The 56115-nt window shown below is 69.7% G+C and carries 58 protein-coding genes and 1 tRNA gene (1 of these 59 only partly in view); 28 read left to right on the top strand and 31 right to left on the bottom strand.

Annotated features, from left to right (window positions below):
- Positions 1-36: the 5' end (the start) of an AMP-binding protein gene (locus HQ603_RS15690; RefSeq protein WP_222685683.1), read on the bottom strand. It extends 1488 nt beyond the left edge of the window; only the first 36 of its 1524 coding nucleotides appear in the window; its start codon is at positions 34-36; its stop codon lies off the left edge, out of view.
- Between the two features lie 159 nt (positions 37-195).
- Here HQ603_RS15690 and HQ603_RS15685 point away from each other — a divergent pair, with 159 nt between their 5' ends.
- Positions 196-993, top strand: coding sequence for a helix-turn-helix transcriptional regulator (locus HQ603_RS15685; RefSeq protein ID WP_222685666.1), 798 nt, complete (start codon positions 196-198; stop codon positions 991-993).
- A 32-nt stretch (positions 994-1025) separates the two neighbouring features.
- Here the strand turns inward: HQ603_RS15685 and HQ603_RS15680 are convergent, their stop codons facing one another.
- Positions 1026-2222, bottom strand: coding sequence for a winged helix DNA-binding domain-containing protein (locus HQ603_RS15680; RefSeq protein WP_222685664.1), 1197 nt, complete (start codon positions 2220-2222; stop codon positions 1026-1028).
- A gap of 219 nt (positions 2223-2441) precedes the next feature.
- On the opposite strand from HQ603_RS15680, the gene HQ603_RS15675 reads away from it, so the two are divergent.
- The gene (locus tag HQ603_RS15675; RefSeq protein ID WP_308126565.1) at positions 2442-2996 is read left to right on the top strand and encodes an excalibur calcium-binding domain-containing protein; all 555 of its coding nucleotides are present in this window, start codon (positions 2442-2444) and stop codon (positions 2994-2996) included.
- Between the two features lie 236 nt (positions 2997-3232).
- Complete coding sequence (locus HQ603_RS15670; protein ID WP_222685680.1) at positions 3233-3457, top strand: PASTA domain-containing protein; 225 nt, start codon at positions 3233-3235, stop codon at positions 3455-3457.
- A gap of 117 nt (positions 3458-3574) precedes the next feature.
- Here the strand turns inward: HQ603_RS15670 and HQ603_RS15665 are convergent, their stop codons facing one another.
- The 3 genes from HQ603_RS15665 to HQ603_RS15655 are packed head-to-tail and all read right to left on the bottom strand — an operon-like array spanning position 3575 to position 6165.
- Positions 3575-3811 (bottom strand): hypothetical protein, encoded by a 237-nt coding sequence (locus HQ603_RS15665; protein ID WP_068152881.1) that lies wholly within the window; start codon positions 3809-3811, stop codon positions 3575-3577.
- Between the two features lie 11 nt (positions 3812-3822).
- Positions 3823-5025 (bottom strand): fatty acid desaturase family protein, encoded by a 1203-nt coding sequence (locus HQ603_RS15660; protein ID WP_222685663.1) that lies wholly within the window; start codon positions 5023-5025, stop codon positions 3823-3825.
- Positions 5026-5052: 27 nt separating this feature from the next.
- On the bottom strand, positions 5053-6165 hold the full coding sequence (locus HQ603_RS15655; protein ID WP_222685661.1) for a ferredoxin reductase: 1113 nt from the start codon (positions 6163-6165) through the stop codon (positions 5053-5055).
- 210 nt (positions 6166-6375) lie between these two features.
- Here HQ603_RS15655 and HQ603_RS15650 point away from each other — a divergent pair, with 210 nt between their 5' ends.
- Positions 6376-7044, top strand: a complete 669-nt coding sequence (locus HQ603_RS15650; RefSeq protein WP_222685659.1) for a TetR family transcriptional regulator — start codon at positions 6376-6378, stop codon at positions 7042-7044.
- Between the two features lie 10 nt (positions 7045-7054).
- Entirely contained in the window at positions 7055-7864 is an 810-nt protein-coding gene (locus tag HQ603_RS15645; protein ID WP_222685654.1) for an alpha/beta fold hydrolase, read from the top strand.
- A gap of 54 nt (positions 7865-7918) precedes the next feature.
- Here HQ603_RS15645 and HQ603_RS15640 read toward each other — a convergent pair whose 3' ends face one another.
- Positions 7919-9244, bottom strand: coding sequence for an MFS transporter (locus HQ603_RS15640; RefSeq protein WP_222685652.1), 1326 nt, complete (start codon positions 9242-9244; stop codon positions 7919-7921).
- A gap of 39 nt (positions 9245-9283) precedes the next feature.
- Here HQ603_RS15640 and HQ603_RS15635 point away from each other — a divergent pair, with 39 nt between their 5' ends.
- Both HQ603_RS15635 and cmrA read left to right on the top strand, forming a co-directional pair.
- Entirely contained in the window at positions 9284-11314 is a 2031-nt protein-coding gene (locus HQ603_RS15635; RefSeq protein ID WP_222685650.1) for an NADPH-dependent 2,4-dienoyl-CoA reductase, read from the top strand.
- 47 nt (positions 11315-11361) lie between these two features.
- Positions 11362-12168 (top strand): mycolate reductase, encoded by an 807-nt coding sequence (gene cmrA / locus HQ603_RS15630; RefSeq protein ID WP_222685648.1) that lies wholly within the window; start codon positions 11362-11364, stop codon positions 12166-12168.
- 50 nt (positions 12169-12218) lie between these two features.
- Here the strand turns inward: cmrA and HQ603_RS15625 are convergent, their stop codons facing one another.
- Complete coding sequence (locus tag HQ603_RS15625; protein WP_222685646.1) at positions 12219-13796, bottom strand: helicase HerA-like domain-containing protein; 1578 nt, start codon at positions 13794-13796, stop codon at positions 12219-12221.
- A gap of 63 nt (positions 13797-13859) precedes the next feature.
- Between HQ603_RS15625 and orn the strand changes: the two genes are divergently transcribed.
- Complete coding sequence (gene orn / locus HQ603_RS15620; RefSeq protein WP_222685644.1) at positions 13860-14465, top strand: oligoribonuclease; 606 nt, start codon at positions 13860-13862, stop codon at positions 14463-14465.
- Positions 14466-14579: 114 nt separating this feature from the next.
- Positions 14580-14652: transfer RNA gene (locus tag HQ603_RS15615), tRNA-His, on the top strand.
- Positions 14653-14703: 51 nt separating this feature from the next.
- Here HQ603_RS15615 and HQ603_RS15610 read toward each other — a convergent pair.
- Both HQ603_RS15610 and HQ603_RS15605 read right to left on the bottom strand, forming a co-directional pair.
- Entirely contained in the window at positions 14704-16545 is a 1842-nt protein-coding gene (locus HQ603_RS15610; protein ID WP_222685642.1) for a BCCT family transporter, read from the bottom strand.
- 116 nt (positions 16546-16661) lie between these two features.
- Positions 16662-17897: a DUF4185 domain-containing protein gene (locus tag HQ603_RS15605; protein ID WP_308126564.1), complete on the bottom strand. Its 1236-nt coding sequence runs from the start codon at positions 17895-17897 to the stop codon at positions 16662-16664.
- A gap of 544 nt (positions 17898-18441) precedes the next feature.
- Here HQ603_RS15605 and HQ603_RS15600 point away from each other — a divergent pair.
- Positions 18442-19158, top strand: a complete 717-nt coding sequence (locus HQ603_RS15600; protein WP_308126563.1) for a M23 family metallopeptidase — start codon at positions 18442-18444, stop codon at positions 19156-19158.
- 18 nt (positions 19159-19176) lie between these two features.
- On the opposite strand, the gene HQ603_RS15595 is transcribed toward HQ603_RS15600, so the two are convergent.
- Entirely contained in the window at positions 19177-20331 is a 1155-nt protein-coding gene (locus tag HQ603_RS15595) for a L,D-transpeptidase (RefSeq protein WP_371831064.1), read from the bottom strand.
- Positions 20332-20767: 436 nt separating this feature from the next.
- Here HQ603_RS15595 and HQ603_RS15590 point away from each other — a divergent pair, with 436 nt between their 5' ends.
- Genes HQ603_RS15590 through HQ603_RS15580 form a run of 3 tightly spaced genes read left to right on the top strand, consistent with a single transcriptional unit; the run spans position 20768 to position 22847 of the window.
- Complete coding sequence (locus HQ603_RS15590) at positions 20768-21547, top strand: ABC transporter permease (protein ID WP_222685636.1); 780 nt, start codon at positions 20768-20770, stop codon at positions 21545-21547.
- Positions 21544-22641 (top strand): sulfate/molybdate ABC transporter ATP-binding protein, encoded by a 1098-nt coding sequence (locus HQ603_RS15585; protein WP_222685634.1) that lies wholly within the window; start codon positions 21544-21546, stop codon positions 22639-22641. Before HQ603_RS15590 ends, HQ603_RS15585 begins: the two co-directional genes overlap by 4 nt.
- Positions 22642-22676: 35 nt before the next feature.
- Positions 22677-22847 carry a hypothetical protein gene (locus HQ603_RS15580; protein ID WP_222685632.1) on the top strand — a complete coding sequence of 57 codons (171 nt, stop codon included), beginning with the start codon at positions 22677-22679 and terminating at the stop codon, positions 22845-22847.
- Positions 22848-22907: 60 nt separating this feature from the next.
- Here the strand turns inward: HQ603_RS15580 and glgX are convergent, their stop codons facing one another.
- Positions 22908-24953 (bottom strand): glycogen debranching protein GlgX, encoded by a 2046-nt coding sequence (gene glgX / locus HQ603_RS15575; RefSeq protein ID WP_222685630.1) that lies wholly within the window; start codon positions 24951-24953, stop codon positions 22908-22910.
- Positions 24954-25065: 112 nt separating this feature from the next.
- On the opposite strand from glgX, the gene HQ603_RS15570 reads away from it, so the two are divergent.
- Positions 25066-25935 carry a YhjD/YihY/BrkB family envelope integrity protein gene (locus HQ603_RS15570; protein ID WP_222685628.1) on the top strand — a complete coding sequence of 290 codons (870 nt, stop codon included), beginning with the start codon at positions 25066-25068 and terminating at the stop codon, positions 25933-25935.
- Here the strand turns inward: HQ603_RS15570 and HQ603_RS15565 are convergent.
- Together HQ603_RS15565 and HQ603_RS15560 are read right to left on the bottom strand one after the other, a co-directional pair.
- A complete protein-coding gene (locus HQ603_RS15565; RefSeq protein WP_222685626.1) occupies positions 25874-26650 on the bottom strand; it encodes a CDP-alcohol phosphatidyltransferase family protein in 777 nt (258 codons plus the stop codon). The genes HQ603_RS15570 and HQ603_RS15565 overlap by 62 nt on opposite strands.
- Positions 26640-26939 carry a hypothetical protein gene (locus HQ603_RS15560; protein ID WP_222685624.1) on the bottom strand — a complete coding sequence of 100 codons (300 nt, stop codon included), beginning with the start codon at positions 26937-26939 and terminating at the stop codon, positions 26640-26642. The genes HQ603_RS15565 and HQ603_RS15560 overlap by 11 nt, the downstream gene beginning before the upstream one ends.
- A gap of 220 nt (positions 26940-27159) precedes the next feature.
- Here HQ603_RS15560 and HQ603_RS15555 point away from each other — a divergent pair, with 220 nt between their 5' ends.
- Positions 27160-28956 (top strand): ABC transporter transmembrane domain-containing protein, encoded by a 1797-nt coding sequence (locus HQ603_RS15555; protein WP_222685622.1) that lies wholly within the window; start codon positions 27160-27162, stop codon positions 28954-28956.
- Complete coding sequence (locus tag HQ603_RS15550) at positions 28953-30722, top strand: ABC transporter ATP-binding protein (RefSeq protein ID WP_222685620.1); 1770 nt, start codon at positions 28953-28955, stop codon at positions 30720-30722. Before HQ603_RS15555 ends, HQ603_RS15550 begins: the two co-directional genes overlap by 4 nt.
- Here HQ603_RS15550 and HQ603_RS15545 read toward each other — a convergent pair.
- From HQ603_RS15545 to HQ603_RS15525, 5 genes are read right to left on the bottom strand one after another with little or no spacing between them, the layout of a single operon-like run.
- A complete protein-coding gene (locus HQ603_RS15545) occupies positions 30719-31657 on the bottom strand; it encodes an MSMEG_6728 family protein (protein ID WP_222685619.1) in 939 nt (312 codons plus the stop codon). The two genes, HQ603_RS15550 and HQ603_RS15545, sit on opposite strands and share 4 nt — an antisense overlap.
- Before the next feature lie 32 nt (positions 31658-31689).
- A complete protein-coding gene (locus HQ603_RS15540; RefSeq protein ID WP_222685618.1) occupies positions 31690-32355 on the bottom strand; it encodes a GNAT family N-acetyltransferase in 666 nt (221 codons plus the stop codon).
- Positions 32352-32687: a DMT family transporter gene (locus tag HQ603_RS15535; protein WP_222685617.1), complete on the bottom strand. Its 336-nt coding sequence runs from the start codon at positions 32685-32687 to the stop codon at positions 32352-32354. The genes HQ603_RS15540 and HQ603_RS15535 overlap by 4 nt, the downstream gene beginning before the upstream one ends.
- Entirely contained in the window at positions 32687-33022 is a 336-nt protein-coding gene (locus tag HQ603_RS15530) for a DMT family transporter (protein WP_222685615.1), read from the bottom strand. Before HQ603_RS15530 ends, HQ603_RS15535 begins: the two co-directional genes overlap by 1 nt.
- Positions 33023-33032: 10 nt before the next feature.
- Complete coding sequence (locus tag HQ603_RS15525; protein WP_222685613.1) at positions 33033-33776, bottom strand: hypothetical protein; 744 nt, start codon at positions 33774-33776, stop codon at positions 33033-33035.
- A 55-nt stretch (positions 33777-33831) separates the two neighbouring features.
- Here HQ603_RS15525 and HQ603_RS15520 point away from each other — a divergent pair, with 55 nt between their 5' ends.
- Complete coding sequence (locus HQ603_RS15520) at positions 33832-34143, top strand: Rieske (2Fe-2S) protein (RefSeq protein WP_222685611.1); 312 nt, start codon at positions 33832-33834, stop codon at positions 34141-34143.
- A 359-nt stretch (positions 34144-34502) separates the two neighbouring features.
- Here the strand turns inward: HQ603_RS15520 and HQ603_RS15515 are convergent, their stop codons facing one another.
- The 5 genes from HQ603_RS15515 to HQ603_RS15495 all read right to left on the bottom strand — a co-directional run bounded on the left by HQ603_RS15515 (position 34503) and on the right by HQ603_RS15495 (position 39080).
- On the bottom strand, positions 34503-35978 hold the full coding sequence (locus HQ603_RS15515) for an amidase (RefSeq protein ID WP_222685609.1): 1476 nt from the start codon (positions 35976-35978) through the stop codon (positions 34503-34505).
- Between the two features lie 360 nt (positions 35979-36338).
- Entirely contained in the window at positions 36339-36773 is a 435-nt protein-coding gene (locus HQ603_RS15510; protein ID WP_222685607.1) for a VOC family protein, read from the bottom strand.
- Positions 36774-36805: 32 nt separating this feature from the next.
- Positions 36806-37999 (bottom strand): macrolide family glycosyltransferase, encoded by a 1194-nt coding sequence (locus tag HQ603_RS15505; protein WP_261773913.1) that lies wholly within the window; start codon positions 37997-37999, stop codon positions 36806-36808.
- Between the two features lie 101 nt (positions 38000-38100).
- Positions 38101-38469, bottom strand: coding sequence for a PLDc N-terminal domain-containing protein (locus HQ603_RS15500; RefSeq protein WP_371831063.1), 369 nt, complete (start codon positions 38467-38469; stop codon positions 38101-38103).
- A gap of 83 nt (positions 38470-38552) precedes the next feature.
- A complete protein-coding gene (locus HQ603_RS15495) occupies positions 38553-39080 on the bottom strand; it encodes a hypothetical protein (protein WP_222685605.1) in 528 nt (175 codons plus the stop codon).
- A 135-nt stretch (positions 39081-39215) separates the two neighbouring features.
- On the opposite strand from HQ603_RS15495, the gene HQ603_RS15490 reads away from it, so the two are divergent.
- The gene (locus HQ603_RS15490; RefSeq protein ID WP_222685603.1) at positions 39216-39773 is read left to right on the top strand and encodes a TetR family transcriptional regulator; all 558 of its coding nucleotides are present in this window, start codon (positions 39216-39218) and stop codon (positions 39771-39773) included.
- A gap of 39 nt (positions 39774-39812) precedes the next feature.
- Here the strand turns inward: HQ603_RS15490 and HQ603_RS15485 are convergent, their stop codons facing one another.
- On the bottom strand, positions 39813-42272 hold the full coding sequence (locus tag HQ603_RS15485; RefSeq protein WP_222685601.1) for a cytochrome P450/oxidoreductase: 2460 nt from the start codon (positions 42270-42272) through the stop codon (positions 39813-39815).
- Between the two features lie 261 nt (positions 42273-42533).
- On the opposite strand from HQ603_RS15485, the gene HQ603_RS15480 reads away from it, so the two are divergent.
- Together HQ603_RS15480 and HQ603_RS15475 are read left to right on the top strand one after the other, a co-directional pair.
- Positions 42534-43502, top strand: a complete 969-nt coding sequence (locus tag HQ603_RS15480) for an alpha/beta fold hydrolase (RefSeq protein ID WP_222685599.1) — start codon at positions 42534-42536, stop codon at positions 43500-43502.
- Complete coding sequence (locus HQ603_RS15475) at positions 43499-44125, top strand: DedA family protein (protein ID WP_222685597.1); 627 nt, start codon at positions 43499-43501, stop codon at positions 44123-44125. Before HQ603_RS15480 ends, HQ603_RS15475 begins: the two co-directional genes overlap by 4 nt.
- On the opposite strand, the gene HQ603_RS15470 is transcribed toward HQ603_RS15475, so the two are convergent.
- Positions 44100-44555 (bottom strand): helix-turn-helix transcriptional regulator, encoded by a 456-nt coding sequence (locus tag HQ603_RS15470; RefSeq protein ID WP_308126562.1) that lies wholly within the window; start codon positions 44553-44555, stop codon positions 44100-44102. The genes HQ603_RS15475 and HQ603_RS15470 overlap by 26 nt on opposite strands.
- 498 nt (positions 44556-45053) lie before the next feature.
- Here HQ603_RS15470 and HQ603_RS15465 point away from each other — a divergent pair, with 498 nt between their 5' ends.
- The 4 genes from HQ603_RS15465 to HQ603_RS15450 are packed head-to-tail and all read left to right on the top strand — an operon-like array spanning position 45054 to position 47540.
- Complete coding sequence (locus HQ603_RS15465; RefSeq protein WP_222685595.1) at positions 45054-46043, top strand: intradiol ring-cleavage dioxygenase; 990 nt, start codon at positions 45054-45056, stop codon at positions 46041-46043.
- Positions 46044-46078: 35 nt separating this feature from the next.
- Complete coding sequence (locus tag HQ603_RS15460; RefSeq protein ID WP_222685593.1) at positions 46079-46303, top strand: twin-arginine translocase TatA/TatE family subunit; 225 nt, start codon at positions 46079-46081, stop codon at positions 46301-46303.
- Complete coding sequence (gene tatC / locus HQ603_RS15455; RefSeq protein WP_222685592.1) at positions 46300-47103, top strand: twin-arginine translocase subunit TatC; 804 nt, start codon at positions 46300-46302, stop codon at positions 47101-47103. The genes HQ603_RS15460 and tatC overlap by 4 nt, the downstream gene beginning before the upstream one ends.
- Positions 47091-47540 carry a Sec-independent protein translocase subunit TatA/TatB gene (locus HQ603_RS15450; RefSeq protein ID WP_261773912.1) on the top strand — a complete coding sequence of 150 codons (450 nt, stop codon included), beginning with the start codon at positions 47091-47093 and terminating at the stop codon, positions 47538-47540. The genes tatC and HQ603_RS15450 overlap by 13 nt, the downstream gene beginning before the upstream one ends.
- A 31-nt stretch (positions 47541-47571) precedes the next feature.
- Here the strand turns inward: HQ603_RS15450 and HQ603_RS15445 are convergent, their stop codons facing one another.
- The 3 genes from HQ603_RS15445 to HQ603_RS15435 form a co-directional block, all read right to left on the bottom strand.
- The gene (locus HQ603_RS15445; protein ID WP_222685590.1) at positions 47572-48843 is read right to left on the bottom strand and encodes an alpha-hydroxy acid oxidase; all 1272 of its coding nucleotides are present in this window, start codon (positions 48841-48843) and stop codon (positions 47572-47574) included.
- Positions 48844-50079: 1236 nt separating this feature from the next.
- Positions 50080-50625: a DUF2716 domain-containing protein gene (locus HQ603_RS15440; protein WP_222685588.1), complete on the bottom strand. Its 546-nt coding sequence runs from the start codon at positions 50623-50625 to the stop codon at positions 50080-50082.
- Positions 50626-50664: 39 nt separating this feature from the next.
- On the bottom strand, positions 50665-50901 hold the full coding sequence (locus HQ603_RS15435) for a hypothetical protein (protein WP_222685586.1): 237 nt from the start codon (positions 50899-50901) through the stop codon (positions 50665-50667).
- Between the two features lie 480 nt (positions 50902-51381).
- On the opposite strand from HQ603_RS15435, the gene HQ603_RS15430 reads away from it, so the two are divergent.
- Together HQ603_RS15430 and HQ603_RS15425 are read left to right on the top strand one after the other, a co-directional pair.
- Entirely contained in the window at positions 51382-51558 is a 177-nt protein-coding gene (locus tag HQ603_RS15430) for a hypothetical protein (RefSeq protein WP_222685585.1), read from the top strand.
- Positions 51555-52565, top strand: coding sequence for a hypothetical protein (locus HQ603_RS15425; protein ID WP_222685583.1), 1011 nt, complete (start codon positions 51555-51557; stop codon positions 52563-52565). Before HQ603_RS15430 ends, HQ603_RS15425 begins: the two co-directional genes overlap by 4 nt.
- A gap of 7 nt (positions 52566-52572) precedes the next feature.
- Here HQ603_RS15425 and HQ603_RS15420 read toward each other — a convergent pair whose 3' ends face one another.
- The 3 genes from HQ603_RS15420 to HQ603_RS15410 are packed head-to-tail and all read right to left on the bottom strand — an operon-like array spanning position 52573 to position 54423.
- Entirely contained in the window at positions 52573-53076 is a 504-nt protein-coding gene (locus HQ603_RS15420; RefSeq protein ID WP_222685582.1) for a hypothetical protein, read from the bottom strand.
- Between the two features lie 9 nt (positions 53077-53085).
- Positions 53086-54210: a hypothetical protein gene (locus tag HQ603_RS15415; protein WP_222685580.1), complete on the bottom strand. Its 1125-nt coding sequence runs from the start codon at positions 54208-54210 to the stop codon at positions 53086-53088.
- Positions 54211-54258: 48 nt separating this feature from the next.
- On the bottom strand, positions 54259-54423 hold the full coding sequence (locus HQ603_RS15410) for a hypothetical protein (RefSeq protein WP_222685578.1): 165 nt from the start codon (positions 54421-54423) through the stop codon (positions 54259-54261).
- A 137-nt stretch (positions 54424-54560) separates the two neighbouring features.
- On the opposite strand from HQ603_RS15410, the gene HQ603_RS15405 reads away from it, so the two are divergent.
- The gene (locus tag HQ603_RS15405; protein WP_222685577.1) at positions 54561-55295 is read left to right on the top strand and encodes a hypothetical protein; all 735 of its coding nucleotides are present in this window, start codon (positions 54561-54563) and stop codon (positions 55293-55295) included.
- Between the two features lie 192 nt (positions 55296-55487).
- Complete coding sequence (locus HQ603_RS15400; RefSeq protein WP_222685575.1) at positions 55488-55871, top strand: hypothetical protein; 384 nt, start codon at positions 55488-55490, stop codon at positions 55869-55871.
- Positions 55872-56115 lie beyond the last annotated feature (244 nt).

The following is a 56115-nucleotide window of genomic DNA, read 5'->3' as shown; positions in this document are numbered from 1 at the left end:
CGAGTCGGCGCCGTAGGTCTCGCCGAGGGCGGTGATGGCGGCTGCGGTGTCGGCCGCCGTGGGTGCCGTGGCAACTCCGTGCACAGTGGTGTCCTTTCACTCGTTCTGTGATTCAGTGTGGTCCACACCACGCGGCGGGCGATACCCTCCGAAGGGGGTGGGTGTCCGACGTGGTTCGGTGAGAAAGACGGAGAGATGATCGCCAGTACGAGTTCGCGCATGGACACCGCTGTCGCCCGGTTGCGGCAGGCCACGGGGGTCTCCCTCGCTTTCGGCGGCACGGTCGGCGCATCCCGGAAGCTCTCGCTCGCGCACTTCTGCGGTCGGTCGGTCGGCGCCCTCGACGGCGTCGCGCTCGAGCCGGGGCAGGGTCTCGGCGGCCGCGTTCTGCAGATCGGCCGGACGGTGTCGGTCGACGACTACACCACCACCTCCGTCATCAGCCACCGGTACGACGCGATCATCGCCGCCGAGGGCCTGCGCGCCATGATCGCGGCACCCGTCGTGGTGAACGAGCGGCACGTCGGCGTGCTCTACGGCGCCAACCATCGCGTCGGCATCATCGGCGGGCGGGTTCTCGACGCGTTGAGCGACGAGGCTCGCCGCGTCGGGCAGGAACTGGCGGTGGACGAAGAGCGGGCCCGCTCGGACCGGCTGCGCGAGGACATTCGACTCGCCTACGCCAATCTGCGCATGCTCGCGGCCCGGGTGGACGATCCGACCGTGAAGGCCGCCCTCGATCGCGCCGGGGCCGATCTCGCCGGAGCCGTGGTCGGCGGCGTCGAACCCGACTCCTCCTGCATGCTCACGGCGCGGGAGCTCGACGTGGTGTCCCTCGTCGCCACCGGCAAGTCCAATGCGGCCGTGGCCGACTCGCTGGGACTGACCGTCGGCACGGTGAAGAGCTACATGAAGTCGATCATGGTCAAACTCGGCGCCACCACGCGCATGGAGGCGGCCACCTCGGCGCGCCGGGCGGGCCTGCTGCCCTGACTGTCGGTGCAGAAATCCACCGTGGGGGTGGACTACTGCACCGAAGTCGCCGGGCCGGTCCGCAGGTCCTTCTCCAGCGGCGTCGGGAACGACGGCGTCACGGGCGTTCCGTCGAGTACGGCGCTGATGCGGACGGCCTCGCGCTCGATCCCCGCGACCGCTCGCGCGGGAACCTCCTCGATCAGGCGCGTGACTACGCCCTCCCCCGGCCGCACCGCCCACCCGCCGACGACGCGGCCGTTCCACCACACGGTGGGACCCACGTTGCCGAAGGTGTCGAACAGCGCCGGGCGATGCGCGTCGGGCAGGAACCAGCGCCGGTCCTTCCACCCCATCGGCGTGGGGTCCAGGGCGGGCAGGAGCGCCGCACCTCCGGCGGCGTTCTCGATCTCGGTGTCGGACAGCATGATTCCCGGTCCCGAGTCCAGCTCGACCTCGCGCACGTCGAGGGCCGTCACGGCTTTCTGCGTATGGCCCTTCGACCACCCGGTCCACCACTGCAGGTCGTCGACGGTCGCGGGGCCGAACACCTCGAGCCACCGCCGCGCCAACTCGACCCGCGCCTCGGCCTCGTCGATCACGGGCAGTCCGTCCGGCCACCAGTAGTCGACTGGCGCCCACGTGTGGTGTCGGGACGACCACGACCCCCGCGGCTGCACCCGCACCATGCGCCCCTCGGCGGACAGCAGGGCGAGCAGCGGGGACGTGACGTTGCGACGCACGTCGTACTTCTTGTCCGTCGTCGGCAGGAAGGCGGTGCGCAATGCCGGTACGGCCGTGGACAATTCGGCACCGGTGGCCGTCCCGGCCGTGCGCAACGCCGCGTCGACGTCCGCTTCCACCCCGGCGAGCCAGGCCTCGGCATCGTCGATCACGGGGTCGGTCGGCTTGGTCGACAATTCCTTGAGCAGTCGCGTGCGCAGCGTGCGCGCCACCCCGGCACTCGCCCCCGCCTGCACGACGGGCATGAACGGCTTCTCGACGACGAACAATGTCCGGCGCATGGCGAGAACGCGGACCAGCGTGCGGGCGTCGTACATGGCGGCCGCGATGTCGGCGAGCGTGGCGGTGCGCGACCGGGCGATCACCTGCAACGACACGCTCGCGGGATCGGTGGCGTGGAGCGCCAGGACTCGGGCGGTCACCGCGTCGGGCGTGAGCGACTCCCCCGTCCCCACTGCATGCCGGGAGATCAAGCGGGCGCGGCGCTGGGTGTCGGTGATTCGCACGCGACCATTGTGACCAGCGTCGGAGAGAATCGCGTAAACGAAACCTTCGAACGGTTCGGTCTGCTTTACTTCGCGCGTCCATGTGCTCCTCCGAACGAAAGCACGCGCATGAATCGTGTCCTCCGAATCGCCGGCATTGCTTGTGCGACCGCAACTCTCCCCTTGGTCGGCGCCGGGCTCGCCAGTGCGGATCCCGCGCCGACTCTGCCGTCGGCATTCGTGACCGAAGTCGTCGATGGCGACACCGTTCGAGTCGTCGATGCGACCCGAGGCCCGATCACCGTTCGACTCGCCGGCGCGGATGCGCCCGAGCTCGATGAATGCTGGGGTGGGCCCGCCCGCGACTTCGCGGTCGCCGCGCTGGACAAACAGTTTGTGGCCGTGATCGTGGACCCGACGACCGGACCCGTCGACGGGAGCGGCGAGCTTCCCGCCTACGTCGTCCGTGTGGACGGCTGGAACCACAATGTGGAAGCTGCCCGAGTCGGCGCGGCGCGCGCGGCGACGCCAGTGTCGAGGTCAGGAGAAATTCGTTCTGCCGAGGACAACGCGCGCGTGGCGAACCTCGGCCTGTGGGGAGCCCGCTGCGGCGCTCCTGCACCTGCTCCGCAGCCGCAGCCGCAGCCCCGCCCGCAGGCCGCGCCCCCACAGAGCGGCGTCTACTACGAGAATTGCGACGACGCACGCGCTCGGAATGCTGCGCCCGTGCTGCGTGGGCAGCCCGGATACCGGGCGGGTCTCGACCGCGACAACGACGGAGTGGGTTGCGAGTGAGCACTTCTCGACCCGCGTTACGCCTCGGCGGGGCCCTGGGCTGTGTTGCCGTCCTCGTCGGCGGATGCGGTGGTGGGTCGACGGAACCGACCGAGGTGCGCACCGAAACCGAAACGGTAACCGTGACCGTGGATGCACAGACCTCGGCGGCACCACCGCCTCAGCCGAGTGAGTCTCTTCAGCCGACGTCCGACGCTGATCCTCCAGCAACGTCCACGGCAGCCACACCCGTGGTCATGCCGGCGGTCGTTTGCTTGAATCTCCAGGACGCGCAGGACACCATTCAGGCCGCGGGAGTGTTCTATTCGCGCAGTCGGGACGCGACGGGGCAGGGCCGAAATCAGGTCCTGGACAGGAATTGGTCGGTGGTCGCGCAATCACCCGAGCCCGGATCGCTGGTTGACGAGGGCGAAGCCGTCCTCTCTGTCGTGAAGCTGGGCGAACCCGGGGACTGCTCCTGACCGGCTCGGCCGGATAGTGGAAGTCAGGCCCCGGAATCCGGGGTCCAGACTCCACGACCCCACCCCACACACGACGAACGCCCCACCCCGAGCGGGGGTGGGGCGTCGTCGATCGGGTTACTTCTCCGCGACCTGCTCGAACTCTCCGTCGATCACCTCGAAGGATCGGTTGTCACGCTGGGCGCGGCGGGATGCTTCGCGCATCTCGATGCCGTCGGTGACGAGGTCACCGATCTCTCGGGTGACGTCGCGGACGGCCGTCGCGATGATGACGGCGATCCGGCCCACGTGCATGGCGGCGGACTCGGTCATCTCCTGCACGGTGTCCTTGTTGCGTTCGAACTTGCCGACCACGAAGGTCCTCCTCAGGCTGCGGCCTTCTCGCGCTCGATGATCACACCGGTGACGGTGTCCGGACCGGTGAACCGGTTCGGCAGCGCGAGCTTGAAGATCTTGCCCCACACAGTACCGATCTGGTGGAAGAAGCCGCCGGTGTTGTACGGCAGGCCGTACTCCTCGCACAGCGCCCGAACCTCGGGGGCGATCTGCGGGTACCGGTGCGCGGGCAGATCGGGGAACAGGTGGTGCTCGATCTGGTGCGAGAGGTTGCCGGACAGGATATGGAACAGCGGGCCGCCCTCGATGTTGGCCGAGCCGAGCATCTGCCGGACGTACCACTGGCCGCGGGTCTCCTGTGCGGTCTCCTCGGCGGTGAACGTCTGCACACCGGTCGGGAAGTGGCCGCAGAAGATGATCGAGTAGGCCCACACGTTGCGCACGATGTTGGCGGTCGCGTTGCCGACGAGCGTCGGGACGAACAGCGGCCCGGTCAGCGCCGGGAAGACGATGTAGTCCTTGAGCACCTGGCGGCCGGCCTTGCGCCACCAGCCCTGCACGAGCGGCTTGACGTCGCTCCACTTGCGCTTGCCCTGCACCACGTTCTCGGCCTCGAGATCGTGCAGCATGACGCCCCACTCGAACAGCATCATCAGCAGGAACGCGTACACCGGGTTGCCCAGGTAGTACGGGTTCCACTTCTGGTCCTTGTCCATGCGGAGGATGCCGTACCCGATGTCCCGGTCCATGTCCAGGATGTTGGTGTACGTGTGGTGCATGTAGTTGTGCGAGTGCCGCCACTGGTCGGCGGGGCACGCGGTGTCCCACTCGAACTTCTTGGAGTTCAGACCCGGCTCACGCATCCAGTCGTACTGGCCGTGCATGACGTTGTGGCCGATCTCCATGTTGTCGAGGATCTTCGACATCGACAGGGCGCCGACGGCCGCGATCCACGCCGGCGGGAAGAAGCCGAGGTACATCAGGCCGCGCCCGGCGACTTCGAATCCCCGCTGCGCCTTGATGATCTTGTAGATGTAGTCGCGATCCTCCTGGCCGAGATCGGCGACGGTGCGCGCACGCAGGTCGTCGAGCTTGCGGCCGAGTTCCTCGACGGCTTCGTACGACAGGACGACGGGGCCGTCGGTGCCGGGCCGATCGAGGGCACTGGACGCCGGCTCCGGCTTGGAACCCGAGCCGAGGAACGGGAGGAAGGACAAGGACAGTCCGAACATGATGCCTCCTGCTGGTGGTGGTTGTGGTCAGACGTCGATGTCGACGTCGCCCACGGGAACGGAGACGCACAGCTGGATCTCGGTGTCGGGATCCGAACTCGTCTCGCCGGTCTTGACGTTGCGAGTGCACCCGGACTTCTTGACCGAGGTGCACGTGAAGCAGATGCCCATCCGGCAGCCGTATTCCGGTGTGAGACCGGCGTTCTCGGCCTGCTCGAGCAGGGTGGCGCCGTCGTTCTCCGACGTGGTGCCCGAGGCCGAGAAGGTCACGGTGCCGGTGGCGTCGCCGTCGGCGACGGGGGTGGCGGTGACGAACTCCTCCTTGTGGAGGGCGTCGGCGAGCCCGAGCTCGTCGTACACGGCGGTGACACCGTTCATGAGTCCGGGCGGCCCGCACAGGAAGGTCTGCGCGGACTCGTACCAGGGCGCCGCGGTGGCCAGGTGCCCGGCGTCGAAGAAGCCGTGGAGTTGACCACCGTCCTGCTGATCGGTGTACGCGTACACGACGTCGACGTTGTCGTTCTCGGCCGCGATGCGGTCGAGTTCGGCGCGGTAGCAGACGTCCTTCTCGGTGAACGCGTAGTGCAGGAACGCGACGCGTCCGGTGTACCCCTCGTGCACCAGTGTGCGCAGCATCGACATCACCGGGGTGATGCCGCTCCCGCCACTGATCAGCAGGACGTGGCTCGGCCGAGGCGACGGGAGCTCGAACGTGCCGGTGGCGGGCGCGAGGCTCACCACCAGTCCGGGCTCGGCCGCGTCGACCAAGTAGGTGGAGACGATGCCGTCCTTCTGCTTCTTGACGGTCAGCTCGATGGTGCCGTCGACGCCGGCCGCGCCCACGGGCGAGTAGCAGCGGGTGTGGCGGATGCCGTTCACCACGACGCCGATCTGCACGAAGTGACCGGCGGTGTGGCCCTTCCACTGCCAGGTGGGGCGCAGGGTCAGCGTGACGGTGTCCGCGGTCTGCCGACGGACGGCGACCACCTCGGCGCGCATCTCGTCGACGGTGACCATGGGGTCCACGAGTTCGAGATAGCGGTCGACGGCGTGCGGCGTCGTCAGCGTCTCGAGCAGACGCGGGCGCAGCTTGGACAGCAGGGACGGACGGCGGCGTGCGGCAGGTTCGGCGATGCTCATCGAGCCTCCTTCGATGTCGGTGGGATTCGACGTCGGATCCGCACCCGACAACAGTGCACATCCGTTCACTGGAATCGAGTGTGACAGCCCGGACCAGGGGCATTCAAGCCCAATGTGACGACCGACACGTCCGCTCAACTGGGGTGATCCGGACACCACCCGCCGCGGCGAAGTGCACACGCATACACGCAGGTGGGCTAGGGTGAGCCCATGTCCGACCGATCCGGTACCGCGACGGCCAGCCGGGCCGAGCGCAAGGAGCGCACCCGTCGTGCGCTGGTCGACGGCACGCTCGCGACCATCGAGGACCGCAGCTTCGCCAGCGTGAGCCTGCGGGAGGTGACCCGCGCCGCGGGCATCGTCCCGACGGCGTTCTACCGCCATTTCGCCTCGATGGAGGACCTGGGCGTCGCCGTCGTCGAGGACAGCATGCGCCTGCTGCGCCGGACGTTGCGCGAGGCGCGTCGTCACCCGTCGGCCGAGAACGCACGCGAGTCGCTGGGCCTGCTCGTGGGTGAGGTCCGCGCGCACGACGTGCAGTTCCGCTTCCTTCTCCGCGAGCGCAACGGCGGCGTCCCCGAGGTCCGTCGCGCCATCGCCACCGAGCTGCGGCTGATCGTGCACGAGCTGGTGCAGGACCTCGAACGCATTCCGGCACTGCAGGAGTGGCCCGCGGACGATCTCGACATGGTGGCCAACCTCATCGTCAACACCATGCTCGCCGCCGTCGTCGACCTGCTCGACGTGCGGCCGGGCAGTGCGGCCGAGCGGGACGTCGTCGAGCGCGCCCTGGCCCAACTGCGCGTGGTGATGCTCGGCATGGGGCAGTGGCAGCCGCGCACCGCGGTCGGCGAGCGAGGCCCCGCCGCGCGGCGCTAGCGTGGGGCCCATGCGTATCCCCGTGGGCGACCTGGTGTTCGACGCACGTGAGCACGGTGATCGGGCGCACCGCCCGGCGCTTCTGCTGCACGGCTTTCCCGAGACCGGGGCGAGCTGGGACGAGGTCGCGGTGCGCCTGGCCGACGCCGGCCGGTACGTCGTCGCTCCGGACCAGCGTGGCTACTCCCCCGGCGCTCGACCCGAGGGCATCGAGGCCTACCGCATCGAGCATCTCGTGGCGGATGCCGTGGGCATGATCGAGTCACTGGGCCTCGACGCCGTCGACCTGGTGGGGCACGACTGGGGCGCGATCGTCGCCTGGCACGTCGCCGTGTGGCATCCCGAGCGGGTGCGGTCGCTCACCGCGGTCTCCGTCCCCCACCCCGGCGCGTTCGGCTGGGCGCTGCGCAACGACGACGATCAGAAGCAGCGCAGCGAGTACATGCAGCTGTTCCGGCAACCGGACAAGGCCGAGGACGTGCTGTTGGCCGACGACGCCCGCCGCCTGATCGCCATGTTCTCCGGCGCGGCGGATCCGACGATCGTCGAGCGCCATCTGCCCGTCGTCGGCGAAAGCGCCGCGCTCACCGGCGCCTTGAACTGGTACCGCGCCATGACCCGCGAGTTCGGCGACCTCGGGCCGGTCACCGTGCCCACCACGTTCGTGTGGGGCAACGACGATTCGGCGATCGGCCGGGCCGCCGCGGAGCGCTGCGCGCAGCACGTCGAGGGGCCGTACGAGTTCGTCGAACTCGGGGTGAGCCACTGGGTGCCGGAGGACGATCCCGATCGGCTCGCGGACGAGATCCTCGCCCGCTGAACCCCTGAGCCCCCTGAGCCCGCTGAACCCCCCGAACTCGCCGACCTCGCCGGGTCAGGCCGCCGGTTCCCGCGCCAGATCACCCCGCGGCGCGGCGACGGGAACCAGCGCCGCCAACCCGGCGGCGAGCACCACGAGCAGGCCGACGATGCCCGCGCGGTCGGTGCCGAACACGTACACGAAGAACCCGAAGAGGCTCGGGGCGAGGAAGGACACCGCGCGGCCGGTGGTCGCGTAGAGCCCGAACATCTGTCCCTCCCGACCGGGCGGCACGATGCGGGTGAGGAACGTGCGTGACGACGACTGCGCCGGGCCGACGAACAGGCACAGGATCAGCCCGAAGATCCAGAACATCACCGGACCGGACACCACCAGCAGGACGACGCCGGTGGCGATCATGGCGGCCAGCGAGACGACGATGACGCGCTTGGGTCCGACGGCGTCGTCGACCCGTCCCGCGACGAGCGCGCGGAGCGCGGCGACGACGTTGGCCGCGACGCCGAACAGCAGCACGTCGGCCGAGGAGATGCCGTAGACGGTGACGGCGAGGACCGCCCCGAACGTGAACACCCCCGCGAGGCCGTCGCGGAAGAGGGCGCTGGCGGCGAGGAACCACACCGTGCGGCGGTCGGTCCGCCACAGATCGCGCACGTCCCGCAGCAGCACCCGGTAGGACTCGACGTAGCCGGCTCGCGCGGTGACGGCGTCGGTGCGCGGCAGCTCGGGAACCGCGACGAGGACCGGCAGGGAGAACACGAGGAACCACACGGCCGCGAGCAGGGCGACCACGCGGATGTTGAGGCCGTCCTCGGTGGGGACGTCGAAGAACCCGCGGGTGTCCCCGTCCCCGGCGATGAAGCCGAAATAGGACACCAGCAGGAGCACGATGCCGCCGAAGTAGCCCATGGCCCAGCCGAATCCGGACACCCGGCCCAGGGTGTCGGGCGTCGAGACCTGCCGCAGCATCGCGGTGTACGGCACCTGGGCCAGTTCGAACAGCACCGATGCTCCCGCGAGCAGTACCAGTCCGAGCCACAGGTAGTGGTAGTCGTCCTTCACGAAGACCATGCCGGCCATCGCGCCGACCGTGGCGATGCTCAGCAGGAAGAGGGAGCGCTTGCGTCGTCCCCGCGCATCGCTGCGCTGGCCCGAGACCGGCGCGCAGACGGCGATCAGCAAACCCGCCAGGCCCAGCGACCAGCCGTACCAGGAACTCGCCGAGACGCTGCCCGGCAGATCGTCGCCCACCGCGTCGGTGAGGTACACCGAGAACACGAACGTGAGCACGACGGCCTGGAACGCCGAGCCGCCCCAGTCCCACAGTCCCCATGCCGCGATCTGCTTCTTCGACACCGTGCCGGGACCACCGACCACCACCATGCCCGCAGCATAGGGTGCGCGTCCCTACACTCGGCGAACGTGACCGACACCTCGCAGGCGCACCGGTATCCGACGCTGCTCTCCCCGTTCACGGTCGGGCCGGTGACCCTGCGCAACCGCGTGGTGATGGGGTCGATGCACACCGGGCTCGAGGACCGAGCGTACGACGTCGGCAAGCTCGCCGCGTACTTCGCCGAGCGAGCCCGCGGCGGGGTCGGCCTCATCGTGACCGGCGGGTACGCACCGAACCGGCGCGGATGGCTGCTCCCGTTCGCGGCCAAGCTCACCAACCGGATCGAAGCGCGGCGTCATCGCCGCATCACGGCCGCCGTGCACGACGAGGGCGCCCACATCGTGCTGCAGATCCTGCACGCGGGCCGCTACGCCTATCACCCCGGCGCCGCGTCGGCGTCGTCGCGCAAGTCCCCCATCTCCCCGTTCCGGCCCTGGCGCCTGACCGACCACGGCGTCGAGCGCCAGATCGACGCCTACGTGCGCTGCGCGCGCCTCGCGCAGCGGGCCGGGTACGACGGCGTCGAGATCATGGGCGGCGAGGGGTACCTGATCAACCAGTTCCTCGCGCCGGCGACCAACCACCGGTCGGACCGCTGGGGCGGCTCGGCCGCGCACCGCCGCCGTCTGCCCGTGGAGATCGTGCGGCGCACCCGCGCCGCGGTGGGGCCGGACTTCCTGCTGATGTTCCGCCTGTCCATCGCGGACCTCGTCGCGCACGGGCAGACCTGGCCGGAGGTGGTGGCCCTGGCCCGCGAGCTCGAGGACGCGGGCGTGGACCTGCTCGACTCGGACATCGGCTGGCACGAGTCCCGTGTCCCCACCATCGTCACGTCGGTCCCCCGCGCCGCGTTCGCCGACGAGATCCGCCGCCTCACCGACGTCGCCCGCGTGCCCGTCGTGGCCACCAACCGCATCTCCATGCCCGAGGTCGCGGAGCAGTTGCTCACCGACGGCGCCGCGGACCTGATCTCCATGGCCCGGCCCATGCTGGCGGACCCGAACTGGGTGGCCAAGGCCGCCGACGGCCGACGCGACGAGATCAACACCTGCATCGCCTGCAATCAGGCGTGCCTCGACCACGTCTTCGTCCACCGCAAGGCCTCCTGTCTGCTCAACCCCCGCGCGGGCCGGGAGACCGAACTCGTCCTCGCACCGACCGTGCGGGCACGGGACATCGCCGTCGTCGGGGCCGGACCGGCCGGGCTGGCCGCCGCGGTCGAGCTGGGCCGACGTGGGCACCGGGTGACGCTCTTCGAGGCGAGCGATCGCATCGGCGGTCAGTTCGAGATCGCCCGCCGCATCCCCGGCAAGGAAGAGTTCGCGGAGACGATTCGGTACTTCACCCACTCGCTCGAGCGCGCCAACGTCGATCTCCGCCTGGGTGTGAGCGCCACCGTCGACGACCTCACCGGTGCCGATCACGTCGTCCTCGCGACGGGCGTGGTGCCGCGGGTGCCGACGATCCCCGGCATCGACCACCCCAGCGTGGTCACCTACGCCGACGCGGTCCTCGGCCGCGCTCCGATCGGCGATCGCGTCGCCGTTCTCGGGGCGGGCGGCATCGGGGTCGACGTGTGCACGTTCCTCACCACGACGTCCTCGCCGACCCTCGACGTCGACCGGTGGCGACGTCAGTGGGGCGTGACCGACGACCCGGCTGCGCGCGGCGGGCTGACCGAACGCCGGGTCTCCGGCTCGCGTCGGCACGTGTACCTGCTGCAGCGAACCCCCGGACGCATCGGCACCCGGCTCGGCAAGACCACCGGATGGGTCCACCGGGCGCACCTGGTGGACGGCGGCGTCGAGCAACTGTCCGGCGTGACGTACCACCGCATCGACGACGCCGGCGTGCACCTCACGGTCGACGGCCGACCACGCACCCTGACCGTCGACACCGTCGTCGTCTGCGCCGGTCAGGAGCCCGTTCGAACGTTGCTCGACGCCGTGACGACGGCCGGGATCGGCGTCGACGTCATCGGTGGGGCCGAGCGCGCCGCGGAGATCGACGCGAAGCGGGCCATCGAGCAGGGCACGCGGGTGGCCGCACGTTTGTGACTCCTCCCGGTGCCGGACCCCCGCCGGCTTCGCTAGCCTGAGCGGTCGTGAGCCTCCCCGCACCCACCGCCGATGCCCGTGCCGTCGTGACCGGAGCGTCGTCCGGCATCGGCGACGCCCTCGCCGCCGAACTCGCCGCCCGCGGACACTCGCTGATCGTCGTCGCGCGGCGCGGTGAGCTGCTGAACGCCCTCGCCGACCGCCTCACCCGTGAGCACGGCGTCACCGTCGAGGTGCGGGTCAGCGACCTCTCCGACCCCGTGCAGCGACAGACCCTCGCCGACGAACTCGCCGACCGCGACGTCTCGATCCTGTGCAACAACGCCGGCATCGCCACCTTCGGCCCGGTGGCGAAGCTCGACCCCGACTACGAGCGCGCCCAGGTCCAGCTGAACGCGGTGGCCGTGCACGACCTCACCCTGGCCGTCCTCCCCGGCATGATCGCCCGCGGCGCCGGCGGCATCCTGATCACCGGGTCGGCCGCCGGCAACATGGCCATCCCCAACAACGCGACGTACGCCGCCACCAAGGCCTTCGTGAACACCTTCTCGGAGTCCCTGCGCGCCGAACTCGCCGGCACCGGTGTGCACTGCACCCTGCTCGCGCCCGGTCCGGTTCGCACCGAGACCCCCGACCCGGCCGACGCGTCGATCGTCGACAAGCTCGTCCCCGACTTCCTCTGGATCGACAGCGCCTACACCGCGCGGTTGTCGCTCGACGGGCTCGAGAAGAACAAGATGCGCATCGTGCCCGGCATCCTCAGCAAGGGCATGTCCGTTGCGGGGCAGTACAGTCCGCGCTTCATCACCGCGCCGATCGTGGGCAGCTTCTACAAGAAGCTCGGCGGCGAGTAGGCAGCCACCACCGGCGCGTCACTGTCACCGCCGGCTGAACCCGATTGCCGTCACCGCCGGCGGCGCCCCGTCCCGAAGATGCTCCGCGAGATCTCCCGCCCGGCCGCGCTGGCGGCCGACCGCAGGAAACTCTTCACCGCCGGGTTGCTCATGATGCGCTCGGCCGCGGACGGGCCGGCCGGCTCGGGGGCCGGGAGCGGCGGCAGGTCGTACGTCTGTGGCAGCGGCGGGAATTCGGGCTCGGCGGTCGAAGCAGTCGGCGCGGTGGGCGGCGCGAGACGGGCGGACAAGCGCTCGTACGCCGAATCGCGGTCGATCGTCTCCGCGTAGGTCGCATGCAGCGGACTCGCGGCCGCCGCGGCGGTGATCGCCTCGGTGCCGATCGTATCCATCAGTGACTGCGGTGGCCGAATCCTGGTCCACGCCACCGGAGTCGGCGCGCCACGTTCGGAGAGCACGGTCACCACGGCCTCACCCGTGCCCAGCGTCGTCAATACTTCCTCGAGGTCGTAGTCCTCGCTCGTGGGGTACGTGCGGACCGTCTTGGTGAGCGCCTTCTGATCGTCCGGCGTGAACGCGCGCAGCGCGTGCTGGATGCGTGCGCCCAGCTGCGAGAGCACCGGGCCGGGCACGTCGGTGGGCAGCTGGGTGCAGAAGAAGATGCCCACGCCCTTCGAGCGGATCAGCTTGACCGTCTGTTCCACCTGCTGCAGAAAGGCTTTCGACGCGTCCGCGAACAGCAGATGCGCCTCGTCGAAGACGAACACCAGTTTCGGCTTGTCCAGGTCGCCCTCTTCCGGCAACGTCTGGAACAGGTCCGCCAGGATCCACATGAGAAACGTCGAGAACAGTGCCGGCCGTGCAGCCAGCGGTCCGAGCTCGAACAGCGTGAGCACCCCGCGCCCGTCCGGCGTCACGCGCAGCAGGTCCTCGGTACGAATCTCCGGCTCCCCGAAGAACGTGTCGCCGCCGTCCGCCTCCAGATTGACCAGCGCGCGCAGGATCACGCCCGCCGTCGCGGACGACACTCCGCCGATGCCCTTCAGATCCGCCTTGCCCTCGTCACTGGTCAGGTGCGCGATCACCGACCGCAGGTCCTTCAGGTCGAGCAGCGCGAGCCCCTGCGTGTCCGCCCAGTGGAAGATCAGACCCAGCGTGGATTCCTGAGTGGCGTTCAGCCCCAGCACCTTCGACAGCAGAATCGGCCCGAAGGACGTGATGGTGGCGCGCACGGGGGTCGCCCCGCCCTCGGTCCCGAGGGAGAGGAACTCCACCGGGAACTCCGCCGGCTCCCACCCCGCCGCCGCGGTGTCCTCGGCGCGGGCGCGGATCTTCTCGGAATCCGCACCCGCCCGCGACAGACCGGACAGATCGCCCTTGACGTCCGCGAGCACCACCGGAACCCCTGCGCGCGAGAGTTGTTCGGCGATCACCTGCACGGTCTTGGTCTTGCCGGTGCCGGTGGCACCGGCGACGAGTCCGTGGCGGTTCATCGTCGCCAACGGGAGTCGGACCGGCGCCGCACGGTCGGCGGTGCCACCGAGCACCACGCTTCCGAGTTCGACGGCCGCGCCTTCCGTGGCGTAGCCGGCGGCGATGGCAGCGGAACGGGACGGCGCATCGGTCATGCGACGACCCTAGCGCCGGGGTCTAGGGTGGGCAGGACAACGGCACCGAACGTGAGGCACGACGTGAGCAAGGATTTCCTGGTCTGGATCGACTGCGAGATGACGGGCCTGGACCTGGCCTCGGACAAGCTGATCGAGATCGCCGCGCTGGTGACGGACAGCGACCTGACCGTGCTGGGCGACGGGGTCGACATCGTGATCCACGCGGACGACGACGCCCTCGCCAACATGCCGGACGTGGTCACCGAGATGCACGCCAAGTCCGGTCTGACGGAGGAGGTCCGCCGGTCCACGGTGACCCTCGAGCAGGCGCAGGAGCAAGTGCTCGACTACATCCGCGCGCACGTGCCGGAGAAGGCAGCGCCGCTCGCGGGCAACTCCATCGCGACCGACCGCGGCTTCCTGGCCCGCGACATGCCGGCACTCGACGCGTACCTGCACTACCGGATGATCGACGTCAGCTCCGTCAAGGAACTGTGCCGCCGCTGGTACCCGCGCATCTACTTCGGTCAGCCGCAGAAGGGTCTCGCGCACCGGGCCCTGGCCGACATCGAGGAGTCGATCCGGGAGCTGAAGTACTACCGGCAGACCGCCTTCGTCGCCCCTCCCGGCCCCACCACGGAACAGATCGGGACCGTCGTGCGGTCCCTGACCGGCGAGAAGGCCTGAGACCGACCGGCGGTGACGTCTGACGCCGACCGGCGGGCCGGGACCGATTGGCTTCCGGCCCCGGCATCAGGCTAGTATCGAACGCGCTGCGCGCCCGGTGGGTGCGTCGCGATGGTGGGCGTAGTTCAGTTGGTAGAGCACCAGGTTGTGATCCTGGCTGTCGCGGGTTCGAGTCCCGTCGTCCACCCCGACGAGAAGGGCCCCGGTCATCCGACCGGGGCCCTTCTTGCATTTCCGCCTACTTCTTGGTGGCCTGTGCCTGCGCCGACTCCTCGAATTGTGGGGTGTCGAACACCTCGCCGCCCAGGGGATCCTGCGGTTCGGCGTCGGCCACGTACTGCGCGTCGCCGGTGGCGGCGTCGACGTCGATGGCCGACTGCGGGACGTCCTGGATCGCGAGCACCACGTGCTCGCCCGCCGGGGCGACGGTCCCGTTCTGCTGGGTCGGCAGCGAGAGCCCGGCGAACGTCGCGGACACTCCCCCGCGGCGCACGGTCCGTGCCCCGGTGCGGGTCACGCGCGTGTCGGCGGTGGGCGTGATGCGGACGTAGCGCGGCGTCGTGGCCACGTCGTACCGGAACGCCTTGAGCATCGACACGCACGCCAGTACGAGGACGATCGAGAACGGCACCGCCGTGGCGATCGACGCCGTCTGCAGGGCGGTCAGGGACCCCGACCCGCCGATCAGCAGCAGCACCGCCGCGGCGATGCCCTCGAGTACGCTCCAGAACACCCGCGTGATCTTGGGGGTCTCGAGGTCACCGCCCGTCGAGAGAATGTCGATGACCAGCGACCCGGAGTCGGAGGAGGTGACGAAGAAGAACACGATCACGAGGATCGCGAGCACGCTGGTGATCGTGGCCAGCGGCAGCCCGTCGAGCAGTTGGAACAGCGAGGTGTCGACGTCGACGGCGCCCTCGGCGTTGGTCATCGTGCCCTCGTTGCGCTGCCGGAGAATGCCGGCGTCGCCGAAGACGGTGAACCACAGCGAGCCGATCACGGTGGGGGCCAGAAGAACACCGAAGACGAACTCGCGGATGGTGCGGCCGCGGGAGATGCGGGCGATGAACATGCCGACGAAGGGCGCCCAGCTCATCCACCATCCCCAGTAGAAGATGGTCCACGCGCCGGTCCACCCGTCCTCGGCGAACGGCGAGGTCCGCAGCATCAACTCGGGGAACGACTGGACGTAGCCGCCGAGATTCTGCACCCAGGACTTCAGCAGGAAGAGCGTCGGACCCGCGATCAGGACGAACAGGGCCAGTGCGGCGGCGAGGCCCATGTTGATGTTGGACAACCACTTCAGGCCGCGGGAGACGCCGGAGACCACGGAGAACGTCGCCATGCCGGTGACCACGACGATGAGACCGACGATCAACCAGTTGTTCGCCTCGAACCACCCGAGGTAACCGAGCCCGGCGGAGATCTGCTGCACGCCGAACCCGAGGGAGGTCGCGACACCGAACAGGGTGCCCACGATGGCGACGACGTCGATCGCGTGGCCGATCCCGCCTTCGATCCGCGTGCGGCCCAGGAGCGGTTCCAGCAGCCACCGCACCGACAGCGGCCGGCCCTTGCGGTAGGTCATGTAGGCCAGGCCCAGCCCGACGACGACGTAGATCGCCCAGGCGTGCAGACCCCAGTGATAAAGGGTGAGTTCGAGGGCCTGGTTCGCCGCGGCGTCGGTGGAGCCGGGGACGCCGCCGGCCACGGGCGGTGTCACGTAGTGCGACAACGGCTCGGCGACTCCGTAGAACACCAGGCCGATGCCCATGCCCGCGCTGAAGAGCATGGTGAACCAGGACAGCACGCCGAACTCGGGTGTCTCGTCGTCCCGTCCGAGTCGGATGTTGCCGATGCGGCTCGCCCCGCAGTACAGCGCGAACGCGACGAAGACGGTGGCGACCAGGATGTACCACCAGCCGACACCGTCCGTGATCGCGGAGTTGAGCCGCTCGAAGGCGTCCTCGGCGGTCTTGGCGAACAGGACCGAGAAGCCGATCATGAGGACGATCACCGCGGTAGCGGGGACGAACACGGGTTTGCGCAGGCCGCGCCACGCGGTCGCTAGGGACGACATTCGGGGGTAGACCTCGGTTCGGTTCGCAGGATCGGGCGTCTCGGCCCGACGGGCACGGGAACGCTATCGCCTGTCGAGGCGGCGAGGCCAATCAGCGATCCGGGCGAACCGGACGGTCAGCGGAGCGAGTCGAGGTCCGTTTCGAGAAGAAGCACCTGGTAGGACGAGTACTGCGACGCCGTGAAGTACAGCTTGTCTCCCGACTGACGTGGGAGGACGAACGGTGCGTAGAGCCCGCCGCCCGGGTAGTTGCCGACGTCGTTGTTGGTCACCAGCGTGGTCGGCGCGGACCACGGTCCCTGCGGCGACGGAGCGGTGCGCGCGACGATGCGGCCTTCGACGTCGTTGCCGTAGAGCATCACGAAGCGGCCCAGGTAGTCGTTCCACGTGACCGACAGCTCGCCGACGGGCTGATCGACGACGGGGGCGGCGGCCGCGACGTCCGGGGACCAACCCGATCCGTTCCAGTACTCGAAGCGCCGCAGGTCCAGCAGTCCGTCCGGGGCGACGCGGCCCAGGTACGCCGCACCGAGGCGACCGTTGGGGGTGCCGTACTGGTAGACCATGCCGTCCTGACCGCGGACGAAGGCGGACTGCTGGAACTTGCCGTCGAGTTGCTCGGCGCCCGGCAGGGTCACCCCGGTGTTGTAGCGGGTGGTGCTCGGTTCCGGCGTCCAGGTCTGCCCGTTGTCCCGCGAGGTCGCGGTGAAGGCGTAGTTGGTGGACCAGACCGAGCCGTTCCAGCCGCGCACCGACATGAACTGCAGGTACTGCACACCGTCCACCGCGATACCCGCGGTGGGAACCACCGTCTGCTCCACCGGCGCGAGTCCCAGCGCGGACACGGCCTGCTGGGCGACGCGGGGTTCGAGCGCGGTCACGGCGGCGCCCGATCGCACGTTGCCGGGAACGGCGTCGTGCACGGTCAGGCCGTCGGCGAGGTTCGCGTCGTCGCTGCGCAGGATCACGTTGTGCCGCCACTGCCCGCCGGGTACGACGCAGCTGCCGAAGGTGTCCCCGAAGGCGAGGAGGGTCTGGCCGGCGCCGTTGTCCCACGAGACGCCGAGGTCGGTTCCGGTGATGCCGAATCGATCGAAGGTGCGGTTGGGACCGGCCTGGCCGCTGACCCAGTCGACGATGCGGGTGTTGGGGCCGGCGTAGCGCGGCGGCGCACCCTGCGGTCCGGCCGCACTCTGCCCGAGTCCCCCGATGCCGGTGATGCCCGTGCCGGCGATGCCACCGCACGGTTCGGCGGACGCGACCGCCGGGCCGACCACCGCCCCGGTGATCAGCGTTCCCATCACCGTCGCCGTCGTCGTCAGAGCAGCAGCCAGCCTGAAGTACCCGCGCACGTTCGGTCGTCCCCCACGGTCGTCCCCTCCGCGGCTCCCCTCGAGCCGCGGTCCTGCAGCACAGATGATGGCACGCGACGGGCCGTGACGTGACATCGGCCCCGTTTCCATGCGGTCGGGCAGATCGACTGCCGGTTACGCGGCGATCACGCCGACCGCGCGAATTACGCTGGTGTAATTGTCCATTGGCGTGACTACGAGATACATCTGTGACGTAAGGTGACCGATGGCGCTCTTGGGGAAGGTGCGCCGAGCAGATACTCGTGTTGTTGCTGAGACCTGTCGAGTGGATGTCAAGGGAAGGGCATCGACGTCGATCGGCCTCGTGCGTCCACCGCCGGGCTCAGCCCGTCGGTGGGTCGCGCCCACCCCTGTCCGGGTGCGCCGCACGCGACGTTCGCTCGGGTCACCTCCTCCGTCTGCGCCGGTCAGATCGACGACGCCCGCACGCGGGCGCAACCGGAGGTAGCACGTGCATCACGAACTCGACACGTCCACTCGGGAATCGGGGTCCCGTTCCGTCACCACCCGCCGGGGAAGGCGGGTGATCTCCAGCGCCGTGCTCGGCGCAGCGCTCACGGGCAGCCTCGTTCTGGGGGCCGCTCCGGCCACTGCGGCACCCGCTCTGCCGCCCCTGCCCGCGATTCCGGGCCTTCCTGCCATTCCGGGTCTGCCCCTCTCGGCGAAGCAGCAGGCCGCGATCCTGGCCGCGGTGTTCGACGCGACGGGCGTCCTGGTCCAGGAAGTCGCGGGCCTCGTGCTCGGCGATCAGTTCCTCACTCCGCCGTCCGGGTCGGCCGGGCCGGGCACCTCGCCTGCCGTGCCGCCGTTCACCTCCACCCCCGGCATCGGTGGCTCACGCCTCCCGCTCGCGCCGGGATCGTTCGAGGTGACGTCGGGCTACGGCGGCCGGGGCAACCCGACGGGCGGCGGCTGGCAGAACCACCAGGGCATCGACTTCGCCGCCCCGACGGGGACGACGATCTTCGCGGTCACCGGCGGCACCGTCACGCGGGCCGGCGACAATGGCGACGGCTACGGCAATCTCGTCATCGTCAAGAAGGGCGACACCGAGGTGCTGTACGGCCACCAGAGTCGCATCGACGTCTCGGTGGGCGACACCGTCGCCCCCGGCCAGGCCATCGGCGCGGTCGGCAGCACCGGCGACTCGACGGGCCCGCACCTGCACTTCGAGGTGCGCCGCGGCGGCGAGGCCGTCGATCCCGTCGGCTACCTGACGGCGCTGGGCCTGCGGGTCTAGAACCCGCACTCATCCGGCTCAGACGGACTGGGCGTTCCCGGCCTTCCATTCCTCCCACGGAATGTTCCAGTCGCCCAGTCCGTCCGTGCCGGGCAACGTACCGCCCACGGTGTTCTTCACGATGGTGATGTCGCCGCGCTTGGTGTTGTCGTAGACCCACTTGGCGTTGGCGGGGCTGAGGTTCAGGCACCCGTGGCTGACGTTGGTGTATCCCTGCGATCCCACGGACCACGGGGCGGAGTGGAAGAAGATGCCGGAGTAGGACATCCGCGTCGCCCAGTCCACCGGCGTGCGGTACCCCTGGGCGGAGTCGACCGGGACGCCGTACGTCGACGAGTCCATCACCATCGAGGCGAACTTGTCACCGATCGTGTAGACGCCGTTGGGGGTGGGGCTGCTGTTCTTGCCCATCGACGTCGGCATGGTCATGACCTGCTCGCCGTTGACGGTGAACGTGACCTGCTTGGTGGCGTCGTCCGCCACCGCGATCACCGCGTCGCCGATGGTGAACGACGACCGGGCGTTCTCCTGCCCGAACAGGCCGTCGCCGAGATCGCGGCCGAACACGTCGACGGCGACGTCGACGGTGGTGCCGGGCACCCAGTAGTTCTGCGGCCGCCACCGCACCTCCTTCTGGTTCACCCAGTAGAAGGCACCCTCGACGGGCGGGTTCGTGGTGACGGTGATGGCGTTCTGCGCGGCGACCTTGTCCGGCACCGGTTCGTCGAACTGCACCGCGACGGGCTGGCCCACGCCCACCACCTCGCCTTCCGACGGCAGCAGGTAGGGCTTGGTCAGGTTGCCGGGAGAGGTGGTGGTGAACGACGTCAGCGACGTCGCCTCACCGCCGAGTCCGTAGGCCCGCGCGTCGACGGTGTAGGTCTCGTTGTAGTCCAGCGGTTCGGCGGCGGTCCAGCTGGCGCGATCCGGGGACAGGGCGCCGTCCACGGGCGCGCCCGTGGAGTCCAGCAGGGTGACGCGCGAGAGACTGCCGTCGACCACCGACACCGTCACCGGCGCACTGGGCGAGAACCCGACGGAGGCGTCCGGCGCCGGCAGCGTGACCTTCGGCTTCATGAGTTCCGACAACGGGTTGGAATCGATCGGCGCGGGCGGCGCGGCCGCGGTGTCTCCGGCTCCGGCGGTGCATCCGGACGCGGCGAGCGCCAGCACGGCCACCGACGCCACCAGGGCGGCGCGCCCACGACCACCGGCGGCACGTCCGCGAGCAGGAGCGACGGACGAGAACACCTTCACGAGAACCCCACTTCGACACGCCCGACCACTTGATTCGCTGCACATGATGCCAGCCACCAGCGAGGATTCACCACTCGCGCGGCCGAATCGGGGGTAACGGTCTCGTACCGAACGGGCGGCGGCCGGTCAGTGGTATGTCACAGCGGTCCGTCACGGGCCCACGTCGCAGCCGATCGGGGGGGCGGACTCGAAGGAATGGGTGACGGCGCCGGCCGTGCGCCTCTCGGCAGATGGCCGCTCGCAGCGGCTGATGGGGTGGTACCCGGGGCATGGATCCGGCGCCGTCGAGTGGGTCAACGTGCCGTCCCCGCCGATCATTCCCGCGCTCGGTGCCCTCGCTACTGTGAGGCGCATGACGTCGCTGCCCCGGTGGGTGCTTCTGCCCGCCGCGGTGGGGTTCGGCCTGGTGGCGCTGCCGCTCCTCGCCGTCGTCCTCTCGGTCGACTGGGGCCGCTTCCCGGCGCTGATCACCAGCGACTCCTCGCGTGACGCCGTTCTGCTCAGCCTGCGGACGTCCGCCGCGGCCACCGGACTGTGCGTCGTTCTGGGTGTTCCCCTGGCGCTGGTTCTCGCGCGGACACGCGGGCGCGTCGCCGCCGCGACACGAGCGGGGGTGCTGCTCCCGCTGGTTCTACCCCCGGTCGTCGGGGGGTTGGCCCTGCTCCAGGCGTTCGGTCGGCGGGGACTGATCGGGGAACATCTCAGCGCCCTCGGCATCGACATCGCCTTCTCCACCACCGCGGTCGTGCTCGCGCAGACGTTCGTGGCGTTGCCGTTCCTGGTGGTGGGACTCGAGGGTGCGCTGCGGACCGCGGGCGGCCGGTACGAGCAGGTCGCGTCCACCCTGGGCGCTCCCCCGACGACGGTGCTGCTGCGGGTCACCCTCCCGCTCGTCCTGCCGGGCCTGGCCTCGGGGGCCGTGCTCGCGTTCGCCCGCGCGCTGGGCGAGTTCGGGGCCACGCTCACCTTCGCCGGGTCGCTGCAGGGAGTGACGCGCACCCTCCCCCTCGAGATCTACCTCCAGCGCGAGACCGATCCGGACGCCGCCGTCGCGCTCTCGGTGGTGCTGATCGTCGTCGCGATCGTGGTCGTGTTCGCCACCGCCGCCGGCCGACAGCGGGCGGCGCCGTGACCGACGGCCGAGTCGTTGACGACGACCGTGCCGTCGTCGTCTCCGCGCGGGTGGCGGCCCGACGGCTCGACGTGTCGATCACTGCGCCGAGCGGGTCCGTGCTGGCGCTGCTCGGCCCCAACGGCGCGGGCAAGTCGACGGTGCTCGCCGTCGTCGCGGGCCTCGTGCGTCCCGACGACGGAACGGTGCGGGTGGGATCGCGGACGCTCACCGATACCGGTGCGCGCGTGCACGTTCCACCGCACCGCCGGGGCGTCGCGGTTCTCGCCCAGGATCCGCTGCTGTTCCCGCATCTGACGGTCCGCGAGAACGTCGCCTTCGCGCCGCGCGTCCGGCACGACCGCCGACGCGCACGGGACATCGCCGACGACTGGCTGGATCGGGTCGACGCTCGCGACCTCGCCGGCCGCCTGCCGCGCCACCTCTCGGGCGGTCAGGCACAGCGGGTGGCCCTCGCGCGGGCCCTGGCCGCGGACCCCGACGTGCTGCTGCTCGACGAGCCGTTCGCCGCGATGGACGCCGACGCCACCCCGACGCTGCGTCGGGTGCTGCGAGAGGTGTTGCGCGCCAGTCGATGCACGACGCTCATGGTCACCCACGACCGCGTGGACGCACTGTCGCTCGCGGACGACGTCGTGGTCCTCGGCGACGGACGGGTGGTCGAGGACGGTCCGGCGGCGTCCGTGCTCGCCACGCCGCGCAGTCCCTTCGCCGCCGCTCTCGCCGGTACCACCCTGATCCACGGGGTGTTCGGCGACGGAGACCATCTGGTGACGGACGACGGCGGCGAGGTGCACGGCGTCGCCGTGGACCATCCCGGCGCGGGACGTCCGGGCCTCGCCTCGATCGCGCCGGCCACCGTCGCGGTGTTCGCCGTCCGTCCGGTGGGCAGTCCGCGCAACGTGATCGCGGCGCGGATCGACCACGTGGACGCCGCCGGATCCGGGGTGCGTGTCACGGCGCGCACGCCCCTCGGCGCCCTCGCGGCCGACATCACGTCGGCGGCGGCCACCGACCTCGACCTCCGGCCGGGGACCGAGGTGTTCCTCGCCGTGAAGGCCACCGAGGTCCGTCTCTATCCGGCTCGCCGGTGACGATTGGGCGCGACCGTCCGGGGTACGCGAGAGGAATGACCACACCCGAGAACGACCACGACACACCGACTCTCGACGACGTCATCGCCCCGACGGAGACGCCGCACCCCGATCCGCACGAGCACGGCAAGATGCCGCACCCCGTCGACGACACCGAGCTCGAGGAGCGCACCGAGCACGAGCGCGAGGAGACCGGCGGCGCCTGACCGGGCACCCGTCTCGGCGGGTCGGGAGGGCGTCACACCCTCCCGGCCCGCCGAACCGTGTCAGACGCTCTGCAGCAACGTGAACGAGCGGTCGCGCACCAGCAGCGTCGTCGGCTTCTCCCCCACCTGCTGCTCGGGATCGCTGGAGAGGGCGAGCGTCCACGACTCGTCCGGCAGCGTGAACTCGACGGGCGTCTCGGCGGCGTTGAGCAGCCACAGGAACACGGTGTCCTCGGCGGAGGACTTGTAGAGGACGGCGAGGGACTTGCCGGCGCCGTCGTTCCAGTCCTCGTCACCCATGGCCGCGCCGTCGGCCCGCTGGAAGTCCACGGTGTCGCGGTCCCCGTCGGATTCGGCGTGGCGGTACCAGACCGGGCGCAGGCCGGGGTGTTCCCGGCGCAGCGTGATCAGTGCCGTGGTGAACGCGACCAGCTCGTTGTCGGCCTTCTCCCAGTCGTACCAGGAGATCTCGTTGTCCTGGCAGTAGGCGTTGTTGTTGCCGCCCTGGCTGCGTGCCAGCTCGTCGCCACCGAGGATCATCGGCACGCCCGCCGAGAGCAGCAGGGTGCCCAGGAAGTTCCGGCGCTGCCGGTCCCGGAGTGCGTTGATGTCCGGGTCGTCGGTCGGTCCCTCGGCGCCGCAGCCCCAGGAGCGGTTGTCCGATTCGCCGTCCTGGCTGTCCTCGCCGTTCTCCTCGTTGTGCTTCTCGTCGTACATCGTGAGATCGGCGAGCGTGAAGCCGTCGTGCGCGGTGACGAAGTTGACGCTGGCCAGGGTGGGGCGGCGGTCGTTCTCGTAGACGTCGGGGCTGCCCGAGACGCGTTGCGCCAGAGCGGGAAGCGCGCCCTCGGTGCCGCGCCAGAAGTCGCGCACGTCGTCGCGGAACTTGCCGTTCCACTCCGACCACCGGGCCGGGAAGCCGCCCACCTGGTAGCCGGCGGTGTCCCACGGCTCGGCGATGAGCTTGACCGGCGCGAGGACCGGATCCTGATGCACCATGTCGAGGAACGCCGAGTGCCGATCCAGGTCCTCGTCCTGACGGGTGAGGGTGCTGGCGAGGTCGAAGCGGAATCCGTCGACGTGCATCTCGGTGACCCAGTAGCGCAGCGAGTCCATGATGAGGGCGAGCGCGGCCGGGTGGCCGACGTTGAGGCTGTTGCCGGTGCCGGTGGTGTCGAAGTAGGCGCTGCGCTCGTCCGGCACCAACCGGTAGTGCGAGCCGTTGTCGATTCCCTTGAGCGACAGGGTCGGTCCAAGGTGGTTGCCCTCGGCGGTGTGGTTGTAGACCACGTCGAGGATGACCTCGAGCCCGGCGGCGTGCAGCGCCTTCACCATGGCCTTGAACTCGGTGACCTGTCCGCCGGTGTCACCGGTCGAGCTGTACTCGTTGTGGGGTGCGAGGAAGCCGATGCTGTTGTAGCCCCAGTAGTTTCGGCGTCCCTCCTCGAGCAGGTGGGAGTCCTGGACGAACTGGTGGACCGGCAGGAGTTCGACGGAGGTGATGCCCAGGCGGGTCAGCTTCTCGATCGCCGCCGGGTGCGCGAGGCCGGCGTACGTCCCACGGATGGACTCGTCGACGTCGGGGTCGAGCGCGGTGAAGCCCTTGACGTGGGTTTCGTAGACCACGGTCTCCGACAGCGGCACGCGCGGCGCCGCGTCGTCGCCCCAGTCGAAGTCGTCGTCGACCACGACCGACCGCGGCATGTACGGGGCGGAATCGGCGTCGTTGCGGGTCTCGGGCTCGTCGTGGTGGTGGCCGAAGACGGCCTCGTCCCACTCCACCATGCCCGTGACCGCCTTGGCGTACGGGTCGAGCAGCAGCTTCGCGGGGTTGTGCCGCAGTCCCTCGGCGGGGTTCCACGGGCCGTCGACGCGCAGGCCGTAGCGGGTGCCCACCGTCATCGGCACGAGGCCGTGGAACACGTGGCCGGTGTACTCGGGAAGCGGAGTCGAGTCGAGCTCGGTCCCGGACTCGTCGAACGTCACCACGGTGACGGTCTCCGCCGTTTCGGAGTACACCGCCACGTTGGCCGAGCCGTCGGACCGGAGGGAGACACCGAGGGGATACGGGGTGGAGGCACGGGAAGAGCGAACGGTGGAACTCACGGAGGATTTCTCGATTCATCGGCGACAGCACTGTGGTGGGACCGCAGGCTTCTACCCGCGACCGGGCGAGCCGAAACGGTTGACCGACCGTACGGGTGGGTAACGACAGGCCATGCCCCGCGCCCTGACGTTCCGGAGCGTGTGGCTCGAACTCCTCCGCTCACGCGTGGCCGTCCGCGCCGGCATGCGGCGTCGGATGGCGTCCCGCGACACCGCCCTCGTCGCCGCGGGCATCACGTTCTACGGCGGGATCGCCGTCGTGCCGATGCTGTTGCTCGGCCTGAAGGTGACCGCGATCCTCCTCGGGACGCCGACGGTCCTGCGGTACGGCGAGGCGATCGCCTCGCTGCTGCCGGATCCGGCGGGGGCCCCGGACGCGGTACGGGCGCTCTTCACGGCCGGGACCTCGATCGGGTGGGTGGGACTGCTGGTCGCGATCCTGCCCGCCACGTTCTACGGCGAGGGCATGCGCCGCGCGTTGCTGGTCTATTCGCCGCACGAGGAGACCTACATCGGTTGGCGCGGGCGCATCCTGTCCCTGCCCGTGCTGGTGATCACCCCGCTGCTGACCGTGCCGGTGCTGGTGGTCGGCAACGCGCTGGCGTCGATCGACGGCGGCCCCGCCGGGGCGGCCTTCCGGGTGTGGCTGGGGTTCGTGACCGTCTGGCTGGTGCTGTCCGTGCCCCTCGGGTGGACGTTCCGCGTGGTCGCTCCCATCGCGCTGTCCCGGCTGGCGGTGGTGGTCGGCACCCTCACCACGGCGTCCTTCGTCGCGGGCTTCCTGCAGGGCTACGTTCTGTTCCTGGCCATCCCGATCGACTGGTCCGGCCCCTTCGGCGGTCTCGAACCGGTGGGCGCCGCCGTCGCGACGGTGTTGTGGCTGTTCCTGCTGCACGTCGTCGTGCTGTTCGGGTGGGTGTTCACCCTCGAATGCGATCGACTCGTGGCGCGTCGTGACCGCGCAGACGTCGGCGCACCGTGAGCACCAACTGACCGAAGCCGATCACCGCCAGGGCTCCGGCGACGGCGGTGCCGATCAGCGCGAACGTCGTGGTGTCGGCGACGAACACGCAGCCGAGGACCGTCACCGTCACGGCGATGATCCGCGACGGCCGCTCCCACACGGTGACCACCCCGATGTCGTTCATCCCGGCCGACACCGCGCGGGCACGCAACGTCTCCTGTAGCAGCGTGAGGGCCGCGATCGCGAGAACCGCGGCCGGGGGTCCCCCGAGCACCACGAGAATGCCCAGGGCGGTCAGGTCGGAGATCCGGTCCGCGACCGAGTCCGCCACGTATCCCAGGGCGCTCGACCGACCGCGCAGGAGGGCGACCGCACCGTCGAGGCTGTCGGTCAGCGCGCTCGCGACGAGCAGGACCGCCGCCGCGACCGACGCCCACGGGCCACCGAGCGCGGCCACGCCGAGGGCGGCGATCGCCAACATCACACCGACGGTGGTCACCGCGCCGGGGGTGACGCGACCGCGCACCAGCGGCCGGGCCACGCCGTAGGTCAGGGCGAGCCATCCGCGAACCAGGACGGAGGACGCCACGTCGTAGTCACCGTGCAGCGCGGACCACGCGCGGAGATACCCGGCGCGGTCGGTCGGCGGCACGAGGTGGGCGGCCGACCGGCCGGATCGAGGGACGGACCCCGGCGCACCGGGGCCCGAGATCGCGTCGTGGTCAGTGACCACCGGGGTCCAGGAGGGACTTGCCCTCCGCTGCCTTGACGCGCTTGCGTTCGAGGAGGACCACACCGAGGCCGGCCAGGAGCAACACCGGGCACGCGATGCCCGTGATCAGCACCCAGCCCTCGAATCCTCCGCCGGCCGCGGTCAGGGCCAGACCCAGCGAGGCCAGGCCCAACGCCATGAGGACGTAGCCCGGCCAGTTGCGGCTGTCCGTGATGGCCTCGCCGGCGTGCGCTCGGATGGTCCGCACGTCGTCCTGAGGGTGGTCGTTCTCGCGCTCGTAATCGGGCACGACACTGTCCCTTCGTCGGATGTCACCACAGCACCGTCGGCTGCGGGGTGCCCCGGCCCGGATGCCGGGAAACCCGACGGAACGGGGTTCTCCGGCCACAGGAGGGGCGCACACGTCCTATTCGGACCCGGTCCGTCCGGGGTCGCCTTTCGGATCGACCCGGCCTGTGACCCCGACGACAGCCGGAGGGCCGGGGTCGACGGTCGGTTAGGGTCGGCTAATGCCCACGAACGCTCCCGCCGCGGCGCGGCCGACCACCGGCGGTCGGGTCCTGCGCCGCGCGGTACGGCGGCACCGGACACGCCTGATCGGGTCGTCGGCGCTGTTCTGTCTCCACCAGTTCTGCGAGACCATGGTGCCGGTCGCCATCGGCATCATCGTCGCCCGCGCCGTGGAGACCGGCGACGTGACGGCCATGCTGCTCTCCCTCGTCGGGCTCGCCGCGCTGTTCGTCGTGCTCTCCTTCGCCTACCGCATCGGCGCCCGCATCATCGTCGTCGCCATCGAACGCGAGGCCCATCTGCTGCGCGTCGAGGTCGCGAGCACGGTCCTCGACCCCCGCGGTCTCGACACCGACCTGTCCGCGGGCGAGCTGCTCACGGTGGGCACCTCGGACGCGGAGAAGACGTCGTGGATTCTCGACGTGCTCGCCCGCTCGGCGTCCGCGGGCACTGCGCTGGTGGTCACGGCCGTCGCGCTCCTCGTCGTCGACGTGCCACTCGGCCTCGCCGTGGTGATCGGCACTCCCCTGCTCCTGCTGGTTCTGCAGTGGTGCGCGCCCGTGCTGACCCGCGCGGCCACCGCCTCCCAGACCGAGATCGCCCGCGTGTCCGGCCTCGCCACCGACCTCGTCGGCGGCGTGCGTCCGCTCCGCGGCATCGGCGGAGAGGAGACGGCCGCGCGTCGGTACGCCGACGCCAGCCGACGTGCCCTCGCCGCCACCTTGCGGCTGGCCCGCGGCAACAGTGCCTACCTGGGCCTGTCGGCGACCGTCGGGTCGTTGCTGGCCGCCGCCGTCGCGGGTGGTGCCGGCTACCTCGCCCTCACCGGGCGCCTCACGCTCGGCGAGCTGGTCACCGTGGTCGGTCTGGCGCAGTTCCTGGTCGAGCCGTTGTCGTCGCTGTCGCGTCTGCCGGGGGTCACGGCCGTCGTGCGCGGGTCCGCCGATCGCATCGCGATCGTGCTGGGCGCCCGCCCCCTGGTGGCCACGTCGTCGGCGACGCGGCCCGCGGCGACCGCGGCGACGGGTGCAGGATCCGCACCGCATCTCGCCCTGCACGCGGTGGCGCACGGGTCCCTGCGCGGTGTCGACCTCGACGCGGCCTCGGGCGAGTCGGTGGGCGTCGTCGCCTACCGGCCGTCCGACGCCGAATCGTTGGTCGCCGTGCTGTCCGGCCAGATTCCGCACGACGCGTCGACCGGCCGGGTCACCGTCGACGGCACGGACGTGCGCGATCTTCCCCTCGCCGACGTCCGTCGCACCCTTCTGGTCGAGCCGCACGCCGCGGACCTGTTCGCCGGCACCGTGCGGTCGAACATCGCCGTCCGGTCGGACCCTGCTGTGACCACGAACCCTGCTGGGGGATCGAACCCCCGGACGGGCGCTACGGACGAGCACCGACTGCACTCCGCCGTCGCCGCCTCCGCGGTGACCGACCTGATCGACCTGCACGAGGACGGGCTCGATCACCCCGTCACCGATCGCGGCGCCAGCCTCTCCGGCGGTCAGCGCCAACGTGTCGCGCTGGCCCGCGCTCTGGCGGCCGACCCCCCGGTGCTCGTTCTGCACGATCCCACCACCGCCGTCGACGCGGTCACCGAGCACGCGATCGCCGACGGCATCCGCACCCTCCGTGACGGACCCGAGCGCACCACAGTGATCGTCACCACCAGCCCCGCGCTGCTCGCGGTGACGGACCGCGTCGTCGTCGTCGACGAGGGCCGCGTCGTCACGACCGGCACGCACCGGACCCTCGCGGCCACGGACGAGACCTACCGCGAGCGGGTGCTGCGATGACCGGCACCGGTCCGGACGCCACCGATCTGCTTCCCATCGCGTCCGGCGCCCGCTCCGGTCGGTTCCTGCTGCGGGAGCTGCGCCGGTACCGGCTCGCCGCCGTCGGTGCGGTCGTCCTCGGCATCGTCGCCGCCGCGGCGACCGTGGTTCCGGTGTACGTGTTCGGCGTTCTCGTCGACCGCGTGACCGAGGGCGCGCCGACCGACACGATCGTCGGGGTCGTGACGGTCATCGTGGTCGCGGCCGTCGTCGGCGGCGTCTTCACGGGCCTCGGCGCCTACGCGGTGGCCCTGCTGGGGGAACGAATCCTGGCGTCGCTGCGCGAACGCGTCGTCGCGCGCGCCCTCACGCTGCCGGTCGAGCGGCTCGACCGCGCGGGCCGCGGCGACCTGCTCTCCCGCGTCGGCGACGACGTCGCGGTCATGGCGAAGTCCCTGGGTGAGGTGGTGCCGCAGATCCTCGCCGCCGTTCTCCTGGTGGTGGTCAGCATCGCCGCGATGCTCGGAGTGGACTGGCGGCTCGGTCTGGCCGGCATGGTGGCGATTCCGCTCTACGTGCTGGCTCTGCGCTGGTACCTGCCCCGGTCCGCTCCCCTGTACGCGAGCGAGCGGGTCGCCATGGGCGAGCGGGCGCAGGCCCTGGTCAGCAGCATGCAGGGCGCGCGGACGGTCCGCGCCTACGGCCTGGAGTCGGACCATCTGGCGCGCATCGACGCGGCGTCCGGGCGGGCTCGGGACATCGCCGTGACCGTCTTCCGGCTGTTCACCCGGTTCGGCTCGCGCAGCAACCGCGCCGAGTGCGTCGGACTGTCGGTGGTCCTCACCGCCGGCTTCCTGCTGGTCCGCGACGGGTCGGTCACCGTCGGCGAGACCACCGCCGCCGCGCTGCTCTTCCACCGCCTGTTCAATCCCATCGGCATGCTCATGTACTCGTTCGACGACGTGCAGTCGGCCGGCGCGTCGTTGGCCCGCCTGGTCGGCGTGCTCGACCTGCCGGACGAGCGTCGTCCTGCCACCGCCGCACGGCCGGTCGACGGACGGGTCGAGATCCGCGGAATCCGCCATTCCTACGACGGGGTCCACGACGTGCTCCACGGACTCGACCTGACGGTGGCGGACGGCGAGACGGTGGCCCTGGTCGGGTCCACCGGCGCCGGCAAGTCGACGCTGGCGTCGATCGTCGCGGGCTCCTGCGACCCCACGGCCGGCGTCGTGCGCATCGGCGGAGTCGCGTTGCCCGACCTCGGCGACCGGGTGCGCCGGCACGTCGCGGTGGTGAGCCAGGAGGTGCACGTCTTCGCCGGGCCGCTGATCGACGATCTGCGCCTCGCGGCGCCCGCGGCGTCGGAGGACGACGTGCGGGCGGCGCTGGACCTCGTCGGCGCGGGATGGGTCTCGGATCTCCCCGAGGGCGTCCACACCGTCGTCGGCGAGGGCGGCCGTGCGCTCACCGCCGCGCAGGCCCAGCATCTGGCGCTGGCCCGGCTGGTGTTGGCCGACCCGGCCGTCGCGGTGCTCGACGAGGCCACCGCCGAGGCCGGGAGCGCCGGCGCCCGCGAGCTCGAGGACGCGGCGCGGGCCGCGACCCGTGGCCGCACGACCGTCGTCGTGGCACACCGCCTGACCCAGGCCGCGGCGGCGGATCGGGTGGTGGTGCTCGAGCACGGACGCGTCGTCGAGGAGGGCCCGCACGACGAGCTGGTGCGAGCCGGCGGCCGGTACCACGATCTGTGGTCGGCGTGGAGCGAGTCCCTGGCGGACCGTTAGGCGTCCGACGCCCGCTCCCGCGGCGCTCGCAGGACCGGCACCGATGCGAGCGCGGCGGGCACGGGCGCCCCGTCCGTGACCACCAGCGCCACACCGTTCGCGGCCGGATCGTCACCGCGTCGGAACCAGCACACACGCGAGAACGACGCCGCCTCGTCGCGCATCGCCGTCACGTCGGCGTCGGTCGGTTGCCGGGCGATCGACCCGGACACGATGCCGCGAGGCTCCGTCGCGGGCGGGAGTGCGTCGTCGGGCGGGAGCGCCGGGCGGTCGAGCAGCACCGCCACCCGGCCGGGGACGACCAGGGCGGCGGCCAGCAGCGTCCACCGATCGAGCGGCTCGGTGGCGTCGTCGCCCAGACCCCGAGCGAGTCGGCGCAGGGTCGACCACTCGGCCGCGCCCGGATCGAAGCGGTCCGCGGGGAGTCCCCACTCCCCGAGCTGCGAGACCGCCGCACTGGCGGTGGCGGGGTGGGCGGGCAGCGGCACGGGCCACCGCGGGTACGTCGAGCCGGGCCAGACGTAGCCGGTCGGCCCGCGCCACTCGACCGGGTAGAGATCCGGGCCCTTGTCCGCCAGGGCGCGGCGGTGGCTCGCGTGCACGGCGTCGTCACCGAGCCAGGGCGGAAGGTCCCCGGTACGCCGCAGCCCGTCGACGTCGGGCCGGACGCCCCCGGTGAACTCGAGCAGTTGCGCCTCGAGCGCCTCGGCGTGACCGCGGGCCGCCCACTCCCGGCAGGTCGCCACGCCGTAGGCCACCAGCGCCGGGGTGAAACCCCGCCACATGACCACCGCCGGATGGTTCTTCCAGCCGTAGCTCGGCCAGATCAGGGCACGCAGGATCTGGAAGGTCTCCACCCGCTGCTTGCCCAGCCGACGATCGTCGAGAAGCCGGGCGCTGCGGCTGAATCCGGGGTCGGGGAGGAAGGTCTGCATCCTCCCCGACTACCCGCGATCGAGCCCGTCGATCAGGACGGTCGGGCGGCGGGTGTGCGCACCACGATCGGCACACCCGGGAAGACGGCCGCCATCTCGGACCGCGACTTGCGCAGCGCCGCAGTGCCGTAGCCCTTCCGACGGTGTTCCGGGTGGATCCAGACGCGCAGGTCGATCTCGCCGCCGGTGAGTTCGCCGAAGACCAGACCGACACTCGTCTCGCCCTCGCGCGCGACGAACCACGCGGCCTGCTCCGAATCGGAACGATCACGCGCCGAGGCGATCTCGGTGTCCAGGTCGCCGGCGGCACCGCCGGACCCGTCGCCGGCACTGCCGACGTCGGCCAGGCGCGCCGCGAACAGGTCACGGTCGGCGTCGTCGGAGAACGCACGGAGGGTCAGCCCCTCCCCCGCGCTGGCGGGGCGCTCGGCGAGGGTGAAGGTGAGGCGACGATCCAGGTCCTCGAGTTCGGTGGCGTTGTGGCGCCGCGCGTCCTTGGTCAGCTGGTCGAAGGCCATGCCCATGACGGCTTCTCCCCCGAGGCGCGACGTCTCCAGCAGCGCGGCGATGGCGGTCACCGCCTGGTCGCGATCGTCGGCCTCGACGATGGCGTCCAGGACGTCGTGGCGGCGGTCGAAGGCAGCCAGCAGGGCCGCGGTGATCTCGCGGCGGGCGGCGGCACGGTCGTGATCGGTCACGGCGTGATCGTATGCGCTGCCGCGCCCAGTTCCACCAGAAGCACGCCCACCACGATCAGTCCGATCCCGGCGAGCATGCGTCGGGTGAGCGGTTCGGCGAACAGAAACCGCGACGCGACCGCGGTGAGCGCTACACCCGCCGCCGCCCAGATGCCGTAGGCGACGCCGAGTGCGAGTCCGGCACGCAGCGCGCCGAGCAGGGACGCGAACGCCACGGCGTAGCCGACGGCCACCACGACGTAGAGCGCGCGCCGCCCGCCCACCGCGCCGCGCAGGGACAGCGTTGCGGTCACCTCGAACAGAATCGCGGCGACGAGGTACGCGTACTGCATCAGGATTCGGCCTCCGCCGCAGGATGCGAGCCCGTCTCGACCAGCAGCACACCCGCGATGATGAGCGCGATGCCGCCCGCCATGACGAGTGTGAAGGTCTCGCCGAAGATCGCCCATGCCAGCACCGCGGTCAGAGCGACGCCACTGGCACCCCAGATGCCGTACGCGACACCGATTCCCATGCCCCGCTTCAGCACCTGCACCAGCATCACGAACGCCGTCGCATAGCCGATCACCACCACCGCGTACAGCGCCGGGACGTTCTCCGACCCCTTCATCGACAACGTCGCCGCGACCTCCGCCACGATCGCACCCACCAGGAACCACCATGCCATGGGCGGAACGCTATCCCGCCGCGGCGGCCCGGTGGCGCACCCACACGTTCGCTTCGACGTACACGGCCGTGCCGCGGACGACGTCGCAGAGCACCGGGGCGAGAGCACCCGGCACCTCGATCGGTCCGGATCGGTCGAACGGCAGTCCGGTCCACCGACGCCACTCGTCGAGCGTGCCGGCGATCACCATCGACCGCGGAGCGACCCCGGCGATGCGTCCGCCCGCACGGACGTGGACCCGGAGCCACGGGTCGACCGGCAGGCCGTCGTCACGCACGCGGGACGCGTACTCGCTCATCGGAACCTCGGGGTCGATCGGCCCGGTCGGTCGCACGGGGACGACCACCTCCGGCAGGCCCGCCCGCGCGGCGCAGCGTCGGAAGGCGCCGAGCAGCAGCGACGACAGTCCGTCCCCCTGCCGGTCCGGCCGCACCGCGATCTCGAGCGCGCAGAGCACCGTCGGGGCCACTCCCGCGAAGGACTGGGTGACGCCGAGTCGGATCGCAGCGTCCCAGCCGTCGGCGGGGAGGGCGTCCGGGTCGAGGCGAAGCGGAAGCGCGTAGCCCTTCCCCACGACCTCGTCGCCGTCGAGGGCGATCACCACGTGATCGGCGACGCGGGTCACGACGTCGGGCCGGTAGTAGAACGACGACAAGGAGTCCTGCAGCATGAATTCCGGCCACGAATCGGGCATCGACCACATCGAGTCGAACAGGTCGGGACGATCGGCCAGGGTCACCACCGAAACGGTCATCGCACCATTGTCGACGCCGCCGATTGGGGACGATCGCCGTGGGTATGTCGCACCGATGAGCGAGGAGCGACAGGTCCTCGCGGTCGGCACACTGCCCGACGGCACGCCCTTCACCGTGGGCAACGTCTGCCGACATCAACTGGCCACGCTCGGACGGGGACGGGTCACGGACCGCGGCTGTCTCGAATGTCCCTCACATAGAGCCGAATACGACGTTCGGACCGGGAAGATGGACACCGGTCCGCAAGGAATGGTCTTCGGTTTCCCGCCCTACTCCGCCGCGGTGCGGGCGATCGGGTCGCTGGTTCCGCTGTCGACGCGGCGGGTCTCACTGCTGGACGGGTGGATCTGTCTGGTCGACGGCTGAGGCTCCGAGGCTGAGGGGCGACGGCTGGGGCTCGGCGGGTGGCGCCGACCGACGCCGACCGGGTGCGTGCGCGGGCGACGAGAGTCGCCGGCACACGCACCTCGTCGAGTCGCGATCAGGACGCGATCTTGAGGAAATCCGTCAACGGCAGCAGGTTGCCGAAGTCGAAGTTGAGGAAGCTCAGGCCATTGAGGAAGCTGAACACGTATGTCTCCTTCTGGTGATGTCGCGATCGGTCTCGCGTGCGCCCAGTATGGACAGAATCCATTGCGTCGCTTCATTGTTCCGCCTTGTGAGTGATCACCGATTCCATTGTGGGCCTGCACATCGACCTGCCGACGCGGGACACGGGGCCGTCGCTACCCGACGTTCGGCGGCGTGACGTCGAACCACGGCATCGCCTCCTCCAGCTCACGGGCCAGGCGGAGGAGCTGCGTCTCCCCGCCGGGCGGGGCCACGAAGTGCGATCCCACCGGCAGTCCGGACGCGGTGCGGAACAGCGGCACGCTCAGGGCGGGCCGCCCGGTCAGATTGGCCGCCTGAGTGAAGGGCACCACGGACAGATTTCGCATCACGCCCGCCTCGACGGCCCCCACGCGGGCCAGCACCGACCCGAGACGCAGGGCGAGTGCCGCACGAGCACCGAGTCGTTCGGGCCCGGACGTCGCGAACTCGCCGATCCGCGGCGCGGGCGTCGCGGTGGTCGGGGTCAGCAGCAGGTCGAACCGACGGTGGAAGTCCGACAGAGCGCGAACGTGGTCGTGCCACCGGGCCAGCGCCGCGTCGTGATCGACGGCCGTGGTGCGTCGGCCCAGCTCGGCCATCACCATCGTGTCCAGCTCGATGTCCGCGGCCCGCGCCGATCCGATGGCGGCGACCTCGCTCGCGACGTTCACGAACCAGGGCAGCAGGAAATCCCGCGCCAGGGCCTCCTCGTCCACCGGCGGCGGCACGTCCTCGACGACGTGCCCCAGGTCGACCAACAGCGTGCGGGTGCGCCGGAGAGCGTCCACCACCTCCGGGTCCGGAGCGTCGCAGAGGGCCGACGTGCTCTGCATGCCGATACGCAGGCGTGGCCCGGGGGTGTTCAGCGCGGACAGATGAGTGTCCGGGAGGGTCGGCGTGACGTACGGCGCCGCCGGGTCCGAGCCTCGGAGGACGTCCAGCATGGCCGCGGAGTCCCGCACCGAGCGGGTCAGCACCCCGGTCACCGCGCCGCCGTGGAAGAACTCGCTGAAGCGCGGTCCGCAGGGGACGATCCCGCGACCGGGCTTGAGCCCGACGAGTCCTGAATAGGCGGCCGGGATGCGAATGGACCCGCCGCCGTCGTTCGCCCCGGCCGCGGGCACCACACCGGCGGCCACCGCCGCCGCGGAGCCACCCGACGATCCACCCGGCGAGCGGGTGGTGTCCCACGGGTTGCGGGTGGGCCCGAAGAGATCGGATTCGGTCACCCCCTTCGCCCCGAATTCCGGGACCGCGGTCCGTCCGATGACCACCAGACCGGAGCCCAGCCACCGCTGCACCACGGTGTCCGTTTCCGCGGCCCGCGCGTCTCGGTAGGCGCGTGACCCCGCCGTCTCGACCACGCCGGCCTGGGCCTGCGCGAGATCCTTGAGCAGGAACGGCACACCGGCGAACGGACCCGACAGCGCGGTCCGGGACCGGGACCGGGCGTCGTCGTCCTGCCACTGCACGACGGCGTTCAGCGCGGCATGGGTGCGGTGCGCACGAGCCAGAGCGACCTCGACCAGCTCGCCCGAGGTCACCTCGCCGTTTCGCACCAACTCGGCGAGACCCAGGGCGTCGTACCGGCGATACTCCTCGAACTTCACGTGGCCGACCCTAGAGCTTCGCGGACGGTCACGAGGCCGCCTCGCCGCCGCCCGGGATCCGTCCCGGTCCAGCCGGACAGTTCTGTGACGGCAGCACCCCGACCGACCTCCGGCCTGCCCGCAACACCCCGACCGGCCTCCGGCCTGCGCAACACCCCGACCGGCCTCCGGCCTGCCCGCAACACCCCGACCGCGGCGCCACCTTCGCGGTGGCCGAGTCGGCCGATCCGGCGCCGGGACTGTCCGACGTGGTCGACGGGCCGCAACGGGGGCTGATCGAGAACGCCACACCGCTGTCGCTCGTCCCGCGGCTCGCTGCTGCGATCGGAGATCCGCGGCCGGCCGCGCTGATCGGGTGGCTCAGCCGCCGATGCGCTGCGCGAACATCACGATGATGCCGCTGGGACCGCGCAGATAGGTCAGGCGGAAGATGCCGTCGTACTCCGCGATACCGCGGAGAGGGTGACACCCGTGCCGCGCCGCGATGGCGAGCGAGGCCTCGATGTCGTCGACCTCGAACGCGACTCGATGCATCCCGATCTCGTTGGGGCGGGTCGGTTCCGTCTCGATCGGCTCCGGGTGCCGGTAGTGGAACAGCTCGACACGGCTGTGACCGTCCGGCGTTTGCAGCATCGCGATGTCGGAGTGGTTCCCGTCCAGACCCACTGCCGTGTCGGTCCACTCGCCCTGCACCGTGTCACGACCCACGACCTCGAGGCCGAGGTCGGTGAAGAACGCGACAGCGGCGTCGAGGTCCCGCACCGCGATCCCGACGTTGTCCATACGGGTCGGCATGACCGGCACGGTAGTCGGTTTCCGCCGCGTCGTCAGCGGAGTCGTGCGTAGGACTCGACGGCGTCGGCCGCGGTGTCGACACCGCCGTGCGCCCGGACGTCCGCGCGGATCTCGGCCGCGCGGGGTTCCAGATCGACTGCCCGCTCCACGGCGGCCCGGAGTGTCTCCGCCGTCACCTCGTCGAACGGGAGGTGGACGCCCGTTCCGATCTCGTCGAGCATCGCCGCGTTGGCGAATTGATCCACCCCCTGCGGAATGGCGACCGTCGGCACGCCGAACCACAGTGATTCGGTGCATCCGCCCATGCCGGCGTGGGTGACGAACACGCGCGCCGACTCGAGCACCGCCAGCTGCGGAACGTGCTCGTGCACCTGGACATTGGGTGGAATCGGTCCCAGAGCGGCAGGGTCGACACGACGCCCGATCGACATCACCACCTGCCACGGGGTGTTCCCGAAGGTCTCGATGCACAGCCGGTAGAAGTCCGGTCGATCGTTGTAGCCGGTGCCGAAGGACACGTAGAGCACGGGTCCCACCGGAGCCGACCACGTCCTATCCGCCAGGCGGGCGGGATCCAGGCAGGGTCCGACGAAGCGCACGGACTCACGGACGCGATCCGCGTGCGGCTGCATGATTCTCGGTACCAGGGACAGACAGTGCTCGGGATACGTGATCCAGTCCCACGGGTCGGCCTCGATCCCGTTGTCGCGCAACCATTCCGCGTACGCCTCGCGGTAGGCGACCCCGGTCGCCGACGTCCGCATCGGGGTGAGGACGTCGGCAAGATCGTCCTCGTAGCCGTCCCAGGCGACGTACGCGGGCGACAGCTGGACCGCGGGGACGCCGTAGCGGACGCCGAGCAGCGGTGCGGCCAGTCCGCCGATGTCGTAGAGCAGCAGGTCCGGACGATCGCCGTCGTACGCCGTCGTCAGCACGGGAAACGCGGCGATCGCCTCGTCGAGGAACACGTGCATCGCCGCAGCCGGGTCGTCCGGCCAGGTCTCCTCGCCTTGCGGGAGAAGCGAATCGAACGGCACCACCCGAGCGCCGGTCGGCTCGACGAGAGAGGCCAACGACTCCCCGACCGCGTAGGTGACTCGGTGACCCCGCCGCACGAGCTCCGCGATCACGGCGAGCGACGGATAGATGTGACTCGGGGCCGTGGTGCCGATCATGGCGATGTGCAGCGTCGCCGCCTCGGCCGGGCGGGCGGGGTGGACGGCCATCGGGCACCTCGCGGGGTGGGGGGAACGGACGCGTAGACCCTAGAGGCGACCCCGTGGCGCGTGCACGCGAATAATCGGGCGCACACGGACGATCGGACCGCTCACGACCCTTCGGCGCGGCGGCGCTCCCGCTCCACTCGGCGCTGTTCCTCGGCACGCGCCCGGCACTGGCGCAGGAATTCGGCGTCGGCCTGCGGACTCTGCGCAACGGCGCGACCGGGCCGGACGTCGTACTCCGCGAAGCCCGAGCGGGGTCGCGACGGCTCGCTACCGCCCCAGATCCCGGCGCCGATAGGCCTACCGACCGTCAGCCACAGTAGCGATCCGATCAGCGGAAGGAGCAGGACGACGAAGAGCCACGCCATCTTCGGCACGTGGCGCACACCCCCGTCGTCGGCCGTGATCACGTCGATCAGGCAGAAGACCAGCAGGGCCATCGTCAGCAGACCGAGATACGGCACGGCAGTCACCTCGTCGATTCGGAACGTTCGGTACGGAACCGCTCGCACTATACGGGCACAGCGTGAACCCGGGGAGTCGTTCGAGGGCGCCGTCAGGCTTCGTCGAGCCTCTCGGCGACCAGGACGAGCGCGGATGCGACCCGGCGCAGTCGATCGAGCACGTGCGGTGCCGTGAACACTTCCCACGGCACGGGCGGACCCGATTGCGACGCGACGTACCCGGCGAGGTCGGCGACAGTGCCGGCCACTGCCGCAGCGACGACGGCGCTCTCCGAGAGTGCGCTGTCGCAGGTGCAGTCGGAGACGGCCACGACCTCGCGAACCTCGGCAGCCACGGTGTGTGCCTCGCGGCGCGCGTCGTCGACGGTGAACCCGAGTTGGTCGTACCAGGACGCCGCGGCGCAATCGACGGCCCCACTGGCCGTGAAAAGCGCAGTCGACAGCGGCGACGAGTCCTCCGCGGTTCGCCGCACCAGACCCAGAGCCGCCGCGAGGGTGAGCAGGTCACGCGGACCGGGATCGTGCCACGGTATCGACAGCAACGACGCCGACGCGGCCGCCAACGGCACCGTCGCGCAGGTTCTGGACGCGTGGCACCGGTCGGAACGTCGGGCAGTCACCACCGCATTCGTGGGTGCCGAAAGAATGGATGGGTGCCGTTGTTCGGGTCACAGTCTCTTCCCGATCCGCTGGAACGACAACCGGGCCCGAGTCCACGGCTGGCGGCGCACGGGTTCTGACCTAGGCTCTCGGGCGTGACCGCGCCCGACTTCTACTCCGAACTGCGGGCCCTGCGACTCGAGCGGGTTCTCGACGCCTCGGTGGAGATCATCACCGATCGGGGCTGGGACGCCCTCAGCATGACCGAGGTCGCCAAACGCTCCGGAGTGCCCCGCCAGAGCCTCTACAAGGAGGTGGGTACCCGCACCGAGCTCGGCCGCGCCGTGGTCGATCGGGAGGTCGGCCGTTTCCTGGAGCAGGTCAGCAGCGGTTTCGCCGCGCACCCCGACAGCTTCGAGGACGGCATCTCGGCGGCGGTGCGGGGCGTCCTCGAACACGGCCGATCCAATGCCGCCCTGGCCGCCGTTCTGCGTCCGGGGCACGATTCGGGCCTGCTCGCGATGGTCACCGTCAATCCGGACGCCGTGCTGGGTCAGGCGAGCGCCGCCGTGGGCGCACTCGTCGGCGACCGGGCGTCCGAGGCGCTGGTCGACTGCGTGGTCCGGCTGACGCTGAGCCATCTCGTGCAGCCGACCGTGGACGTCGACGAGGCGGTCGACCGCATCGATCGGGTGGTCCGCAGCTTCGAGTGATTCGGCGAGAGTCACTGCTGCGCACCGCGATCCGGGGAACTAGAGGTCGAGCACCAGCTTCGAGGACAGCGATCGCGACACGCACGTCATCACGGTGTTTCCCCGCTCGCGCTCGGCACGGGACAGCACGGAATCGCGGTGGTCGGGGGTTCCGCTCAGGACGTCGGCCTCGCAGGTGCCGCAGATGCCTTCCATGCAGGATCCGATGACGTCGGCGCCGGCCTGCTCGACGGCGTCGAAGATCGTCGTGCCGTCGGCGACGGTGACGGTCACGCCCGTCCGCGCACACTCCACCTCGAACGACTCCAGGGCGCCGTCGGGCGCAGCGACGGTCCGGGCCGCGAAACGCTCGAGGTGCAGGGCCTCCCCCGGCCACGTGGCGCACCGCGTCTCGACGGCGTCGAGAAGAGCAGCCGGTCCGCAGCAGTAGACGAGGGTGTCCGGGCGCGGCTCGCCCAGCACCGTGTCCAGATCGAGGCGTCCGCCGCGCTCGTCCTTGGCCCAGACGGTCACCCGATCGTCGCCGTCGAACTCGTCGAGAAACGCCATCGACGACCGAGACCGGCCGACGTACACCAGGTTCCACTCGGCCCCGGCGGACCGCGCCGCGGCGATCATCGCGCGGATCGGCGTGATGCCGATACCGCCGGCGAGGAAGAGGTAGCGCTGCGCGGGAACGAGCGCGAAGTTGTCGATCGGACCACGAGCCCGGAGGGTGGAGCCCTCGACGAGCTCGTCGTGCACGTGCGCCGATCCGCCGCGGCCGTCCGGTTCCCGCAGAACGGCCACCGTCCACGATGACCGATCGGTGAGATCTCCGCACAGCGAGTAGTGCCGGACCAGACCGGGTTTCAGCGTCAGTTCGACGTGGGCGCCGGGGGTCCACGGCGGAAGTGCGCCACCGCCGGCGTCGGCGAGCGTGAGTTCGACGACGCCCTCCGCCGCCGTTCGCCGACCGGTCACGCGCAGGTCGAGCAGAGTCCGCTCGGCGCTGCGCCCGGTGCGCGGGGCCTCGGGTGCGGGTGCGCTCGCCGTGGATCCGCTCGCGTCGGGCGTGGCGCTGTTGCGGTCGGTCTTCGCGGCGTTGCGTTCGCGCCACGTGCCGTACTGCCGGCGCTCGCCACCCTTCGGAGTGAGCACCACGGACATCGAGCCGTAGCCGCGGACGAAGTTGGACTGCACCCGCGTCGGCTCCTCCACCACCTCGATGTCGTCGAAACGCGTCAGCAGCTCCTCCCACAGGATGCGCAGCTGCATCTCGGCCAGGCGGCTTCCCATGCACCGGTGCGTCCCGATGCCGAACGCGAGGTGATGGCGGGCGTTGCGCCGGTCGATGACGAAGTCGTCGGGGTTCTCGAACGTGCGCTCGTCCCGGTTGGCCGAGGCGTACCACATGACGACCTTGTCGCCCTTGCGAATGAATTGACCGTTCAGAACGGTGTCGCGGGTGGCGACGCGACGCATGTACGCCAGCGGCGTCTGCCACCGCAGGATCTCGTGCACCATCTTCGGGACGAGCGCGGGGTTCTCACGGAGGCGATCGAACTGCTCGGGGAATCGGTTCAGGGCCAGCAGTCCGCCGGTCATCGAGTTGCGCGTGGTGTCGTTGCCTCCGACCACGAGCAGCACGATGTTGCCCAGGAACTCCATCGGTCGGTCGATGAGGTCCTTCGTGTCCTCGGACAGTTGCATGAGGGTGATGAGGTCGTACCCCGGCGTCTCCCCCGCGGCCAACCGCGCGGCCTTGTCGTGCCAGAGCGCACTGAAGCTGCGGGCTGCCTCCGCCGCCGCCCGGTACGACGCATCGGTGTCCGTGGACCCGCCCGTCGCGGACGCGCTCGCCGCCACCAGGTCGGTCCACTCCACCAGCTTGCGACGCTCGTCATACGGGAAATCAAGCAGCGTGGCGAGCATGCGGGACGTCAGCTCGATGCTGACGCGGTCGACCCAGTCGACGGGCTCACCCACCGGGAGTTCGTCGAGGACCTCCGCGACGCGGGAGCGGATGAGCCCTTCCATCTCCTCCAGGTTCTGCGGTGCAACCACTCCCTGGACCGCGGCGCGCTGCTGATCGTGACGCGGCGGGTCCATGGCAATGAACATCTCGATGTCCAGACCCTCGGGCGGCGCACCGAGGATGATCTGCGGTTCGGCCGAGAACGTCTCGAAGTCCTTGTCGACGCGGACGATGTCGTCGTAGCGGGTCACCGACCAGAACGGCCCGAACGGACTGTCGGCCCGGTAGTGGACGGGTGACTCGTCGCGCAGCCGACGGAAGTAGGACTCCCACGCCCCTTGACGCCACAGGAACGGGTCGCTGACGTCGATGTCGGTCAGGTCGAGGCCCGCGACGTCGGGAATCGGCGACTCGGTGAAGTGCGGTTGCCCGTCGTCGACCACGAGGCGCTTGGCGCGCTGCCAGAGATGCAGTCCCTGGATCTGGCGTTCCATCGGGACCACGGCCTGAGCCTTCGTGATGATCGTGTCGCGAACGCGCATGACGACTACCGCCTCGGTGATGAGTTCCGTTCCTGGTGACAGAACTAAACCACGCGTATCCGAAGATGACAATAGGTGCTTATTTGTCGCACCCTTCGGGCCCCGGCGCGCAGCGCGCCTCAGTCTGCGCAGGTTGCAACATGCGCACGTCGAGGTGCGCTGCGCAGCGTCCTGCCCGGACGGCATCCAGTTCCCGTTGACGCCGAGTCAACGACTTGCGACGATGACGGTCCGGTACTCGGGTCTTCTCGGAGGTGTGCAGTGGGGGGCGGCGCTGACGTGTGGGACGGATACGGCGAACGCCTTCCCGGTGCGTTGCCGGCGAGCCGGTGGGAGGACCACGTTCGCGTCGTGGAGACGGCCTCCACTCCGGTGAGCTGCGTCGACCTCCCATGCGAGAATGCGCCGACGCTCGTTCTGCTGCACGGCATCTCGGCCGGGTGGCGGTGGTTCGCACACCTCTTTCCCGCGTTGTCGGAGCACTATCGTGTGATCGCGGTCGACCTTCCGGGGTTCGGTGCATCGCAGTTCTCGCGTCGCCACGTCACGTTCGACGGACTGGGCGACTCGGTCGTCGATCTGTGCGACGCACTCGACGTCGACGCACCCGTGGTGGTGGGCCATTCGATGGGCTCCCTGGTGGGGACGCGCGCGGCCGTGCGGCACCCGTCGCGGTTGGGTGGACTGATCATCACCGGCGGACCGATTCTCTCGCTGGTCCACCTCGTCCGGCGCCCGGTCGCCACGTTCCGGCGAAATCCGCGCTCGGTCGCCACCCTGGTCGCCGAATCCGCGATGGTCGGATTCCCGGTGCCCTCGTCGGCCGCCCGGTTCGTCGCCGAGTCGGAGCGCCTGCGCCGAGCGTTGTTGGGCGGCTTCGTCGCCCGGCCGGACCTGCTCGACACCGAGGTCGTACGCGCCACGATGCACGATCTGGGCGCACCCGCCACGTTCCCGGCCCTGGTCTCCGCCGTGACTCGCGATCCCGGCCGCGATCTCGAACAGGTGCAGTGCCGCACGCGGATCCTGCGGGGCGACGGCGACGCCCTGTCCCCATCGGGGGACGTCGAGACGTTCCTGTCTCGCGTCCCGTCGGCGGACGAAGTGCGGTTCGCCCACACCGGCCACTGGCCGCACATCGAGCGCCCGCGCCGTTTCGTCGAGGAGGTCCATCGTTTCGTCTCCTCCGACGACGTTGCCCTCGGCCCGGATCCGAGCCCCCGACGATGATGGACTGGCTCGACGCCGCGGAGGCACTCGTGTTGTCCCCGTGGCTCTACGTGATTCTGCTCGTCGTGTCGTTCCTGGATTCGTTCCTGCCCGCGATTCCCAGTGAACCGTTCCTCGTCGTCGCCGGGGTCGCCGCGGCGAACGGGGATGCGAACGTGGTGCTCGTCGTCACCGCGACGGCACTCGGAGCGTTCGGCGGGGATCTCGTGCCGTACGTCGTCGGTCGTGCTCTCGCCGAGCCCGCGTTGCGACGCCTACCACCCGGCACACGCCGCCGCCGGACTCTCGACTGGGTCGGCACCCAACTCGCCGACCGCCCCGGGCTGATACTCGTCACGTCGCGATACATTCCGGTCGGGCGCTACATCGTCACGCTGAGCGCCGGGATCAGCAGGCTGCCGTGGCGCATCTTCGGCCCCTACACCGCGATCGCGGTGGTCACCTGGAGCATCTACATCGTCATGGCCGGCTATCTCGGTGGACAAGCGTTGCAGGACAATGTGATCCTGGCCTTCTCGGTGGGACTTGCGGTGGCGCTCGCCGTCACGCCGCTCACGCAACTGGCCCTGCGGCGGACATGGGGTCGACCCCCGCGTCTCAGGGCCGGGGGTCGTCCACGGTGACCACGTGATTTCGATACGCCCACACCGCCGCCTGCAATCGCGACCGCACGCCGAGTTTCGGAAGTAGCCGGGCGAGATGGGATTTGACGGTGCCCACCTCGACGACCAACGCGGCAGCGATCTCCTCGTTCGACATCCCTTCGGCCAGGAGGAGCAGAATCTCCCGCTCCCGCGCGGTGAGGAGATCGAGTACCCGTCCCGCGACGCCGGCTTCGAGCGCACGGAAGACGTAGTCGTCGATGTCGAAGGTGGTCAGAATCAGCACCGGAATCCGCGGGTTCCCCGGCGACCGGAGCAACCCCAACAATCGCCGCAGGTCCTCGAGGACGGACGTGCTCTGAGCGCGGATGAGCAGTGCGTGCCGACGGGCGGCATCTTGGCATCGGCCGTCGCCAAACAGGTCGACACCGTCGGGGCAGAGCGAAATCACGCCACCCCGGTTCCTCAGCGAGCCCCGTGGTGACCATCTGGAACGCCAGCACCGGTACGAAGGCCACCAATGCTGCCCTGCTGGGAGCGGCGATCGCACCGCCCGAGAACGCCAGACCGGTCAGCAGCCTCGCAGCGGGAACCCCCAGCACCGTGATGGCATACCAGCGCGGCGCGACCTTTCAGTGCCACAGCCTCCTCCCCCATGCACGCAGACCGGCGCGGCCGTCGACCACGGCGGCCACCACGCCGCAGTGATCGGCCCGAGGTAGGCCCCGGGCAGTACACCGAGAATCTGGCTCGAAGGGTGCAACCCGGTGCGCACGATTCTCCGACGGACGAGGTGGTCGCTCGACCTCCTGTGCGCCGATTCCCACCTCACCGGTCGGCGTCGACCGCTCCCGGGAACCTCACAGCGGAGGGTCAGGGTCCTCCATGGTCACCCCGGAAGTATCGATCACATCGACGAGATCGACCGAGACGACCAGGAGCAACCGACATGACCGTTCCCACCCCCACGAACACCCCCCACGGACCCGCCTACGACGGACGCCTGCTCCCCCGCCCGGGTGAGGACGTCGTGGACCAGGGCGCCGGATTCGACGTCACCACCCTGATCAGCCGCCGCCGCGTTCTGAGCATCCTCGGCGCGGGCGCCGGAGCGTTGGCCCTGGCGGCGTGCTCGAACTCGTCCGGTGCCTCGACGGCGTCCACCGCATCGTCGGCCACGACCGCCGCGGCCGCCGGCACGGAGATTCCCGACGAGACCAACGGCCCCTACCCCGCCGACGGCAGCAACGGCGTCAACATCCTCGAGGAATCGGGGATCGTGCGGTCCGACGTCACCTCGAGCCTCGACGGCGGCACCACCGTCGCCGGGGTACCGCTGTCGATGACGTTCACCGTCACAGACCTCGCGAACGGCAATCGACCTTTCGAGGGTGTGGCCGTGTATCTGTGGCAGTGCGATGCCGCCGGTCTGTACTCGATGTATTCCGAAGGCGCAGAGGACGAGACGTACCTGCGCGGCGTCCAGGTCGCCGACGCCGCCGGCACCGTCACCTTCGACACCATTGTTCCCGGTTGCTATTCCGGCCGGTGGACGCACATCCATTTCGAGGTCTACCCGGACGTCGCCTCCGCCACCACGGCCGACAACGCGATCGCCACCTCGCAAGTCGCCTTCCCCCGGGACATGCTCGACGCGGTCTACCAGCTCGACACCTACCCGGGATCGGCGTCCAACCTCGCTCAAATCGGGACTCTCGACGACGACAACGTGTTCGGCGACGGATACGACCTGCAAATGGGTACTTTCACCGGCGACCCCACCTCCGGCTACGTCGGGTCCCTCGCCGTCGCCGTCGACACCACCACCGCACCGACCGCCGGCGCAGCGCCCGGCGGCGGTGGACCCGGCGGCGGATTGCCTCCGATGGGCGGTGGCACTCCCCCCGCCGGCGGCCCGGCCGCCGCACCGACCGCCTGACCCCACCCCACCCCACGACACTCGAAGGAAACACCATGTTGCACAACCTGACCGGCTGGCACGCGCTGATCGTCCTCGCGATCCTGTTGCTCGTCTTCGGCTCCACCAAGCTCCCCGCCCTCGCCAAGGGCGTCGGCCAGTCCCTGCGCATCTTCAAGGACGAGGCACGCGACACGTCCGCCGCCCCAACGGAGCGCGTGGCATCGGCCGACCCGACCGCCGACGACGGTGCGCCGGTTCCGATCCGACACGCGTCGTGACCACAGCCACCGCCGCGCGCGGCACCATGCCGCTCGCCGGGCACGTCACCGAGGCACGCCGTCGCGCGACCCGCGCGGCGGTGGCCTTCACGGTCGCTCTGATCCTCGGCTTCGTTCTCGCCGATCAGGTACTGGGCGTTCTCCGCGCCCCCGTGGAGGAACTCGCACAGTCCCGTCAGGCCAGCTTGAACTACGACACCGTCACCGGTGCCTTCGATCTGCACGTGCGGATCGCACTCGTTGCCGGCGTCGTCCTCTCCAGCCCGATCTGGTTGCGGGAACTCCTCGCCTATCTGACCCCCGGTTTCACCCGGCGGGAGAAGAGGTACGTCCTGGGGTTCTCAGCAGCCGCGGTGCCGCTGTTCGGCGCGGGGTGCACGTTCGGGCTGCTGCTCTTCCCACGCATGGTCACCGTCCTGGCGGGGTTCTCCTCCGACCAGGACAGCACCATCCTCGACGCGTCGTACTACGTCGACTTCGTCATGAAGATCGTCCTCGCCACCGGGATCGCCTTCGTGCTGCCGGTGATCGTGGTGATGCTCAACTGCCTCGGTCTCCTGTCTGCACACAGGCTTCGACGCAGTTGGCGCATGATCGTCGTCGTCATCGTCGTGTTCAGCGCACTCGTCACCCCTGCCGCGGACGTGATGTCGATGTTCCTCGTCGCGCTCCCCATGTCGGCACTCTTCGGCGCCGCCGTCGCCGTCACCACTCTGCGCGACAACCGAGTCCAACGACGCACCCGCGCCGTGACACTCACCGACCCGACACCCGTAGGAGGTCCGGCATGTTCGGTCTGACCCTCGAGAAGCTGTTCCTCGTCGCCCTCATCGCCGGCGTCGTCCTCGGGCCCGCCCGCCTGCCGGACTACGCCCGACACCTCGCCCGAAGTGTCCGCAGCCTGAGACAGTTCGTCGACACCACCCGCGCCGCGGCGGAGCAGGACCTCGGCATGCCCCTGCGGCGCTCGGAGTGGGAGTCGGTGAACCTGCGCCAGTACGACCCGCGCAGGATCGTGCGCGACGCCCTCGAGGAACCGTCGCCGGTCGAGACCACCGAGGGGGCAGCTTCGGTGCGGCCCGGGCAGAAATATGTCGTCACCGGAACGTCGTCGCACCCGATACGTGTCCCCATCGACGCCCTCGACGCGGACGACCTCCGACGCATCGCAGCATCACCCGACGGGAGCACCTCGACGCCCGAGTTCCCGCCTCCGGTGGCGGCGGACCGCCGCTGACCCCGTCCTCACCGGCGGTGTGCACCTCGCGTCAGGGGGCCTCGAGAGTCGATGCAGCTCGTCCTGCCGAGTCCCTCGGCACCAGCCGAGTCAGCTGCGTGACGTGCTCGGGGGTGAGGTCCGCGAGCGAATTCACCTGCAGCAGTTGCATGGTGCGGACGATCTCGTCGCGCAGGATGTCGATCATGCGGTCGACGCCTTCGCGGCCTCCCGCCATCAGGCCGTAGAGGTAGGCCCGACCGACCAGCGTGAAGGAGGCTCCCATCGCGATCGACGCGACGATGTCGGCTCCGTGCATGATTCCGGTGTCGACGGCGACCTCGAAGTCCGGCCCGACCTCCCGCACCACCGACGGCAGCAACTGGAACGGAACGGGGGCGCGGTCGAGCTGGCGCCCACCGTGGTTCGACAGGATGATGCCGTCGACCCCGCGCTCGGCAAGCTCGACCGAATCCGCCACGGACTGAACGCCCTTCACGACGATCTTGCCCGGCCAGATGCTGCGGATCACGTCGAGATCGGCGAAGGAGATGCTCGGGTCCATGGCCGAGTTCACGAGCTCGCCCACCGTTCCCCCGGTCGAGGACAGGGACGCGAACTCCAGCTTGGCGGTGGTGAGGAAGTCCCACCACCACCACGGCCGCGGAATCGCGTCGGCGATTGTCGACGCCGTCAGTTGCGGAGGGATGGAGAACCCGTTGCGCTTGTCGCGCAGCCGCGCTCCGGCGACGGGGGTGTCGACAGTGAACAGCAGCGTGTCGAAACCGGCGCGGGCGGCTCGCTCGACGAGCCCGAAGGAGACATCGCGTTCCTTCATCACGTAGAGCTGAAACCAGTTCCGGCCCGTCGGGTTGGCTGCGCGCACGTCCTCGATCGAGGTGGTTCCGAGAGTGGACAAGCAGAAGGGGATGCCGGCGGCCCCCGCGGCACCGGCCCCCGCGACTTCGCCCTCGGTCTGCATGAGGCGGGTGAACCCGGTCGGTGCGATACCGAACGGGAGGGACGACGGACCGCCGAAGACGGTGGTCGAGGTGTCGACTCGGGAGACGTCACGCAGGATCGAGGGGTGAAACTCGATGTCGCGGAATGCTTGTCGTGCTCGGGACAACGAGATCTCCGCGTCGGCCGCGCCATCGGTGTAGTCGAAGGCGGCCCGCGGAGTTCGCCGCTTGGCGATCTTGCGGAGGTCCTCGATGGTGAGAGCAGCGTTCAGCCGACGACGGCGCGGGTGCAGATCCGGCTTTTTGAAGGACAGCAGCTCGCGCAGTTCGGCAGGCTTGGGCAGTTGACGTTCGACGGGCATGGTCTCGATCCTCCCTCGTAGTGGAGCGGCGTGTCTGCGTACGAGTGGGGGTGTCGATGGAATCGTTGCCCCTGCGTTGCGAACAGGTCATTGATCGTCGGAGCGGACGCCCCCTGACAAGTGAACGTGTCGGAAGCCTGGATCGAGTCGGAGCCGCACCGCACGTTCTCGACGACGTCAGGTGTGGGTGCTCTCGTCGACACCTCGTATGGCACGCAGTGGGGCCACCGAACGCGTGATTGGAACGAAGACCGGCGCCTAGAATCGGATCGACAACGAAGTCAATGATTCGGCGGTATCCAAGCCGGTCGAACCAATACCACCGCGAAGGCCAGGAGGAGGTGATTCGATGGCTGGTCTCGCGATCGCTGGAGTCCTTCTCGCACTCGGGGTGACGCTGACCGTGCGCTCGAACCTCGAGATTTCACAGTCGAATCGGGGGTTCCGGCTGCCGATCCTGTTCGGCCGGTTCGCCGTGCGTCCGTCACGGGCCGTATTACGACGCCGGCTGCTGGGGGCTGTCGCGATTCTTGCTGGGGCGTGGCAGATCTTGGACGTCATCTGGAACGTACGACCAGGTTGGGCCATCGCAGCTTTCGCACTTTTCGCGACTGGCGGCTGCTTGCTACCCCCTCTTGTCGTGACCCTGCGCCACAACCGAAACCACCCGGCGGCCGAGAGTCGGCTGTAGCTTTCGAACAGTCGCAATCGCGTCACCGTCATCGTGCGCGAGGGCCACGTACGGCACTACTCCACGCCTGCCCGGACAGTCTCGTACCCCTTCAGCGTTTGTTGCAGCATCCGCTATTCATCTCGAGTTCCAGTCGCCTGCCGAGAACGTACCGATAGCCTCATCTCGTGCCGTCGACCATCCTCGCCGAGTCCGGCCTGAGTGAATGTCACCTCAGCCCGGGCTGCGTCGAGTCTTTCAATGAGTTCTTCGTAGATGTCGCCGTCGGTATCGTCGTGCTGCTGGCGTGGTTCATCGTGGGAGCGTTCGTCTCGATCGCAGCTCAGGGTCGCCTGACGGGGTCCGCAAAGGCGTTCGCTATCGGGTCCGCGTGGGTCGTGCCCGTCATCGGATCGGCGGTCTACATCGTTCTCCGGAAGTGTCGGCCCACCCGGCATCCCACCGCATCAGAGAGCCGGAGTGAGGACTGGCCTCGGTGGACCCGTCCATGAATCCGCGTGCTGACCGCCGCACAGACGGCGGGGCGTCCACCAGCGCGGACGCCCCTACTGGGTGCGCCCGTCGACCCGAAGGACCGGCAGCCACGTCGACAGCGTGGCGGCCAGTGTGTCCACCAGCCTCGGGCCGAACACACACGGCGACTGCTCCCACGGGTGGCCGAACGTCCCCTCGCTGAAGTCGGGCAGCACGAAGGTGTAGTAATCGCGGTCCGGGTAGACCGGCACCCTCCACGTGGCATCACGGGCAGACACATGCTCGGCGAGGTCGAGGCGGTAGCCAGGATGCTGCCAATCCAGCACCACGACCTCGGGAGGATCCGCTATGCCGAGCAGGCAGCGCGCAGTCTCCGCGTTGATCGCCTCCATGCGAGCAGCCCATATCGCGGGCACCGCGGTCGCGTCGAACCGCAGGTCGAACGTGACCGACGGCGCCGGCTCGGTGATCGCCGGCCAGGCGTCGGCGTGCAGACCCGGCCGGAGGGCGCCGAACGCGGCCCGGAACCGTGACCACGCCTCGTCGTCCTGTTTCCTGTCGAGGTACGTCCACCCGGGCGGTAGAGGATCACCGTGGTCGACGGTGCGGGGCGTCATGGGCTCGATAGTGCCGCACCGTCCTGTTGTCGGGCCCCGTCACCCATCGGCCGCACGCGCCGCACGGCGGTCGATCACAGACGCGACCACGGCTGCCGTCACACACGTCAGCGCAGCGAGAGTAATCGCACCCGAGCTCGCCGCGATAATGGTGCCGGCCTCGGGAAGCTCGATCGGTTCACCCGTGACCCACATGAGCACACCGCTCGGCCTTCTCCCCAACGCCGAGAAGCCCAGGACCGCAACCATCACCGGCAGCAGGATCCCCAGGGTCATGACAGAACGGTCCGATGCCGGCGTCGACAGGAAAGAATAAACGGCGGCCGCGGGGAGAACTGCGGCGTAGGCGGACCACGAAAGCGAAGCCCGCCGCCCGGGACGCGTTCAGAAACAGGTCCGACCAATTGTTGCCGAACGCAGCCTCGGATCGAGTGGCGGTTTCGGCCTGGTACAGGTCGATCGGCCGGGCATTGGCCAATGCCCACACGGCCACGAATGCACTACCGGCAATCGCGCAGAAACGGGCCAGGACCGGAAGCGACAGCGACACGCGGCCACCCTACGTCTCGGTTACACCAGCGCGGTACCACCGTCAGGCGCCCTTCCTCCCGGACTCGACAACGGAATCTTCCGATTCTCCTCATCCGCGAACAGCGATAAAGCGCGCACACATTTGCAGGTGAAGTGCTGAACGGCGAAGCCCCTTCGCCGAGCAATCGAGTGCGCCACGTCGCCCACCCGCATACGGTCATCGTCATGGGCAATCCGCGTAGTGCCGCGATCGGTCTTTATCTCCTGGCCGTGATCGTCCGCGTCCTGACGTGGTCGGGGACCTCGGCGGCCCAACGCAGCGCGGACGTCGTCCTGCTGCTCCTGGCCGGCGCCATCGTCGCGGCGATACTTTCCGTCGGGTACCGAAAGAACGAATCGTGACCGAATGGGTGGAAGTCCTGCGCGCCCTCACCAGACCGAACGCCGCACCGCTGCACGGGACCATCCGAGAAGACCCCGGTTTTCAGCGTGACCCGGTCACGTTCACGACCTCCGCGTACCGGCCGATGTTCGTCCGAGCTGTCGACGACTGCACCGTCTGGCTCCACGGCCCCGCAACGCGCGTGGAGTACGACGGAGCCCCCGTGTTCATCACCGACGGCACCACCGCCTGGGACTTCACCCCCGACCCGCAGCGCCCGTTGATGGGGCCGTCGGATCGGGTGCACTACTTCGGTAAGAATCAGTTCCTGATCAAGCGACGCTCGGCCGCGGAATGGGCCGGTGACGACTTCACCAGACCGACCGGGCCCATCACCGAAGAGACGTTTGTCGACCGTCGTTGTTGGACAGTCGAACTCGCCCCGCCCGAACGCAAGCCGCACCCGATGCGCATCTGGGTCGACATCGAGACGGGCCGCATACTCGGCTATCGCGTCGACGCGGTCGGCGTCGGCGCGCACTATGTCGACCTGACGGTCGGAGAGCCTATCGATTCCTCGATATTCGCCTGGAGCGGTCCCACACAGACGCAACGAGAGCGTCAGGACGAACTCCGTCGCTGCAGCGACGACATGAAAAGGCATCAGGCGCAGTGGTTTGCGGACACCGTGACCGCCGAGCGGCTCATCGCGCGCGTCCCCGTCGACTTCACCCCCACCACCGTGCCGGTTGCGGACGAAGCAACAGGCGCATTCGAGGGGCACAACGAGCACACCATGCTCGCCCGGAACCCACGGTCCCCCGACGGGAGCTGGGCACCCAGATGGGGCCCGCTGCACTACGTGTGGTCCACACCCGACTGGGACTGGGCGGCCGCGATGAACGAGGTCGACATCGACGACGACACCGTCCGGACGCTGCAGAACATCCTCCACCCGGGTGTCCCCGTCGACCGCCAGCGACGCATCGATCCACCCCGCCGCGGCCGAGTCGGTCGACTCTCCTGAGCGGCCCCTACGAGCTACCGTTCGCCTCGTCCGGGCCGACGGACCTGCCCAGCAGCGCTTTCAGGGGAACCTCGATCTCGCGGTCGTGAGTGCTGCGTCTCCTCGACGTGTGCCACCCCTGCGCCGCGGCCAGGACCGCACCCAACAGCGCCACCGCCACCACAGCAAATCCGATGCGGCCCAACATGATCAGTGATCCGACGCCGAGTAGCACCAGTGCTGCCACGCTTCCCCAGCGCACGGCCGGGCGCGGCCACAACGCCGGCACCGCACACAGCAACGCAGCGCCCACGACGACCGCGGTCGCACCCCACCCGACGATGTCGAGGGTGGACATCATGCAGGTGGCGGTGGCGTCGATGATCTCGCACGAGCTCACCTGGTACTCGCGAATCGACCCGGCGACGACACCCACCGCGGCGACAATGGCCACGATCGAGGCCAGCACCAACCACGCCCACCGCGCCGGTGCCCCGGCAGTTGACCTTTCGCCGTGCATCGCCGCTGTCATCGCCTCAGCCTAAGCCGGTGGCTGGTCGTCCTCGACCCAGTCGAGCCGCTCCCCGTCGGATTCACTCACCCACTGACGAACATCGTCGACGTCGATCCTCGCCACGTCGGTGAACCAGTACGTCTCGTCCGGCGCCCACCCGGCGATGACGCTCGCACAGTCGTCGTCGACCGGAATCTCTGTTGTCGCAGCAGAGAGGTATGCCGCCGCGGTGAGGTGGACACCGTCGTACACTTCGCCCACCCGCAGCCAGTCGGGGATGACCCACCGGCCCGCCCGACCAGTGGTGCAGTACCAGTCGTGGCGCTTCTGCGCTGTCACGTTCAAAGGGAACCGGCGGCACAACTGCGCCCACGCCAGTGGCCCGTCGACCTCGAACACCCGAGTACCCTCCGCGACAGTGACGCGCCGCGACACCGCTCGCGCCGGGTCCGAGCGGTCCTCGACGAACCACAACCCCGCAGGCGTCCCATCGGCCAACAGACGAGACGAACACAGCGTCGGCGGCGTCGACCACCACTCACCTCCGACGCTGGCGGTGGGATCCGTGGGCCGCTCCCGCGCCGCGCGCTCCTCCTCTGCCGCAGTGCGAACGGACCACTCGGACAACACCTCCGCCGCCGGCCGCCCCACCGCAGAATCGTCGAGAAGGTCCGCGTCACCGAAGCTCCGCCCGACCGCCCACTGCTCCGTGAGCGCCGCATCCGTCGACCACCACTCGGTCCACGGCGACTGCGCGACGTGCTCGGCGACCCGCCGCAGCGCACCCCGCACGGCATCGGTCGCGGCGAGAACGTCCGCGCCGTCCGGCTCCTGCCAGTACCGCGCGAAGTCCATCGACAACTCCATCGCTTGTCGTACCGCCGTCGCGGTCACCTCCGGCAGCACCACGCGGGAAAGTCGGTCCGCCACCTCCTCGGCGGTCACCACCGTCCGCCGCGCCTCCTCCGCACCGGGACCGAACATCACCACCCCGGAACCCCGATCGACGTCGAGGCGATACGCCGCCAGAAGCACCGCCCTGTGAAACGAGTTGTCCGACTGCTCCTCCGACAGCCGTTCCGCCGCGTCTGCGTACTCGAGCAGCAACCGTCGACCACGCGGACCCGCCAACAACGTCTCGACCACACTCATCGCTTCACCATCCCAGACAGACGACGACGGCCCCCACCGATTGCCGAGTCACTCGAGTCGCGCAGCGATACCCGCCACGTCGATCACCTCGGGTTCGGCCATCACGGGGCTGTCCGTACGGAACCGGCGCACCGCACCGTCGATGACGAACACCTGCCCGTCGGCGCCGGCCGCAACTCTCGGTGCGTGCGTCGACACCGGGACACTCGTCACCGGCTCGAGGCTGGCCGGATCGTGTCCGGGGTGCTCTATTCGCGGCCTAGAAGTTCCTCGCCCCCGCCTGCAAGGGGACCGTCCGCTCTGACATCTGCTTCACAGTGGTTGTCGGTGGGAGACGTTACAGTTCTGACGTGGACGCGATCTGGACCTTTCTCAGTCAACCGGGCTTCTGGTGGGGTGTCGTGATTTCTGGTGTGTTGACGGGGATTGTGGCGCCCCTCATCGCCAAGCGGTCGCTTCGTAAAAGCGATGAACGCAGGGCGAAGGTCGATACCACGATCCAAACGCGCAAGGAGGAACACGAACGCGAACTAGATCAGCAGAAGGCAGATCGCGAACAAGATGAGCGCAACAAAGCCATTGTTTTCGAAGCCGCAACGGACTACGCCTCCACGGTCGCTGATCTGCTGGTTAGCGCGATCGACGAGAAGAACATCTTTAACCTAATCAGGGACATGTTCCTGACCGAACAGGGGGCGACAGACCCAAATGCGATGGAGAAAATCGCGTTTGCGCAAACTCAAGTTTCTGAGTTGAAACGTTTGGGGCTGTCGCTCACCAACATCAAAATGTTCGCTTCGAAAGAACTGATGGATTCAGCAGTTCGGGTTTACAGCGCGATGCATTCAGTAGCGCAGTCTACAACAAACGCTCTGGCTAAGAAGGCGACCATGGATGCGGCAGCGGTCGAATTGGATCAGTTTGTCAATATCTTCCGCTCTGAACGAGGCTTGCCTGTGTATGGGAAGACCGACGCTGAGCAGGCGCAGGCGGGCTATCTCAAGACGCTGCAGGCACAGGTGGACATCTTCCGAGCTGAGTCCCGTGGAATGTCCCGAGATTCGGGCCTCCGCACCAGCCGGTAAAGAGACCGCCTCAATTTGGGGACTATCGCGTGGCGCCGCCGGCCGCGCTCGAGGCCCTCTCCAGCGCCACATGATCGAGAACGTTCGTTCGAGGACCTACGTTCTCGATACCCTGTACCGGCGGCCAGGGCCGACGAGGACGCGGTGCCGATCTGCCGGAGACCCTGCACTCCCCCGCACTATGCTGGCCCAGTGATGGCATCCGGGACGCCGAAATTCTCCTGGCGCAGTGAGGTCATCGGACCCCTTGCCGCCAGTGCGGCGGTTCTGGGCACGCTCGTCCTCGGTTTCTACGCGGCAAGATGGGCGGGGGGCCTCGCGCCGGATCTGGATCCTGGTTATGCCGTCCCCTCCCACCTTCGGCGAGGTGCCGACCTCCCGCCGCCGCCGACGAGCTATTGGGTCACTTGGTGTGCTCCGCCGATCGTCGTCGCACTACTCGGCGGTGCAGGCATGCTGTTCGCGGGGCGCATGCGCTGGATCGCCTTCGTCGGGGTGCTCACCTTTCTCGTCGGCTACGTTCCGTTCGCAGTCTTCTTCGTGTCACTCGACATCGGAGGCTTCGCACCCACCTGAAACGGCACCACCCCCGGCCGCCGATGGAATCCTCGAGGCGACAACGCCGGTCGTACCCCGAAGCCCTCCATGCACACCGCGTCACAGGCAGTGCAGCCGAGTCGCTCGGAGCTTGACCGGAGCTTGACCCGGTTTCCCGGACAGTTCGGGTTGGGTGTTCAGGCCACTTGTGAGGCGACCCGTCGATGGTAGGCGTGTTCGTAGTCCACTGGCGAGGAGTAGCCGATCCCGGAGTGCCGGCGAT

The organism is Rhodococcoides corynebacterioides (assembly GCF_019834675.1).
Taxonomy (GTDB): Bacteria; Actinomycetota; Actinomycetes; order Mycobacteriales; family Mycobacteriaceae; genus Rhodococcoides; species Rhodococcoides corynebacterioides_A.
This window is presented reverse-complemented; position numbering and strand designations above follow the sequence as displayed.

What these genes read in the sequence shown, in the direction of transcription:
- HQ603_RS15685 (WP_222685666.1), top strand. Translation starts at nt 196, where the DNA reads ATGATCGCCAGTACGAGTTCGCGCATGGACACCGCTGTCGCCCGGTTG.
- HQ603_RS15670 (WP_222685680.1), top strand. Translation starts at nt 3,233, where the DNA reads ATGCCGGCGGTCGTTTGCTTGAATCTCCAGGACGCGCAGGACACCATT.
- HQ603_RS15660 (WP_222685663.1), bottom strand. Translation starts at nt 5,025, where the DNA reads ATGTTCGGACTGTCCTTGTCCTTCCTCCCGTTCCTCGGCTCGGGTTCC.
- HQ603_RS15655 (WP_222685661.1), bottom strand. Translation starts at nt 6,165, where the DNA reads ATGAGCATCGCCGAACCTGCCGCACGCCGCCGTCCGTCCCTGCTGTCC.
- HQ603_RS15650 (WP_222685659.1), top strand. Translation starts at nt 6,376, where the DNA reads ATGTCCGACCGATCCGGTACCGCGACGGCCAGCCGGGCCGAGCGCAAG.
- HQ603_RS15645 (WP_222685654.1), top strand. Translation starts at nt 7,055, where the DNA reads ATGCGTATCCCCGTGGGCGACCTGGTGTTCGACGCACGTGAGCACGGT.
- HQ603_RS15640 (WP_222685652.1), bottom strand. Translation starts at nt 9,244, where the DNA reads ATGGTGGTGGTCGGTGGTCCCGGCACGGTGTCGAAGAAGCAGATCGCG.
- HQ603_RS15625 (WP_222685646.1), bottom strand. Translation starts at nt 13,796, where the DNA reads ATGACCGATGCGCCGTCCCGTTCCGCTGCCATCGCCGCCGGCTACGCC.
- HQ603_RS15610 (WP_222685642.1), bottom strand. Translation starts at nt 16,545, where the DNA reads ATGTCGTCCCTAGCGACCGCGTGGCGCGGCCTGCGCAAACCCGTGTTC.
- HQ603_RS15590 (WP_222685636.1), top strand. Translation starts at nt 20,768, where the DNA reads ATGACGTCGCTGCCCCGGTGGGTGCTTCTGCCCGCCGCGGTGGGGTTC.
- HQ603_RS15580 (WP_222685632.1), top strand. Translation starts at nt 22,677, where the DNA reads ATGACCACACCCGAGAACGACCACGACACACCGACTCTCGACGACGTC.
- HQ603_RS15570 (WP_222685628.1), top strand. Translation starts at nt 25,066, where the DNA reads ATGCCCCGCGCCCTGACGTTCCGGAGCGTGTGGCTCGAACTCCTCCGC.
- HQ603_RS15555 (WP_222685622.1), top strand. Translation starts at nt 27,160, where the DNA reads ATGCCCACGAACGCTCCCGCCGCGGCGCGGCCGACCACCGGCGGTCGG.
- HQ603_RS15550 (WP_222685620.1), top strand. Translation starts at nt 28,953, where the DNA reads ATGACCGGCACCGGTCCGGACGCCACCGATCTGCTTCCCATCGCGTCC.
- HQ603_RS15545 (WP_222685619.1), bottom strand. Translation starts at nt 31,657, where the DNA reads ATGCAGACCTTCCTCCCCGACCCCGGATTCAGCCGCAGCGCCCGGCTT.
- HQ603_RS15535 (WP_222685617.1), bottom strand. Translation starts at nt 32,687, where the DNA reads ATGCAGTACGCGTACCTCGTCGCCGCGATTCTGTTCGAGGTGACCGCA.
- HQ603_RS15530 (WP_222685615.1), bottom strand. Translation starts at nt 33,022, where the DNA reads ATGGCATGGTGGTTCCTGGTGGGTGCGATCGTGGCGGAGGTCGCGGCG.
- HQ603_RS15525 (WP_222685613.1), bottom strand. Translation starts at nt 33,776, where the DNA reads ATGACCGTTTCGGTGGTGACCCTGGCCGATCGTCCCGACCTGTTCGAC.
- HQ603_RS15520 (WP_222685611.1), top strand. Translation starts at nt 33,832, where the DNA reads ATGAGCGAGGAGCGACAGGTCCTCGCGGTCGGCACACTGCCCGACGGC.
- HQ603_RS15510 (WP_222685607.1), bottom strand. Translation starts at nt 36,773, where the DNA reads ATGCCGACCCGTATGGACAACGTCGGGATCGCGGTGCGGGACCTCGAC.
- HQ603_RS15505 (WP_261773913.1), bottom strand. Translation starts at nt 37,999, where the DNA reads ATGGCCGTCCACCCCGCCCGCCCGGCCGAGGCGGCGACGCTGCACATC.
- HQ603_RS15485 (WP_222685601.1), bottom strand. Translation starts at nt 42,272, where the DNA reads ATGCGCGTTCGCGACACGATCATCACGAAGGCTCAGGCCGTGGTCCCG.
- HQ603_RS15475 (WP_222685597.1), top strand. Translation starts at nt 43,499, where the DNA reads ATGATGGACTGGCTCGACGCCGCGGAGGCACTCGTGTTGTCCCCGTGG.
- HQ603_RS15465 (WP_222685595.1), top strand. Translation starts at nt 45,054, where the DNA reads ATGACCGTTCCCACCCCCACGAACACCCCCCACGGACCCGCCTACGAC.
- HQ603_RS15460 (WP_222685593.1), top strand. Translation starts at nt 46,079, where the DNA reads ATGTTGCACAACCTGACCGGCTGGCACGCGCTGATCGTCCTCGCGATC.
- HQ603_RS15450 (WP_261773912.1), top strand. Translation starts at nt 47,091, where the DNA reads ATGTTCGGTCTGACCCTCGAGAAGCTGTTCCTCGTCGCCCTCATCGCC.
- HQ603_RS15445 (WP_222685590.1), bottom strand. Translation starts at nt 48,843, where the DNA reads ATGCCCGTCGAACGTCAACTGCCCAAGCCTGCCGAACTGCGCGAGCTG.
- HQ603_RS15440 (WP_222685588.1), bottom strand. Translation starts at nt 50,625, where the DNA reads ATGACGCCCCGCACCGTCGACCACGGTGATCCTCTACCGCCCGGGTGG.
- HQ603_RS15435 (WP_222685586.1), bottom strand. Translation starts at nt 50,901, where the DNA reads ATGACCCTGGGGATCCTGCTGCCGGTGATGGTTGCGGTCCTGGGCTTC.
- HQ603_RS15430 (WP_222685585.1), top strand. Translation starts at nt 51,382, where the DNA reads ATGGGCAATCCGCGTAGTGCCGCGATCGGTCTTTATCTCCTGGCCGTG.
- HQ603_RS15420 (WP_222685582.1), bottom strand. Translation starts at nt 53,076, where the DNA reads ATGACAGCGGCGATGCACGGCGAAAGGTCAACTGCCGGGGCACCGGCG.
- HQ603_RS15415 (WP_222685580.1), bottom strand. Translation starts at nt 54,210, where the DNA reads ATGAGTGTGGTCGAGACGTTGTTGGCGGGTCCGCGTGGTCGACGGTTG.